Source organism: Rudaea sp. 3F27F6 (genome assembly GCF_005503555.1).
Taxonomy (GTDB): Bacteria; Pseudomonadota; Gammaproteobacteria; order Xanthomonadales; family Rhodanobacteraceae; genus Rudaea.
Window position 1 is genome coordinate 1 of the sequence record NZ_SCNG01000009.1, and the last position, 57,671, is coordinate 57,671.

A 57,671-nucleotide genomic window follows, 5' to 3' on the forward strand; every position below is an offset into this window, starting at 1 on the left:
GGGCTTGGGAGGGGTTGGGGGATTGTCGGGTGGTCAGATGCCGCGCGCTTGTACGCGAAGCGCCTTCCTTTTGCAGAAACTCACTCCGCACGCAGGCCCGCGGCGGCGAACTGGATCAGGTGATCGGCGGTGAGGTCGCGATGTTCTTCGGCGCTGACGCCGCGGCGCTTGATCGTGCCGAAATCGGCCATCGCGAAAGTCAGTGCGCCGGTGATGATGTCCATGCGCCAGTACAGTTCCTGCTTGTCAAGATTCGGCAGCAAGGTACTGAGCGCATTGGCGAAATCGCGCAGCACATGACCGTAGTTGTCATGCAGGAAGGCGCGCAGGCGCTCGTTCTGCTCGGCGTAAGTGCGCGCGAGGATACGCACGAAGGCGGTGCCGCCTTTTTCGTTGCTCGACACGGCCAGCGCCGGGCGAATCCAGGCGTCGAGCACGTCTTCGAGACGAGTCGATGGTTTGGCGAGCGCGGCCTGCAGTGCCTGGATGCGGTCGGCATTGAGTTTGTCGAGACGCAGGCGCAGCACTTCGTTGATCAGGTTTTCCTTCGAGCCGAAGTGGTAGTTGACCGCAGCGAGATTGACCTGCGCGGACGACGTGACCTGACGCAGCGAGGCGCCGGCGAAGCCGTGACTGGCGAACAGTTCCTCGGCGGCGTCGAGGATGCGTTGCTTGGTCGAGAAGAGTTCCGAACTCATGGTGCTTCGCCTCCCGCAAGTTTTTGTCGGTGCGCTAGTGCGGCTCGGAGGCCGTCAAGCGTCAAACGTTTGTTTGAATTCTAGGCATTCGCCGTTCGGGGGTCAATCGGTGCGCAAATCGGCAGTTGGAGCGAACTGAGAACGGCTTTGCAGTCGCGAAAATACCGGCAACTTGTCACCAAGGTACTTAAATTGTTCCTCGCAATCCTATAGAATCTACACGCCTTTTTCGGCAGCTAGCCTAGGGCTTGCCGCAGTGTCCGGTTCGGCGGTGGGGAAGACCGCGAACCGCTTCACTTGACCTTTTAACCCACAACATCGGAGTCAGCAGCAATGGCGCTGGAGCGCACCCTTTCCATTATTAAGCCCGACGCGGTCGCCAAGAACGTGATTGGCGAGATTTATTCGCGTTTCGAAAAGGCCGGCCTCAAGATCGTCGCCGCCAAGTACAAGCAGTTGTCGCGCGCCGAGGCCGAAGGCTTCTACGCGGTGCACAAGGAGCGTCCGTTCTTCGCCGCTCTGGTCGAGTTCATGATTTCGGGCCCGGTGATGATCCAGGCGCTCGAAGGCGAAGGCGCGATCCTCAAGAACCGCGACCTGATGGGTGCGACCGATCCGAAGAAGGCTGCGCCGGGCACGATCCGCGCCGACTTCGCGCAGTCGATCGATGCGAATGCGGTGCACGGTTCCGATGCGCCGGAAACGGCCGCGGCGGAAATCGCGTATTTCTTCTCGGGCACCGAGATCGCGTCGCGCTGAGCGATTGCAACGAGCCGTACCGTGACGACCACTAAAGCCAATCTGTTCGACTACGACCGTCAAGGGTTGCGCGACCTGTTCGCGCAACTCGGCGAGAAGCCGTATCGGGCCGAGCAGGTAATGAAGTGGATCTATCATCGCCACGTCACCGATTTCGCGCAGATGACCGACGTCGGCAAGGCGCTGCGCGACAAACTCGAAGCGGCATGCGAAATCGTGCCGCCGAAAGTGCTGTTCGAGAAGCAGGCTGCCGACGCGACGTACAAGTGGCTGCTCGGCATGGACGGCGGCAATGCGATCGAAGCGGTGTTCATCCCCGAAGCGACGCGCGGCACGCTGTGCGTGTCCTCGCAAGTCGGCTGCGGGCTGAACTGCCAGTTCTGCTCGACTGCGACCCAGGGCTTCAACCGCAATCTCGCCACAAGCGAGATCATCGGCCAGGCCTGGACTGCTGCCAAGCATCTCGGCAACGTGCCGCATCATCAGCGCAAGCTCACCAACATCGTCATGATGGGCATGGGCGAGCCGCTGCTCAATTTCGACAACGTCGTGCGCGCGATGAGTGTCATGCGCGACGACCTCGGTCTCGGCCTCGCCAACAAGCGCGTCACCCTGTCGACCGCCGGCCTCGTGCCGATGATCGACAAGCTCGGCGAGGTTGCCGACGTCTCGCTCGCGGTGTCCCTGCATGCCCCGAACGACGAACTGCGCACGGAGATCGTGCCGCTCAACAAGAAATATCCGATCGCCGAATTGCTCGCCGCGTGCCAGCGCTATGCCGCCCGCCGCCCGCGCACGACGATCACGTTCGAGTACACCATGCTCAAGGACGTCAACGACAAGCCCGAGCATGCGCGCCAGCTGGTCAAGCTGATGCGCCAGCTGCCGGGCAAGGTCAACCTGATTCCGTTCAACACCTTCGCCGGCACGCGTTTCGAGCGTTCCGAAGAGGCGACGATCCGCAACTTCCAGAAAATCCTGCTCGACTCCGACGTGCTGACGATGGTGCGCCGCACGCGCGGCGACGACATCGACGCGGCCTGCGGCCAGTTGAAAGGGCAGGTGCTCGACCGCACGCGGCGCAGCGCCGAATTCCAGCGCAGCATCGAGGCCGGAGCGAAGCATGCGGCCTGAACGTTCGCGCGCGCGGCTTCCGCTGTCCGCGCTCGCGGTCGTCGTGATATGCGTCATCTCCGCCTGCAGCCGCAACAGCGAAGGCATACGCCCGATCTCGGTCGAAGGTCAGGGCTCGACCCTGAAGTCGCAGGACACGCCGGCGGACAAAGCGCGCCCGTTCGTGCAGCTTGGTCAGAAGTACATGGAACTCGGCAAGCTCGAGCTAGCCCAGGAAAATCTGCTCAAGGCGCTCAAGTACGATCCGAAGAGCATCGATGCGCATACCCTGCTCGCGACGCTGTACGACCGCGTCGGCGAGAGCGGACAGGCCCTGCAGCACTACCGCGAAGCCGCCTTGCTCGCGCCGAAGGCCGGCGCCGAGAACAACAACTACGGCATGTACCTGTGCAAGGTCGGCCAGTACGCCGAATCGCGCAAGTATTTCGACGTTGCCTTCGCCGACGGCTTCTACGGCGGCAAGGCCGCGACCTACACCAACGCCGGCACCTGCGAACTGCTCGGCAAGGGCTCGCTCGATCGCGCCGAAGCGGATTTCCGCAATGCGCTCGCGCTCGAACCGAGCAACGGCCAGGCCCTGTTCCAGCTCGCCAACGTGCTTTACCTCAAGAACGACTTCTTCAAGGCGCGCGCCTTTGTCCAGCGCTACGACGCCTTAGGCCAGCCCAGCCCCGACGCCCTGCTGCTGGCCCGCAATATCGAAATCAAGTTGGGACACGCCGACGCCGCGCGCGATTATGCGCAGCGTTTGCGGGACCAGTTCCCAGATTCGGAACAGGCTCGCGCCCTACAATCCACGCCGTCTTCGTGAATGTCATGAGCCACAGCGATAATTCATCAGCAAACGCACCCAAAGCAGAAAAGCATCGCGAGCAGAATGCCGCGGGGGCGATGTCCGAATCTCAGGGGATCGAACAGATGGCTTTTTTCGAAACTGCGCCCGCGCTCGCCGCGGACTCCGCGGACGTGTCGGCCCCGCTTGCCGATGACGTGACCGAAACCGCTGCGTCGGCGACGCAGGAACCCGCCGAATCGTCCGCGCAGACCGCGCTGTTCCCCGAGTCGCTCGCCCAGCGCCTCGTCGCCGCGCGCGATGCGCGCGGCTGGAGCCGCGATCAAGTCGCCGCCAAGCTGCACCTGCCGCTGCACATCGTGCAATGGATCGAGACTGAGCAGTACGACCGGGTCGGTCAGGGCGTTTACCTGCGCGGCTATCTGAACAACTATGCGCGCCTCGTCGGCGTCCCGGTCGACGCGGTCGATCAGGTGTTGCGCGCCAAGGCGCCGCCGCCGCCCGAGCTGGTCGCGACCGGACGCATCTCGCATTCGCGCTATCTGGTCGAGCGCTACTCCGGCTCGGCGCTCTATCTCGTACTGACCGGAGTCATCTTCGTACCGCTCGTGATGTTCGCGATGAACATGGGCGGCAACGTCAGCTCGCGCCTGACCCCGCTCGATGCACCCGCTCCAGCGCTCGCCTCGGCGGACACCGACGCGAACGGTTCGCTGTCCACGGCATCGACTGCGGCGTCCTCGGTCAATTCCGCGGACGCGCAGCCCGCGACGCCCGCAGCGACGCCGACGCCGCATTCCGATTCGCCGCTGATGGCCTCGTTCACGATGGTGCCGACCCTGCCTGCGGCGGCCGATCAGGCCAAGCAGACTGCGACGGCGGCATCGATCGGCCAGCTTCGCCTGAGATTGGCCGAAGCAAGCTGGGTCGAGATCGTCGATGCCGACGGCAAGCGTCTGGAATTCTCGACTCTGCCTGCCGGCACGGTGAAGGAGTACCCGGCGGAGAAGTCGCTGACCATCCTGCTCGGCAACACCGGCGGGGCCAAAGTCGAAGTCGACGGCCAGACCCAGGACATCACGCCGTACAACCGCGGCAACGTCGCGCGCTTCAAGCTCGGCGCCGGCAGCAAGTCGATCGGCTCGGCGGCTTCCGAGTCGCACAACGGCTGATTTCCTGATTTTCACCGCCCCCTGAACGGCGCCGCTCGCGCAGGCGCATAGAGGGGCGGTTCCTGATACCCTACGCGTCCTCGCGCGCGCCGGCCCGATGTGGCCGGCGCGGCGCACACGGCAACTTTTGCAAAGGTAATCCGCAGCATGGCTTTCGACGTCTTGGACGAACACGAACAGGGTGAACTCGTCCGCAAGTGGGTACGTGAGAATTGGCTGTCGATCGCGATCGGCATCGGTCTCGGCCTGGTTCTTCTGGTCGGCTGGCAGCAGTGGCGTAACCATCGCGCCAACCACAGCATGGAAGCCGCCGTGCAGTACGAAGCACTCAATGCCGACATGACCAAGAAGGACTACGACGCGGTCAAGGCGATCGCGGCCAAGCTCAAGTCCGACTATGCCGATACGCCGTACGCCGTGTTCGCCGCCATGCGCGAAGCGGACGTTGCCACTCAGCGCGGCGACAGTGAAGGCGCGTATGCCTCGCTCGACTGGGCCTGGCAGCACGCCGGCGTCGATGCTTTGAAGGGCGCCGTCGGAGTCAATCTCGTACGCGTGCAGCTTGCGCGCGGCAAGGCGCAGGAAGCGCTCGATCTGATCGACAAGCTGCCGAAGGGCGGCTTCGACGCGGCGGCAACCGAATTGCGCGGCGACGCGCTCGCCGCACTCGGACGCAAGGACGAAGCGCGCACGGCCTATGCCGCCGCGCTCCTCAAGCTCGACCCGGGCGCACAGAACCGCAGCTTCGTCGAAATGAAAATGTCCGATCTCGGCGCCGCCAGCAAGGCGGAGACGCCGGCCAAGGCCGAAGCGGAGAAGAAGAACTCATGAGCGCGATCCTCAATGCATCGCGCCTGCGCGGCGCAAGTCTCGTCCTGCTCGCCGTCGCGATGAGCGGCTGCGGCACGATCAAAGGCTGGTTCAGCGACACCAAGAAAGAAAACATCGAGCCGCCGACTCCGCTTGCGGAAAACTTTACGCCGGCCATTTCGGTGCAGAAGGTGTGGAGCGAGCGTATCGGCAAGGGTGCGGAAAAAACCGGCGCGCGCATGCGCCCGGCCTATGCCGACGGCAAGCTCTATGCGGCAAGCACGACCGGCACGATAACGGCTTATGACGCCGCGACCGGCAAGACCCTGTGGAGTAAGCAGCTCGGCAGCCGCCGCGGCTTCCTGATCCATCGCGGACCGAACTCGGTGCGCTGGGCCGGCGGCCCGAGCGTCGAGGGCGACATCGTCGTCGTCGGCACGCTCGAAGGCACGGTGCAGGCGTTCGCGGCCGGCGACGGCACCGAACGCTGGACCGCGCAGTTGTCGTCCGAAGTCATCGCTGCGCCTGCGATCGGTGGCGGCATGGTCTACGTGCGCACCAACGACGGCCACATCGTCGGCCTCGACCGCGCCGACGGCACGCGCAAGTGGATCTACGACCGCTCGACGGTGCCGCTGCTGACCCTGCGCGGCAACAGCGCGCCCGTGTTCGCCGATGGCGTGGTCTACTCGGGTGAGGACAACGGCAAAGTGATCGCGCTGCGCTCGAGCGATGGCGCATTGCTCTGGGAACAGGTGCTTTCGCCCGGCGAAGGCCGCACCGAAATCGATCGTCTGCAGGACGTCGACGGCCAGATCTCCGTCGTCGACAACATCGTTTACGCCTCCGGCTACAAAGGCCAGACCGGGGCGCTGATCGCGCAGACCGGCCGGCCGATCTGGACCCATGAAGTCGCCAGCTACAGCGGCGTGGCGCTGTCGGCGAGCCAGATCTATCTGTCCGACTCGGACGCCAATGTCTACGCGCTCGACCTGCGCAACGGCAGCTCGCAGTGGAAGCAGGATGCGCTCAAGTATCGCTGGCTCGGCGAGCCGGCGGTGCAGGGTGACGCCGTTGTCGTCGGCGACCTCGAAGGCTGGGTGCACTGGCTGTCGATCAGCGACGGCAAGCTCCTGGCGCGCGAGCGCATCTCCAAGGCGCCGATCCAGTCCGCGCCGGTGGTGGTGGGCGACATGGTCTATGTCGAGACGATCTACGGCGACATCGCCGCGTATCGCGTCGGCAAGTAAGTCTAAGGAAGAGTTTTTGCCACGGATTACACGAATAGCACGGATAGAGCGAAATCAAGAATAATCTTGCTTTACCCGCGTTCATCCGTGTAATCCGTGGTTGAACGGTTTTTGGGATAAAGATGCTCCCCGTAGTCGCGCTAGTAGGCCGTCCCAACGTCGGCAAATCCACACTGTTCAACGTGCTCACGCGCACGCGGGACGCGCTCGTCCACGATCTGCCCGGGCTGACTCGCGACCGTCACTACGGCTTCTGCCGCCTCGGTGCGCGTGAGTTCGTCATCGTCGACACCGGCGGCCTGTCCGGCGAAAAGGACGGCATCGACGCGCTGACCGCGCGCCAGGCCGAACTCGCGATCGATGAGGCCGACGTCGTCGCCCTCGTCGTCGATGCGCGCGACGGCGTGCTGCCGCAGGACCGCAACATCCTCAAGCTGCTGCGCAAGCAGGACAAACCGCTGATCCTGATCGTCAACAAGGTTGACGGCGTTGACGAAGGCAATACGCGCAGCGAGTTCGCGCCGCTCGGTTTCGCCGAGCCGGTGTTGACCTCGTCGGCGCACAGCCGTGGCGTGCCTGAACTGCTCGGCGTGATCGAAGCGCATCTGCCTCAGGTCGATCCCGACGCACTCGATGCGGGCGATCCGGTCGACGAAGGCATTCGCGTCGCCATCGTCGGCCGCCCGAACGTCGGCAAGTCCACCCTGGTCAATCGCCTGCTTGGCGAAGACCGCGTCGTCGTCTCGGACATCGCCGGCACCACGCGCGACTCGATCCGCGTGCCGCTCGAACGCGACGGCAAGCGCTATACCTTGATCGATACGGCCGGCGTGCGTCGCCGCGCGCGCGTCGAAGAAGCGGTAGAAAAATTCTCCGTCATCAAAACCCTGCAATCGATCGCCGCCGCGCACGTCGCGGTGCTGATGCTTGACGCCAAGGAGGGCGTGTCCGAGCAGGACGCGACCCTGATCGGCCATGTGATCGACGAAGGCCGCGCGCTGGTCGTGGCGGCGAACAAGTGGGACGGCCTTTCGACCTACGAGCGCGAGCAATGCCGCTCCTCGCTCGAGCGCCGGCTCGATTTCGTGCCGTTCGTCAAACCCGTCTTCATCTCCGGCCTGCACGGCTCGGGGCTCGCCGAGCTGATGCGCGCGATCGTGCGTGCGCACCGTTCGGCGACGCGCGAATTCGGTTCGTCCGAGCTGACCAAGGCTTTGGAGCAGGCCTACGAGGGTTATCAGCCGCCGCTCGTGCGCGGCCATGCGCCCAAGCTGCGCTTCGCCCATCCCGGCGGCACCAATCCGCCGACGATCGTCATTCACGGCAGCCGCACTAAGCACATCGCCGAAAGCTATCAGCGCTATCTGGAAAATTTTTTCCGCAAGCGCTTCAAGCTCGAAGGCACGCCGATCCGCATTGCGTTCAAAGAGAGCGTCAATCCGTATGCGGGGCGCAAGAACAAGTTGACCGAAGGACAGGTACGCAAGCGGCGGCGCATGATCCGCAATGCGAAGCAGAGCTGACATCACCGCAGCGATCCTGGCCGGAGGGGAAGGGCGCCGCGTCGGCGGCAACGACAAAGGCCTGCTCGAACTTGCCGGAAGGCCGCTGGTCGCGCATGTCGCCGCCGCGCTGCACGGCCAAGCCGGTTCGATCTTCGTTTGCGCGAACCGCCATGCGCATGAATACGCGCACTTCGGCACCGTGATCGCTGACACGCAGCCAGGCTTTCAGGGGCCGCTGGCCGGTATTGCCGCCGCACTCGAACGCTGCCAAACGGATTGGATGCTGACTGTACCCGTCGACGCGCCGAATCCGCCTCGCGATCTTACCGAACGCCTGCTTGCCGCAGCGGATGCGGCGCAGGCCGACGCCGCGGTCGCGCATGACGGCATGCGACGCCAGCCTTTGTTCGCGCTTTACCGCACTCGTCTCATCAAAGATGCGGCAGAGGTGCTCGCTGTGGACCCGTCGGTGCACGGCTGGCAGGATCTGATCGGCGCAGTCGAAGTGGATTTTTCCGACCGCGCGTCGTCGTTCGCGAATCTCAATACACTGGACGAGCTGCGCGAGTGGGAGAAACACCATGCAGGCTGAATCACCCGCGTTTCAGACCGGCTTGAGCCTCGCCGAAGCGCAGGCGCGTATTGTGCAAATTGCGGCAAATTATACTTTGCCGAGCGAGCCGGTGGCGCTCGAATCCGCGCTCGGACGGATCCTCGCCGAAGACGTCAATGCGCCGTTCGACGTGCCCGGCTTTGCAAACTCGGCGATGGATGGCTATGCGCTGCGCGCTGCCGATCTCGAACCGGATGCAGAGACGAAGCTGCGCCTCGTCGGCACCATCCTTGCCGGCGGCTCCGACGTACCACACGTCAATCGCGGCACCTGCGTGCGCATCACGACCGGTGCGCCGCTGCCGCAGGGCGCGGACACGGTAGTGATGAAGGAAAACACGCGCGCCGAAGGCGATGTGATTGCGATCGCACCGGGGACGCAGCCTGGTGCCAATCTGCGCCCGGCCGGCGAGGATTACCGCGCAGGCGACCGCGCTTTGGCTTCCGGTGCCGTGCTCGGGCCCGCGCAGATCGGCGTGCTTGCCTCGTTCGGTCTCACCCATGTCGCCGTGGCGCGCAAACCGCGCGTCGTGCTGCTGACCACGGGCGACGAGCTGGTGCCGCCTGGCCGGCCGCTGGCCTACGGCCGCGTCCACGATTCCAATCGCTACAGTCTCGGCGCGCTGCTCGAGCAGCACGGCGCCGATCTGATCCGTCACGAGCGCCTTCGCGACGATCCACCCGCGCTGCGCGATGCGCTCGTGCGCGCCGGCGGCGAAGCCGATCTCGTCGTCACCAGCGGCGGCGTCTCCGCCGGCGAAGCGGACTATCTGCCAACGCTACTCGCCGAAGTCGGCGACGTGCATTTGTGGAAAGTGCGGATCAAGCCCGGCATGCCATTCTTGTTCGGCCGTGCAGGCAGGGCACTCGTGTTCTCGCTGCCGGGTAATCCGGTATCGGGCATTGCGACGTTTCTCGCCTTCGTTCGGCCTGCGCTCGATGCGCTGACGCGCCGCGCCGGCCGCGGCCCTGGCGTCTACGCGCGGTTGACGCAACCCGTGCACAAGACGCATAGCAGAACCGAATTTCTGCGCGCTGCGTTGGTCTGCGATGCGTCCGGAACGCTGCATGCCACGCCGCTGGCGAAGCAGGGCTCGGGGCAATTGCGTGGCGTCGCCGAAGCCGACGCGCTTATCGTCCTGCCCGAGGCGGCGCAGGAGTATGCCGCCGGGACGATCGTGGAGGCGTTGCCGTTGCCCGGCTGGACTTGAAGCGACCGACCTCAGGCGCATATCGCAACAATGACCGAGCACATCGACGAAATCGCGCCGCATGAGGCGCTTGCGCGGCAAGCGGACGGCGCCCTGCTGATCGACGTGCGCGAGGACGACGAGCGCGCAGGTGGCATGCCGGCCGGCGCGGTTGGCATTCCGCTCGCGCAGGTCGCGGCGCGCATCGCCGCGGTCGAACCGCATCGCGATCGCGAAATCCTCGCCATCTGCGCGAGCGGCAAGCGCTCGCTGCGCGCCGTGCAGACTTTGCGCGAGCTCGGCTATGGTCGGCTCGCGTCGGTCACCGGCGGTTTTTTGCGCTGGAACATGGACGGCCTGCCGCTCGCCGACGGCGGTCTCGGCGCTGACGCGCTGGAGCGTTACTCGCGCCATCTGCTGTTGCCTGAAGTCGGTGCCGCAGGGCAGGTCAGGTTGGCGAAGTCACGCATCGCCCTGATCGGCGCGGGCGGGCTCGGCTCGCCTGCGGCGTTCTATCTTGCGGCGGCGGGCGTCGGCCGCCTGACCCTGATCGACGACGATCATGTCGACAAGTCCAATCTGCAGCGCCAGATCCTGCACACCGATGCGCGCATCGGCATGGCCAAGACCGAGTCCGCGCGCATCGCGCTGGCCGCATTGAATCCCGCAGTCGAGCTGCGCACGCACGAAACGCGTCTGACTGCGGAAAACGTCGAAGACCTGATCCGCGGCCACGACGTCGTGATCGACGGCGCAGACAATTTCCCGACGCGTTATCTGCTCAGCGCAGCTTGCCGGCAACTGAAGATCCCGCTCGTCTACGCGGCAGTACATCGCTTTACCGGTCAAGTCAGCGTCTTCGACGCGCGCGCCGCCGGCTCGCCGTGTTATCGCTGCCTGTTCCCCGAGCCGCCCGCGGCGGTGGACGCGCCGAACTGCGCCGAAGCCGGCGTGCTAGGCGTGCTGCCGGGCATGATGGGTATGCTGCAGGCGACTGAGGCGATCAAGCTGGTCCTCGGTCTCGGTGCACCGCTAGTCGGACGTTTGCTCTGCTACGACGCGCTCGCTGCGACGTTCCGCGAATTGCGTCTGCCGCGCGATCCACACTGTCCCGGCTGCGGCGAGCAGGCGGTTTTCGGCGGCTACGCAGACATCGCGCAGATTTGCGCATCGGCATAGAGCCGGCCGCGCGGTGTTCCGCTCAGGCGGCGGTTCTGCGCGCGGCCGGTGCGGTGATCGAATAGACGGCCGCGTCGAGCGGCTTGCCGTGCGCGGTCAGGCGTCCGCTTGCCAGCCCTTCGTAGCGTGCGCCGGTTTTTTCGGCGACGCGCCGGCTCGGCCGATTGGCTGCGCCGCAGACGATCTCGATGCGCGTCAGCTTGAGCAACTCGAAGGCGTAGCCGACGGCGAGGCGCGCCGCCTGTGTGCCGACGCCGCGCCCCTGGTACGACTGGCGAATCCAGTAACCGAGATTGGCCGATTGGGTCTCGATATCGATCCGGTTCAAGCCGACGCCGCCGAGATAGTCGCCGCTGGTCGCATCGACGATGGCGAAAGCGAACTGCTCGGCCTTGCCCCAGGTATCCGTCGCATGCGCGATCCACGCCTCGGCCTCGGCATTGCCGTAGGCCTTGTTGCACCAGTCGAGCCAGGTGCCGACCGTCGCGATCGATTCCTGCACCGATTCGACGATGCCCGCCGCGTCGCCGGCCTGATATTTGCGGATCGAGATGCCGTTGGTCTCGCGCTCGGTCGGCAGCATGCCCACGTCGATGTCTTGCATATCAGTGCGCCTCGTTCTGTGCACGCTCGAAGGCGGCGATCTGTTCGGCGCTGGCCGGCTTCTGGTGCTTGGCTTTCCATTGCTCGAACGACTCGCCGTAGATGCGCTCGCGCGCCGCTTCCTTACTCATCTCGATGTCCTGCGCGGCTGCGGCTTCACGGTACCAGTCGGCGAGACAGTTGCGGCAGAAGCCGGCGAGGATCATCAGATCGATGTTCTGCACATCCGGGCGTTTCTCGTTGAGATGCTGCAACAGGCGGCGAAACGTCGCGGCCTCGAGTTCGACGGTATTCATGTTCTTGCGTTGACTGGACACGGCCGGGCAATCATACAAGGATCGACGCGCGGCGCACGGGCGTTGTGCGACGGAGATCACCACTATGGTGAAGACGAATCTGCGACCGCGTGGACAGTAAAGCTCGAAATCGCGGTATCGCGCCATTAAACTAGGCGACCCTCCGAAACCGAGTCTGCGGCGTGCCGGAAATTTCTGCGCTCGACATCGAGTTGTCCCCCCAGCGTTTCGACGCGACCACGCCGTTCCAGCTCTCCGTTCCGTTCGACGTCACTGCGCCGGTCGTGTTCGACGTCGACGTGTCCGTCGATTTCTTCGACAGGAACGGTGAACGTGCGGGCCGCTCGCAGATGCGCGCTGAAGGCTGGCATATCTGGTGGCTGCCGCGCGGCAAGTACACCGCGCATGCGCTCGCGCCGGCGCTCGATCTCGCACCAGGCCGCTACCGTGCGCAAGTAGCGCTGTGGGCCAAGGTCGACGATGTCGATACGCGCATCGCGGGTGCCGAGCTGCACTTCGAAATCGCCGCCGGTGCGGGCGGGGGACCGACGCTTTCGTGGCAGTTGCGCAGCCGTGACGGCGCGGTCGATATCGCCCAGTTGCCGTGGCGACGCGGCGACGACTGGATCTACAAGCATTTCGACCATGCCGCGCTGACCACGACCGACTACCTGCTTGGCAATTCGCCGTTGCTCAAGGGCCGCGTGCTCGACGTCGGCTGCGGCGACGGCATCACTGATCTCGGCATCGCCCTGCGCAAGCGCCCCGCGGAAATGGTCGGCATCGATCCGTTCGGCAGCTTCGCGCGTCTGCCCGAAGTTTTGCAGCAGGCGCAGTTGCCGGCCGACTGCGTGCCGTCGAATCTGCGTTTCCTGCCGGCGAGCGCGAACGAGATCCCGTTCGCTGACAATTATTTCGACGTGGTCGTGTCCTGGGGCTCGCTCGAACACATTGCCGGCGGCTATGCCAAGGCGTTCTCCGAAATCCGCCGCGTGCTGCGGCCGGGCGGATTGCTGATGGTGCATCCGGGCTTGTTCTATTCCGACATCGGCAATCACCTCAACGAATTCCGCTTCGCGAAGGAAGAGCCTTACGTACACCTCAAGCGTTCGCGCGAGTGGCTGCGCGAGCAGGTGCTGAAGGGCGAAGTGGAGCGCATGGACCGCGCCGGCAGTGACGCCACGCCAGAGGAATACTGGCGCTTCTTCACCGAGCTCAATCCGATCACGGTCGATGCGTTCGAGAAAGAACTGCGCGGCCTCGATTTCGAGCCCTGGCGCGTCGCCCTGCGCACGCACGAGCGCGTCGACTACACGCCCGAACTGCAGCCGTATTCCTTCGTCGATCTCGCCGTCGGCGAACTCTACATTTCCGCCTACAACCGCAAGGCCGCCTGAACCCGATGAGCGCAAAGATACTCGACGGCAAACGCATCGCCGACCGCCTGCTCGACGATCTGCGCAACGAGGTCGGCGAACGCCGCGCGCACGGCCTGAGCGTGCCGGGCATCGCCGTGGTCCTGGTCGGCGGCGATCCCGCTTCGAGCGTGTACGTGCGCAACAAGCGCCGCGCCTGCGCGCATGCGGGCTTTCACTCGCGCGACTTTGATCTGCCGGACACGACCACCCAAGCTGACCTCGTCGCCCTGATCGACCGGCTCAACGCCGATCCGCAGATTCACGGCATCCTCGTGCAGTTGCCGCTGCCGGCGCAGATCGACGCGAACGCGATCGTCAACCGCATCGATCCGCGCAAGGACGTGGACGGCTTTCATCCCGAAAACATCGGCAGGCTGACCTTGCGCCAGCGCGGCCTGCGTCCGTGCACCTCGAAGGGCGTGATGACCCTGCTCGCCAACACGGACCGCCCGGTGCGCGGGCAGAACGCGGTCGTCGTCGGTGTGTCGAACCACGTCGGCCGGCCGCTGGCGCTCGAACTGTTGCTGGCCGGATGCACGACCACGACCTGTCACAAATTCACCCGTGACCTGCCGGCGGTGATCGCCTCTGCCGATATTGTCGCCGTCGCCGTCGGCCGACCTGGTTTGGTCAAGGGCGAATGGATCCGCCCGGGCGCGGTGGTGATCGATGTCGGCATCAATCGCCTCGCCGACGGCAGCCTCGTCGGCGATGTCGAATTCGCCGCGGCGGCGCAGCGCGCCTCGTGGATCACGCCGGTGCCCGGCGGCGTCGGGCCGATGACCGTGGCGACCCTGATGCAGAACACCCTCGAGGCCGCGCGGGCCTGGGACTCCACAGGCAACTGAATCGCGGATAACGCGGCCGCCCCGTGCAAGTTTGGGGTAACGCGGGTGCGTTAAAATTCCCTCCGACCCCCGGTTTGCCCTTTTGGAAATGCCCAATCCGTTTTTCCGCCTTCGCTTTGCCTTGTTGTTGTGTACCTGCCTGCTTTCCGCCTGCGGCGGCATCGTGCGCAAGGCATCGCAGCAGTTCAGCGACTCGCTCACCACAGCCGTGCTCGATCAGGACGATCCCGAGATCGTGCGCGATGGCCTGCCGTCCTATCTGCTGCTGATCGACAGCCGCATCGCCGCGAATCCGCTCGATGCGGATACGCTGCTCTCCGGCGCGAAACTCTACGGTGCGTACGCCGGCGCGTTCGTCGAGGACCCCGAACGCGCGCAGCGTCTCGCCGGCCGTGCTTACGGCTACGCCCATCGCGCGCTCTGCCTGCGCGAAAAGCCGCTGTGCGACTCGCTCGACGCGCCGTTCGAGAAATTCGACGCGGCGCTGAAGCAGGCTGACGCGAAGGACATCGCGACGCTGTACGGATTCGCTGCCGCATGGGCCGGCAAGATCCAGGTCAACGCGGGCGATTGGAACGCGATCGCCGACCTGCCGAAGCTGCAGGCTCTGCTGCTGCGCTGCTACGGCATCGATCCCAATTACGACAGCGGCGGCGCGGCGCTCTACCTCGGCGTGGTCAACTCGATCCGTCCGGCCTCGCTCGGCGGCAAGCCAGAAGAGGGCAAGAAGTGGTTCGACAAAGCGCTTGAATTGTCCGCCGGCAAGAACCAGATGGTGCGTGTGCTTTACGCGCAGTTCTATGCGCGGCTCGTGTTCGACCAGACACTGCATGACAAACTGCTCAACGAAGTCCTCGCGGCCGATCCGGTCGCGCCGCGGCTGACGCTGATCAACACGTTGGCGAAGAAGAAGGCGAAAGCCTTGTTGGCATCGGGCAAGGACTTCTTCTGAAGCCCGCCCCGTGATTTTCGGAGAAGTACGCAAATGAAGAAAGCAGCATTCTTGGCATCGATCCTCTCTCTCGCCTGCATCGGCGCGAATGCCGCGACGATCAAGATCGCCACGGTCGCACCGGATGGCACGGTATGGATGAAGGAAATGCGCGCCGCCGCCGAAGCGGTGAAGGCGAAGACGTCCGACCGCGTCGAGATCAAGTTCTATCCGGGCGGGGTGATGGGCGACGACGCCACCGTGCTACGCAAGATCAAGATCGGCCAGCTGCAGGGCGCCGCGTTCACCGGCGGCGAATCGGCGCAGATCACCGGCGACGGCAATGTCTACAGTCTGCCGTTCCAGTTCCGCACGCAGGATGAAGTCGACAAGGTGCGCGCGAAGGTCGATCCGTTGCTCAAGGCGAGCTTCGAAAAGGCCGGCTTCGTCGTTCCCGGCATCACCGGCGGCGGCTTCGCTTATCTGATGAGCGTGAAGGACATCAAGAACAAGGACGATCTCAAGTCGGCGAAAGTCTGGGTGCCGCAGGGCGACCACGTTTCCGAAGTCGCGTTCAAGGAAGCCGGCGTGACGCCGATTTCGCTGCCGCTTGCCGACGTCTACACGAGTCTGCAGACCGGGCTGATCGATACCGCGGCGAATACGACGTCGGGCGCGATCGCGTTCCAGTGGCACACCAAGGTCAAGCACATGCTCGACGTGCCGCTCGAATATGTCGTCGGCCTGCTTGTGATCGACAAGAAGGTCTACGATGCGTTGAGCGCGGACGACAAGAAGGTGGTCGACGGCGAGATCGGTGCCGCATTCGCCCATCTCGACGCGAGCACGCGCGTGGACAACACGCAGGCGCGCGATGCGCTGCAGAAGCAGGGTGTCGGCATCACCTCGACCAGCGCCGACGAGCGCAAGGCCTGGGAAGCGATCGGCGTCGCCGCACGCAAGGATCTGTCCGGCACCGGCGGCATCTCGCCCGAGCTGGCCGCCGCGGTCAACAAGGCACTCGACGAAGCACGCAAGTGACGATGTCGGCCCGCGCGCGCAGAGCGCGAGCGGTACGCCGAATCTCGTTCCGGCATGGAGTGCCGGGATCCAGACTGCATCGACGCTGGAGTATCGCAAACCTTGTCATCCCTGAAGTCTGGACCCCGGCATTCCGCGCCGGGGTGACGAGCAAATGATGAAAGCAATCACCTGGCTGCACCGCATCGAGAATGGTGTCCTGACCGTTCTCGTACTGATTCTCGTCGCGCTCGCCGGCGCGCAGATCGTGATGCGCAATGTATTCGGCGGCGGGCTGCCCTGGGCCGATCCGTTCCTGCGCACGCTGGTGGTGTGGACGGCGATCCTCGGCGCGCTCGCCGCGGTGCGCGACGACAAGCACATCGCCGTCGACGTGCTGCAGCGGTTTCTGCCCGAAGGCGTGCGCCGCCTTGCACGCGTCGTCACGATGCTGTTCGCCGCGGCGGTCTGTGCGGCGATGGGCTGGTACGGTGCGACGATGGTCGGCATCGACTGGGGCGGCGCGGTATCGGATTTCGGCGTACCCAACTGGGCGCTCGAAAGCATCCTGCCGTTCGGCTTCGGCCTGATGGCCTTGCGCTTCGTCCTGCGTGCATTCGCGCCGCCGGCGTCGCATGAGCCGGCCCTGCTGCACGATCCGGGCACGGTCGTGCCGGAGTCGACGAAACCATGATCTGGCTGATCGCCGGCGCTCTGGTCCTGCTCGCGGCGCTCGGTGCGCCGCTGTTCGTGTTGCTCGCGGCGATCGCGCTGTTCGGTTTCAGCGCGTCGGGCCAGCCCGGCACCGCGGTCGCGATCGAGTTCTACCGCCTCGCCGAGATGCCGGCGCTGATCGCGATCCCGCTGTTCACCTTGGCTGGCTATCTACTCGCCGAAAGTCAGGCGCCGCGGCGCCTCGTGCGCCTGACCAATGCGATGTTCGGCTGGCTGCCGGGCGGCCTCGCCATCGTTTCGATCTGTGCCTGCGCATTCTTCACCGCGTTCACCGGAGCGACCGGCGTCACCCTGGTCGCGCTCGGTGCTGTGCTCTATCCGGCGCTGCGCCAGTCGCACTATGGCGAACGTTTTTCTCTCGGCCTGCTCACGTCGTCCGGCAGCCTCGGCCTGTTGCTGGTGCCGTCGATGCCGCTGATTCTCTACGGCGTCGTTGCACAGCAGTTCCATACCACGCCGCCGGTCGCGATCGACGCCTTGTTCAAGGCGGGATTGTTGCCGAGCCTGCTGATGATCGTCGTGCTATCGCTGTACAGCGTCTGGCACGCGCGCGGGCTGCCGCGTCCGCCGAAGCCGCCGCCGGGCGAACTCTGGGCCGCGGTCAAGGATGCCGGCTGGGAGTTGCCGTTGCCGGTCCTGGTGCTCGCGGGCGTGTTCTCGGGCAAGCTTGCGCCGTCGGAAGCCGCTGCGGCGACGGCGCTGTACGTGCTGATCGTCACTGTGTTGATCCGCCGCGAGATCAAATTCGCCGAGCTGCCGCGCGTGATCCGCGAAGCGATGCTCCTGGTCGGCGCGATTCTCATCGTGCTCGGTTTTTCTCTCGCGCTGACCAATTGGCTGATCGATGCCGACGTGCCCGAGCAACTGTTCGGCTGGCTGCAGGCCGGCATCACGAGCAAGCTTGGCTTCCTGCTTGTGCTCAACGCGTTCCTGCTCGTGTTCGGCATGCTGCTCGAAGGTTTTCCGGCGATCATCATCCTCGTGCCGCTCGTGCTGCCGATCGCGATGCACTATGGCGTCGATCCGGTGCACCTCGGCATCATCTTCCTCGCCAATCTGCAGATCGGCATCTTCCTGCCCCCGGCCGGCATGAACATCTTTATCGCTGCGGCGCGCTTCAACCGGCCCGCGACGACGATCATCCGCGCCTGCCTGCCGTTCTACGTGCTGCTGATGCTCTGCGTCCTGATCGTGACCTACGTGCCGGAACTCTCGCTCGCGCTGGCGCGCTAGCGAGATTTTGATGGTTCAGCCGCTAATGCGCGGCTGAAGGTGCCGGCGGCGCTTTCGATTCGGCCGGCTTCGGCGCGAAGGAATCGATCAGCAGATCGATATAGTTTTCCTTGGCGGTGCCGCGATCGATGCGCTCGAGGGTGATGCCGTCCATGATCTGTTTCCAGTCGTCGGGCTTCGGTCCGACCCAGCGCGACTGATCGCCGGCGAGCACGATGCTCGCCTGCTGATTGCCGAAGTAGACGTCGACCTCGCTGCGCCGGTCGCTGCGCGCGTGGGCGACGAAATGGGCCGGCTGCGGCGGCATGCTCAGGAACGTGCCCTGACCCGCGCTGCGGCAGGCGCGATCGCCGATCAACTCGTCGATCGACGGGGTAACGTCGACCTGCTGGAACTTGCCGGCGACGGCGCCTCGGGCGATCGGCAACTGTGTTGCGACGACGAACGGCGTGCGCGCGAGCGCGCTGTCGCCGAAGTGGCGGAACTCGGCGGCGGATAGCGGCGTCATGCTGCGGTGGTCGCCGGAGATCATCAGCACGCCGTTGCGAAAGAAGTCGCGCTTGGCGAGTTCGTCGTAGAGCATGCCGATCTGCTTGTCGGCGTAAGTGAACGCGCCCGCCTCGTCGAAGCTCTCGTTCTCCGGATTGACGAACGGCGGATGAGTCGACACGGTCAGCATAAAAGCGAGCCACGGCGTGGAATCGTTTTGCCGGGCATCGAGCCATTGCAGGAAGCGCTGATACAGCGCCTTGTCTTCGGCAGCCTTGAAGTGGCGGCGTTTCCAACCGTTGTAGAACGGCTGCTCGGCGCCCTCCCAGGAATCGAAGCCGAGTTCCTTGAGCCACTTCGACTTGTTCAGAAATCCAAGGTCGCCCGTGGTGAAGAAATGCGCGGTGTAGCCGTGCGCATGCACGATTTCGGGCAGCGCGCCCTTGGGGCTCTCGAAACCGGAGAACGCCTCCGCGCTCTCGTAACGGCCGAGAATCGGGATCGGTGGCTTGCCCGTGATCAGCGCGATGAGGCCGCCGTCGGTGGTGAAGCCGTTCGCGATGAAATCGGGAAAGTACGCATTCTCGCGCGCAATCGCGTCGAGATGCGGGGTGTAGTCGTTGACTTGACCGAACAGCTTGCTGTGATAAGTCGACAGCGATTCGACCGCGATGACGATGATGTTCGGACGCAGCGCGCGGCCTGCCTCGCAGACCGGGGCGAGCGGTTTGTATTCCTTGCGCAGCGCTTCGGTGTAAGCCGCGCTGTAACGGCGGTCGACACTGTCCTCGAGATTCGCCACAATGAAGTTCTGCAGCAGCGGAAAATTGATGTACTTCATCGTCATCGGCTGCCACAGCCCGACGAGAAAGAACGCCGCCGCCGCAACGAAACAGGCGAGGGCGAGCTGCGGCCGGCGCGGGCGCGGCAGGATAGCGACGATGAGAATAAGCAGTCCCGCGACCATGCCGATCGCCATCCACTTGCCCGTGTTCGAGGCGATCAGCACGTTGCCGAATCTGCCGATCGCATCGAGCTCCTTGCCGAATTTGACGATGTCGAGCAGATAGAGGTGTTGGACCAGGGTCTTGAGTAGGATCGCGTCCACCGCGTAGGCAAGCAGGAGCAGGGCGCTCAGCAGCACCCATGGCAGTTGCAACAGATAACGCGCGCTCAACAGGGACAACCCGGTTAACGCCAGCAGCAGGGCGAGAATGCTCGCGTCCTGCTGGATCGCCGTCGCGCCCATGCACCAAGGGCAATCGGCGAGGCCGGTGGTGATGCCGACGAGGACGAAGCCGCGCAGAGCGAACAGCACGAGCAGGAGGGCAATCATTAGCGCCGCGCCGATCAGGCCGTGGCGTCGTGAATCTTTCGCGGTAGTGAAGCGCAGCGGGGAAGTCTTGGGCATCGATTCGCTAATGAAAGAAGCGCACGGCGTGGAAAACTAAAAACAGCATGCGCGATCGTGGGCAATTCCGTATAATAGCGGGTTTACCGGCCTGGGCTCCCCCTCATACCCATGCGCATTCTCACCGAAGCTCTTACCTTCGACGACGTTTCGCTCGTTCCCGCCTACTCGAACGTGCTGCCGCGCGACGTCTCCCTGGCGACCCGCCTGACCAAGAACATCCAGCTCAATATCCCGATCCTCTCGGCCGCGATGGACACCGTGACCGAAGCGCGGCTGGCGATCACGATGGCCCAATGCGGCGGCATCGGCATCATCCACAAGAACATGTCGATCGATCAGCAGGCCGCCGAAGTGCGCTTAGTGAAGAAGTTCGAAGCCGGCGTGATCCGCGATCCGATCACGGTCACCTCGACGACCTCGATTCGCGACGTGATGCGCATCGTGCGCGCGAACAATATTTCCGGCGTGCCCGTGGTCGACGGCGACAAGCTCGTCGGCATCGTCACCAGCCGCGACCTGCGCTTCGAGAAGGAATTCGACGACCCGGTCAAGAACATCATGACCAAGCAGGACAAGCTCGTCACCGTCCAGGAAGGTGCAAGCGAAGACGAAGTGCTGCGCCTGCTACACAAGCACCGCATTGAGAAGGTGCTGGTGATCAACGGCAACTTCCAGTTGCGCGGCCTGATCACGGTCAAGGATATCCAGAAGGCTCACGACAACCCGAACGCGGCCAAGGACCAGCACGAGCGCCTGCGCGTCGGTGCGGCGGTCGGCACGGGCGGCGATACCGAGGAGCGCATCGGCGCCCTCGTCGATGCCGGCGTCGACGTCGTCATCGTCGACACCGCGCACGGTCATTCGCAGGGCGTGCTTGACCGCGTCAGTTGGGTCAAGAAGAACTTCCCGCAGATGCAGGTCATCGGCGGCAACATCGTCACCGGCGACGCGGCCAAGGCGCTGGTCGATGCCGGCGCGGACGCGGTCAAGGTCGGCGTCGGCCCCGGCTCGATCTGCACCACGCGCGTCGTTGCTGGCGTCGGCGTGCCGCAGATCTCGGCCGTGGCGATGGTCGCCGAGGCGATCAAGGACAGCGGCGCCTGCCTGATAGCCGACGGCGGCATCCGTTATTCGGGCGACATCGCCAAGGCACTGACCGCCGGCGCGAACTGCGTGATGATCGGCGGAATGTTCGCCGGTACCGAGGAAGCACCTGGAGAAGTCGAGCTTTATCAAGGACGTAGCTACAAGAGTTACCGTGGAATGGGATCTCTCGGCGCGATGCAGAAAGGCTCCAAGGATCGCTACTTCCAGGACGAAGCCGATCCGGACAAACTCGTTCCCGAAGGCATCGAAGGCCGCGTTCCGTATCGTGGCCCGCTGCGCAGCATCATCCATCAGCTTTCCGGTGGCCTGCGCTCGGCGATGGGTTACGTCGGCTGCGCCACGGTCGACGAGATGCGCACCAAGCCGCAGTTCGTGCGCATCACCAGCGCGGGCGTGCGCGAGTCGCACGTGCACGACGTGACGATTACGAAAGAAGCGCCGAATTACCGCATGGATTAGGACGGCATTTGCATTGAGTTCGATGTCCTCACCCGCTCGCGAGTACTTCCGTACGGCGTTCCGGTGGCAGCGCGGTCGGCAGCGCTCGGGATACGACAAGATGCTCCTGCTGCAGTCGCTGTGGCCGTTGCCGTTCGATGTCTACGTACTGCGGTTCCCCGAAGGTGCGGAGATTCCGCCGCATACCGACCCGGTGGCGATCGGACGTCACTACCGCTGCAACATCGTGGTGAAACGCGCCAAGGAAGGCGGTGAATTTGTCTGCAAGGCACCGATTTTCGCCACGAGCCGCATCAAGATTTTCCGCCCCGATGCCTGCGAGCATAGTGTCACGCGCGTCGTGCGCGGATCGCGATATGTGCTGAGCATCGGCTGGGTTCGCCGGAAACCCGCCAACACCTGAGCCCGCCAGCGCATGACGACCAATATCCACACCGACAAAATCCTTATCCTCGACTTCGGCGCGCAGTACACGCAGCTGATTGCACGGCGCATCCGCGAAATCGGCGTCTACTGCGAGATCTGGGCTTGGGACCACGACCCGGCCGAGATCGCCAAGTTCGGCGCCAAGGGCATCATTCTTTCCGGCGGCCCCGAATCGACGACCCTGGCCGGTGCACCGACGGCGCCGCAGCAAGTATTCGATTCCGGCCTGCCCATCCTCGGCATCTGTTACGGCATGCAGACTTTGGCCGCGCAGCTCGGTGGCGCGACCGAAGCGGCCGACGCGCGCGAGTTCGGCCATGCGCAGGTCGATGTGATTGCCAAAGACGCGCTGCTCGACGGTCTCAGCGATCATGCGGGCAAGCCCAAGCTCGATGTATGGATGAGCCACGGTGACCATGTCGCCAAGGCGCCGCCCGGATTCATGATCACGGCGCTGACCGATCGCATCCCGGTCGCGGCGATGGCGAACGAGGCCAAGCGCTGGTACGGCGTCCAGTTCCATCCCGAAGTGACGCATACCAAGCAGGGTATGGCTCTGCTGCGCCGCTTCGTCGTCGATATCTGTGGCTGCGCAATGCTGTGGACCGCGGCGAACATCATCGACGATCAGATCGCGCGCGTGCGCGCACAAGTCGGCAGCGATGAAGTCATCCTTGGCCTCTCCGGCGGCGTCGATTCCTCCGTCGTCGCCGCGCTGCTGCATCGCGCGATCGGCAAGCAACTGACCTGCGTTTTCGTCGACACCGGCCTGCTGCGCTGGCAGGAAGGCGACCAGGTGATGGCGACCTTCGCCGAGCATCTCGGCGTCAAAGTGATCCGCGTCAATGCGGCCGACCGTTACTTCGCCAAACTGAAAGGCGTCAGCGACCCCGAGGCCAAGCGCAAGATCATCGGCAATCTCTTCGTCGAGATCTTCGACGAAGAATCGCAAAAGTTGAGCAATGCGAAGTGGCTGGCGCAGGGGACCATCTACCCCGACGTGATCGAATCGGCCGGCAGCAAGACCGGCAAGGCGCACGTCATCAAGAGCCATCACAACGTCGGCGGTCTGCCTGAAGACATGAAGCTCGGCCTGATCGAGCCGCTGCGCGAACTGTTCAAAGACGAAGTGCGTCGGCTTGGTGTCGAACTCGGCCTGCCGCGCGAAATGGTCTACCGCCATCCGTTCCCCGGTCCGGGCCTCGGTGTGCGCGTGCTCGGCGAAGTGAAGCCCGAGTACGTCGAACTGCTTCAGCGCGCCGATGCGATCTTCATCGAAGAACTGCGCAAGGCCGATCTCTACGACCAAGTTAGCCAGGCCTTCGCCGTCTTCCTCCCGGTCAAGTCGGTCGGCGTCGTCGGCGACGCGCGTGCCTACGAATGGGTCGTCAGCCTGCGCGCCGTAGAAACCATCGACTTTATGACCGCGCATTGGGCACACCTGCCGTACGATTTTCTCGGCAGAGCTTCCAACCGAATTATCAATGAATTACGCGGTATTTCTCGCGTAGTTTACGATATCAGCGGCAAGCCACCAGCGACGATTGAGTGGGAGTGATTCGACGTCTGGCACCGGCTGAGCTGCATCGCCCAAACCGGTCCAATCTGAGAGTGAGTTTTCCGGCAAGCTAAGCCCCCAAGGGGCAGGAGATTGCCGTGAAGAAGAAGCGTTTTGCCGTGGAACAGATCGTGGGGCGGTGGCCGACCTCACACGCCAGGTGGGGATTTCGGAACAGACCTTTTATCGCTGGAAGCGGCTGTATGGTGGTCTACAGCCCGACCAAGTCCGAAAGCTGAAGCAGTTGCAGGAAGAGAACGCGCGGCTGAAGAAACTGGTGGCGGAGTTGAGTTTAGACAAGGCCATTCTCCAGGATGTCGCTTCAAAAAAATGGCACGGCCCGCGTTGAAGCGAGTGGCCGTGGCCTACACGATATCGCACCACGGCATCAACCAACGGCGGGTCTGTCGACTTTTGCGTCAGCATCGCAGCGCGCAAGCTTACGTGTCCTGCAGAGATCCACGAACGGCATTACGACGACGAATGCACGAGATCGCCAAGACGCGTGTTCGCTACGGCTAGCGTCGCCTGCAAGTACTGTTGCGCCGCGAGGGTTGGCAGGCAGGCAAGCATTTGATCTATCGGCTGTACTCTGAGGAGTCGTTGCAACTGCGCAGCAAAACACCTTGCCGTCGGAAGATGGTCGTGGCCAGACGCGAACGTTATATCGCCAAGCGACAGAACCAAGCGTGGTCAATGGGCTTCGTCTCGGACCAACTTGTCAACGGACAACGGATACGTGCTTTGACCGTGGTTGATGTGTTCACGCGAGAGGCGCTCGCCATCACCGTGGGCCGGAGCTTGCGTGCGGATCACGTCGTCGAGGTGTGCAATCGCTTGGTGGCAAAGTCGTAGCGACTCAGCAACCGTGCGCCTGTCTGAAGTGTTGGCCGGCCTGACCGATGCAGAGTTGGTGAACTGGCCTGGCAAACTATCAACGGCAGAGCGCCGGCGGCGTCGGCATATATAGATGCGATGCAGGTGACTGCGCCAGCAAAGTGAACAAGAATGAAGAGATTCTCCACATGACTCTCAAACAGGAACTACAGGCGTTCGAGCAGCAGCTCGACGCGGCCCTAGCCGCGTTGCCGAGTCAGAACTGGGCAAGCTCAAGTGCACTACGAATTGCGTCCGAGCTCTATGAGGTTATGTCATTTCGAAGTGGTGGCACGGGCGGAGCCGAATATCTTGATCGCGGCTATGCCATTCTCGCGCCACGATTCGTCTCAGGCGAGACAGGTTACCAAGCGGAAATTACCCCTGAGGCAAATATCAAGCAGCTTTCCGAAGACCTCCTCTTCGCGTCGCACTACTACATGATCCGCGAGTATCTGTACTACTCGTACAACGTACCAGATTCAATGTCGTGGACCTTCGATGAGAGGCGTGTAGAGATTAAGTTTGCAGACAGGTCGATTCCTCGCCAGTTCTTTACCGTGCACAATGATCATTTGTTGGGCTCGATGCACCATTTTCGTGATTTCGAGCATTCCGCCGAGATCATGCGGTTGTTGGAAAATGAGCCTGAAGGCGTGGTAACGGCTAACTTCGAGGCGGCTGATCCACTCATGCAGGCCGAAGCCGACCTAAAGCTCGCTGCCTACTTTTCATTGATCGCAGCTGAGAGTCAAATTGATCTGGGAGGCTATAGCTATGAGCAGTTCTTAAGCGTTTACCGCATGCTCCTTATCAAGGCGCTCTATCACCGCTATTTGGCTCGCGCGCAACACGCGGTTGGCGCGATTTATATGCCTGAAGAACAGCTACTTGATGGGATCACAGTCGATCTCGGAATCCCTCCGGACGTAGGGAGGCGCATTCTGAAGGACTTGGTATGCGACCGTGATGCTGCCAGTGACCGGGTTGATGCAGCTTATTTTTCGCTGATGCGTGAAGGGGAGTTGGATGGCCGAATTGTGATGCGACCTCACCATTTCGCCACCGCCGAGGGATTAGTCAGCATGTTGCGTGTAATCGCTCAAAGGCGACCCCGGGCATTTCTCGACCAAGTGAGTAATGAGATAGGTCGTGCCTTTGTCCGGCGTGTCAAGGCCGCGTGGGAGGCTGAGGGGTTCACGTGCCTGAGTGAGGTGTCGCTTCGCGACTTCGACCCCACACTTCCTGACATCGACCTGTTGGTCATTTCCTGTGAGCCGACCCTTGGCTATGTCATCTACGTCTGCGAGCTCAAATGTCCGGTGCCACCTCGCTGGGCGAAAGATCAGCTCAAGGCTCTCAACAAGGACAACGTCTCCAAGGCGTTCCGTCAAGTCGAAGTGCTACAGCGCTTCCTACGCACCGAAGCGGGGATGAGTCTCATTGCGCGCGTGCTACCGAAAGAGGGTCATCCGCACTTCGAGGGCTTTGTAGTGTTGGTCGACTACTTGATCATCACCTCCGACAATGCCGGCATGTTCTTTGGGGCAGAGACTACCAAAGTGATCAACTTCCGAACGCTTGAACGACTGCTTCGCCGATCGGATGGCGACATGGCCTTGATTCAGCATGTGTTGGCCACCTATCCCAAACATGCCGATGAGACGCTCACCAAAACGATGGTTGAGTTCCAGCTCGGCCCGCTCACGGTAGCCTATGAGGCGGTCACTGCAAGTCCGTTGCTGGAGTTTCCGCAAGGGCACTGGCGTAGCTCCCCTGATCGGCAAGCAATGATTGACGAGTTCGTCGCTGAGGGCGCCCACCCGTTCGACGTTTTAGAGTCTCGCCCGCCGGATGCAATCGTTGTGAACCATGCCTCGCGAGGTCTGGTCGGCCAAGAGGTTCAGGAAGATTGAGCGAGGGGGGCCGGCTCAATCGGAGTCGTCGTCCTTATCGAAAGTTTGTATATGGCATTTATTATGGTATTGCCGTCTGATGTGATTTCTAACATGTTGTTGGTAAAAGAATTTTTCTTTCGTTTATAATAAGTTGGAGTGAAGTCGGTGCCTTTGCGGACTCACGGCACCTAGTTCATTTTCAGCCATGTGCGGCTACCCACGCTGCGCGAAACGGTAGTGCGTGACAAGCCATTCTCGCCCGCCTGAGTAGCCGAACAATTCTGCGCATGCCATCCAGAACATGCGCCAGCGCTGAAACCACAGCGCGGCTGCGTCGCCGTAGACGCTTTGCAGAACGGACATGAGTTCGGCTCTGTGCGCGTCCTGGTTCTGCAGCCAGTGTTCGGCAGTACGCGCGTAATGGCGGCCGTTGATCAGCCAACGTCGTTCAAGAGAGAGATCGCGCTGGAACCAGAGCAACGTGTCCGCTGCCGGCATCAGGCCGCCGGTGAAGAAATGACGGCCCAACCAATTGTCCGCGCCATCGGTCGCGAACGGGTACATCAACAGACGATGGCAGAAGATGTGCACGAACAGTTTGCCGCTCGGAACCAGCCAGCTCGCAATGCGCGCGAGCAATATTTCGTAGTTGCGCATGTGTTCGAACATTTCGATCGAAATACAGCGATCGAACTGCGCGCGCGGCAATTGCAGTTGATTCACGTCGCAGGTGATCACGCGGATATTGTCGAGTCCGCGTTCCCGGCAGCGCGCCAGGATGAATTCGCGTTGCGAGTTGGAATTCGATACGGCGGTAATGTGCGAATTCGGGAAATGTTCGCCGAGCCACAAGGTCAGCGAGCCCCAACCGCAGCCGAGTTCGAGTATCTCCTGGCCGTCGACCAACTCGGCGCGCTCGGCGTAAAGCGCGAGCATCGCCAGCTCGGCCTCGGCGAGCGTTTCGTCGCCCCCGGCGTAGTAGCAGGCGGAGTATTTCAGGCGCGGCCCGAGACAGCGGCGAAAGAATTCCGCGGGCAATTCATAGTGCTGACGGTTTGCCGCATCGGTCTCGATCGCGACCGGACTGTCGCACAAGTTGTCGATTTCACGTTGGAACGCATCGGCAACGGCTTCCTCGCCGGCAGCCGTTTCCTTGGCCAGACGCGTGGCGCAGAGCCGGCGAATTCCCGCGCGTACGACCACGTCGGGCAGTAGGCCGCGCTCGGCGAGGCCAAGAAACCCGGGCGCTGGCCGATCAACGGGAAGCTCGGAGAGCGGAAGAGTCGTGTCGCGATTCATCGTCGATTCCGTGGAAACCAAGGGATCAATATCGGCGTCGTGCGTTGATACGCGCGATAGGCGTCTCCGCGCGTGCGCAGTGCCTGTGCTTCGGTGAACGGAATGCCGCTCAGCCAGCGCAGAAAAACGTACATCACGATCGGCCCGAGCCAGCTCAGCGCTGCGCCACCAGCGAGGGCGACGTAGGTGAACCAGTGCAGCCATTCGAAGAAATAGTTCGGATGCCGCGAGTAGCGCCAGAGCCCGACCTGACAGACTCGGCCTTTGTTGCTCGCGTTGCTGCGGAAACGGGCAAGCTGGCGATCCGCCATCGTCTCGCCGACGACGGCGAGTAGCCAGACCGCTGCCGCGGTCACGAGCCATGGCGCGGACGGTTCGCGTGCGGCATTGGCCGCGGACAAGAACGGCACCGCGAACAGCGCGATGAGCAGCGCCTGGAATTGGAAGAACGCGAACCATTTGCGCTGATCGTCGCCCCATAGGGCACGCAAGCTGGCGTAACGACCGTCTTCCGCTTCCCGGCTCACGCGCCGCCACAGATGCAGAGCCAGGCGCAGTCCCCACAGACCGCCGAACAGCGCAAGCAGCAGGCGCGGCCATAGCGCGCCACGGCCGAGCACGGCAAGAAGCATCGCCGCGCTGCCTACGCCGCCGGCCCAGATCACATCGACGATGCCGGCATTGCGCGCGTGACGCTGATGCAGCCACGCGCCAGTCTGCGCCATCGCAGCGAACAGCCAAACCAACAGCAATTGGCCGCCGATGCTCATCGGTGTACTTCCGTTTCCGCGCTGTGTGCTTGCATCGGCGCACCGGCAAACAGCGTCATCGCACCTGCCCATGCAACGGAGAGTGCAAGCAGCCCCGTCCATCGAGGTTCGCCGAAGGCAACCGCGCCAAACCCGCGCGCCGCCGCCGAGTAGGCGAGAGGCGCCCCGATCGCGCCAAGCAGAGCTGCCGGCAGCGGGCGATTGCGCAAGAAGGCGAGCGAGTGATTGACGGTCAACGCGAATGCGGCCCAGATTGCCAATATCCACGCCGGCGCGCCGAGGGCCGGATACGGCGAGGCATAGCGCAGCAACCCGGTCGCCGCGAGGCTGCCATCGATAACGATGCCGAGGCCGATCGCGAGCAACAGCGTGCGCGCGTCCGCTGAGCGATCGCGTGAGACGAGCATCTGTCCCGCGACGAAGAACAAGGCTGCGCCGACCCCCATCCAGGGCCGCGCCGTTGCCGCACCATACACGGCGGCGAACCAAACCAGTTGATAGCCGGCGATGTTTAGCCAGCGTCCCATGCTCATGCCTCGAAGCACTTGAGTGCGGGCAGATACTCGGCGTCGCGGCAGCCCGGTTTGACCAACAGCAACTGCGCGACGCCGATCGAACGCTCGCAGAAGCCGCCTTCGCAGTAGGCCAGATAGAACTCCCACAGACGGATGAAGCGTTCGTCGTAGCCCAAAGCACGCACTTCGGCGAGACGCGCGAGAAAGCGCTCGCGCCAAGCGCACAAGGTGAGCGCGTAAGAACTGCCGAAATCCTCGAGCTGAGCGAGAGCCAGGTCGCTGCTGCGCGCTTTGGCCGCGACGAGCGCGGCAATTGAAGGAATGAACGAGCCCGGAAAAATATGCCGCTTGATGAAGTCGACCGAGCGCAGCGCCTGCGTGTAGCGATGATCTTCGATCGTGATCGATTGCACGAGCGCCTTCCCATCCGGTTCCAACAATGCGCCGATCTTTTGGAAGTAGCTGTCGAGCTGGCGCGCGCCGATCGCTTCGACCATCTCGATGGACACGATCTTGTCGTAGCGGCCGCGCAGGTCGCGGTAATCGTCGAGCAGGACCGTGATTCGATCCTCCAACCCGGCGGCGACAATGCGTTCGCGAGTCAGATCGTATTGTTCGCGCGATATCGTCGTAGTGGTGATGTGACAGCCGTAGCGGGCTGCCGCATGCAGTGCGAATCCGCCCCAGCCCGAGCCGATCTCGAGCACGCGGTCGTTCGGACCCAAGCCGAGCTTGTCGCAGATGCGATCGAGTTTGCGCAGCGATGCTTGCTCCAGGGATTCCTTTGCATCGGCGAACAGGGCGGAGGAGTACATCAGGTCGGGCGAGAGAAACAGGCCGAATAATTCGTTGCCAAGGTCGTAGTGCGCGGCGATGTTGCGGCGTGCGCCGTGCCGCGTATTCGCGCGCAGCAGGTCGAGCGCACGCATGATCCATCCGCCGACCCGCGCCGGCCCGCGTTCCATTCCGTCGAGCAGGTCGCGATGGCGCAGCAGCAGACGTACGAGGCCGACGAGATCGCTGCAGCGCCACCAGCCGTCGTAATACGCCTCGGCCGCGCCGACGCTGCCGTTCGCGGCGAGCGCTCGATAGAAGCGTGCGTCGACGATGACGATCTCGATGTCGGCAAGTCCAAGACTGGATTCGCCGAGTTCGACCGTTCCCTGCGCATCGACCACGCGCAGTCGGCCGTGCCGTAGCGCGCTGAGGCGACCGAGCAGACTTTTGCGCAGCATGCGTTCGATCGGACCCAACTCCTTCGGCATCGTTGCGAGGCGTTCGCTGATTTCGCTCATGTCGGTTCTTCCGGCAAAGATGGATGCGCATAGATGGGATTACGCTTCAGCCACAGGCGCAGCGCCTGCCAGTGAATGGCCCCGAGTACCTGCAAGGTCATCGCCGGGTAGCGAATCAGTACGCGCGCCAGCGCGAGACCGTCGAGCGTACGTCGCCGCAGTGCCAGCGTCGCATCGAAGTCGCGCCGGTTGCGATCGAACACATCCATGTGCACGCGCAGATCCTCGTCGGGCACGGTGAACGTCCAGGTATATTGTCTATCCAGCGGCAGGAACGGAGAGACGTGGAACGCCTTGTCGAAATCCCAGCGTAGAGAGCGCCCGTGCCTTTGTGCGACCGACGCGGGCAGCACGTAGGCATGACGTTCGCGCCACGGTGTATTGGTGATTTCGGCGACGATGCATTCGAGCGTCGTGCCGTCTTCCGCGTAGCAGTAGTAAAAACTCACCGGATTGAACACGTGCCCGCAATAGCGTAAATGCGTGAGCACGCGGATCGGTCCGCGCGGCGGTACGCTATTCGCTTCGGCGATGCGCTGGCGCACGGCATCGGCGAGCGACATCTCGGCGGGGCCAAGGTAGTCCGCGCGGCGGAACTCGGCGACATTGCGGCGTCGGCTCGACCAAAGCCAGCGCCCGGCGAAGACGCGGTCGATTTCATCGAGGTCGAGGTAAAGCTGGGCCATGCGATAGGCGAATGCATGCGCCGCTGGCGCATGGCGGCGATGGCGCACGACGCCCTCGTAGACGGCGCTCACGGTCGAGTGCGATGCGGGCGCGGCACTCATGTAGGCACCCATTGCATACGCGGTACATCGACAGGTGCCCGCACCGCCATGCCGGCGCGCCAGCGAACGCCGAGCGCGGCGGCAACCTCGACGGCACTGCGCATCCCGTCTTCGTGAAAGCCCCATCCCCAATAGGCGCCGGCAAACCAAGTGTGCCGGCGGCCCTGGATTTCATCGCGTCGGTTCTGTGCGGCGACTGCGGCATGCGTATACAGCGGATGCCGGTACGACATGCGCCGCAGGATTTTCTCGGGAGCGATCGCATCGGTGTCGTTGAGCGTGACCACGAAGGTCTGTGGCGACTGGATGCCTTGCAGCAGATTCATGCAATAGCTCACCGTGCAAGCACGGCCGGGTTCGCGCGGCACGCTGGCGTTCCACGCCGACCAGGCCTTTTTCGAACGCGGCAGCAGCTTCGTGTCGGTGTGCAGCACGGTGTCGTTGGCCTGGTACTTGATGGCGCCGAGAATGTCGCGTTCGCGCGGGTCGGCATCGACGAGCAGGCCAAGCGCTTCATCACTGTGGCAGGCGAGCACGATCTGATCGAAACGTTCCGATCCGTGGTGCGTGCGCACTTCGGCGCCTTTCTCGTTACGCACCACACGAAGCACGCGCGAGCACAGCCGCACGTCGAGGCGCCAGAGTGCCTGCAGCGCTTCGACGTAGCGGCGCGAACCGCCCTCGACGACACGCCACTGCGGTCGCGCGTCGAAGGTCAGCATGCGATGGTTGGCCATGAACTGAACGAGGTACCGCATCGGAAATTTGCGAATGGCGCGCGGCGGAGACGACCACAGCGCCGAGGCCATCGGCACGAGATGATCGTCGCGGAACGCATCGCCGAGCCCGTGGATGGCTACGTAGTCTTCGAGCGTCGGACCTTCGCCTCTTTCGCCAGGCAGCGCCGCGGCGAGCCGATAGAAGCGGCTTATGTCGCGCAGCATGCCGAGGAAGCGTGGCGAGAGCAGGTTGCGTCGCTGGCAAAAAACCGCGTCGAGTCCGCACGTGCCGTATTCGAGCCCGCTCGTCTCGTTGCGCACGGAAAAGCTCATCGTGGTCGGTCGGGCGGCGACGCCGAGTTCATCGAACATGCGCGTCAGCAGCGGATAATTTTCGCGGTTGTGCACGATGAAACCGCTGTCGATGCGGTACTCGCCGTGCTCGTTCGCAATGTCGTGCGTGTGCGTGTGTCCGCCAAGGTAGTCGTTGGCTTCGAACAGCACGACCTCGTGCTCGCTTTGCAGCAGCCAGGCGCAGGCGAGCCCGGCGATGCCGGAACCGATGATGCCGATGCGCATGTCAGCCGCGCCTCTTCGCAAACACCCAGGCCGGCACCGGTTTCAGGTCGCTGACCAGACCGCATACGGCGAGTGCGCGCAGTGCTATCCAGGTCAGGTCGAATTCCCACCAGCGGAAACCCTGGCGTGCGCTGCCCGGATAGAAATGATGGTTGTTGTGCCAGCCCTCGCCGAACGTAAGCAGGGCGAGCAGGGCATTGTTGCGGCTGTCGTCGCGCGTCGCGAAACGGCGTTTGCCGAAGCGATGGGCGAGCGAATTGATCGTCACGGTGACGTGGAACAACAGCGTGGTCGAGACGAAGAAACCCCATACGAGCATTTGCGCGCCGTCGGTGTGCAGGCCAGGAGCTACGCGAGCGAGCAGGGTGCCGGCCAAGTACAGCGTCAGCGCCAGCGCGCCCGGGACGACGACGTCATAGCGATCGAGCCAGCGCAGTTCCGGGTAGCCGGCGAAATCCGGAATGCGTTGCCAATCCGTGCGGAACGCGCGCGGAGTGAGGAACCAGCCCATATGGCTCCAGAAAAATCCGCGTATTCCGGGCGAGTGCGGGTCCAGCGCCGTGTCGGCGTGGCGATGGTGATTGCGGTGATGGGCCGCCCACCAGAGCGGTCCGCGCTGCGCGCCGGATGCGCCGATCACGGCGAAGGCGAACTGAACGGCGCGCGATGCGCGAAAGGTACGGTGCGCGAAATAGCGGTGATAGAACGCCGTGATCGCGAACATGCGCAAGACATAGAGCGCGAGGGCGGTCCATGCCGCGATCGGCGAGACGCCGGTGAAGAAAATGCCGAGGCAGCCGATGTGCATGCCGATGAACGGCACGGCGCGCAGCCAGTCGATGCGTTCGGCGGTCTCCTCGTCCTGCGCCGGCGCATTCGAGTCGAACCATCGGCGCAACGTGCGCAGCGGCGGTGCGGAAAATGCTATCGCTCCCGCTTCCGGCGCTTGCGGCGCGGCGCGTTCGCAGGGATCGATCATAGCGGCTCCGGTTTCGTGTGCGTCGCTTCTCTATACGAAGCGAACGCACGGCCGGATGCACAGACCCGCGCAGAAATCCCTAGATGGCCGAGATGCTGCCCTTAGCCACGATCGGCCCGCTCGGCGCGGCGTGCGGCATGCCGCTTTGCGGTTCGAGAGTGACCGCGAGCGTCGCGCCGGCAACGAGTTCTTTCTGCAGAGTGGGCGGCACCGCGATGGTATGCGCCTTGTCGTTGGACACAAGGCCGAGCGACAGAGGCGCCTTGCCGGCCGGGATGATCCAGAGTTCATCGACGCGGCCGTCGGCACCGAGCGAGTGCGGCACCGGCACCATCAGCAGTTTGCCGCGCGCAGGATCGATCGAAGCGATCCAGCCGGTCGAACCGTCGTCGCGGAGCAATACGGTGACCGGGCGCGCAGCCTGCTCCTCACTGGGGCTCGGTGTCGGCAGCGGTACCGGCGCGCGGCCTATGAAGAAGACCGCCAGCGCCGCCGCGGCGGCGAGTCCGGCCACGCCGCGCCAGAAGCCGACATTGCTCCAGACATTCGGACGCGCGGCCTCAGCGGCCGGCCAGCCGAGGCGGCTGCAGATGCGCGGCCAGACATGTGCTGGCGGTTCGGCGGTAGCCGCATCGGTCGTCCACGCGGCGAAATGATTTTCCCACTCGTCGACAAGACGGGCGAACGTGGGCTCGCCGGCGATTCGCGCCTGCGCGTGGCGGCGTTCGAATGCATCGAGAACGCCGAGCACATATTCGCCCGCGCGGATATCGTCGCTCGGCGGCGGGGCGGAATCGTCGTCGAATTGAGCCGGATTCGTACTCATGATTCAAGGCACGCGCGCAGTTGCATCAGTCCGCGGCGAATCCAGCTCTTCACCGACCCGAGCGGCGCCTGCGCTCTTCGTGCCAGTTCCTCGTAGGTGGCGGCGTCGAAGAACGCGGTGCGGATCAACTTGCGCCGGCGTTCGTCGAGTTGGCGCATGCAGTCGTCGAGGCGTACGCGGTCGGTCGCCGCCTGTGCCGAATCGGATGTCGACATGCCTTCGTCCGCGACGGACTCCGCCAGATCGATGGAAACCGTCGTGCTCCGGCTCGGATTCGAGCGCAGCCGATCGATGGCGCGATGGCGCGCGATCGTACCGAGCCACGCGCTGGGACTCGCGCGCGCCGGATCGAACTGTATGGCCTTGTTCCAAATGGCGAGGAAAGCATCCTGCAAGGCTTCTTCGGCTTCGCCGCGGTCGGGAAGCACGCGCAGGCAGATGGCGAACAACATGCTGGACGTCGTTCGGTACAACGCTTCGAAGGCAGCTCGCTCGCCTGCGGCAACGCGGGCGAGCAGCGAGGCGACGTCGGCACGGGAATCGATCTCTGTGCGCACTTGAAGTATCTCTCCCATCATCGAGGGGGTGGAGCCGTTCTCGCCGCGCCTCCGGTGCGCATTGCGCCACCGTCTGTGCGGTAGCTTATGCCACAAGCGGCGAGAGCAATACAATTCACCCGCAATGCGGGGGATCGGATCGCTGGCGTATGTGACGGCAGTCACGGACGGCAGTGCCCGTTCAAGCTGAGCCGCGCGGCGGCGAGCGCCTCCTGTGGATCAACCGATGTATCGCGCCGCTGCGGCGGAAATACGATGCGCACATCGAGATTGCGCCCGTCGCTGCCGCGGATCGTGCCGATGCCAACAAACTCGTACAGGCGCCGATCGGTGCGGCTATAGCCCAAGGTCATCGACGGCGCGATCAGGCGGTACCACGCATTCAACTGCACGCGCAGATGACGGACGTCGCTATCTCCGGCGTCGATTTCGGCGATCGTTACCGGTACTGCCGCGTGTCTGCCGGGCACCACGATCGCCGCGTGCAGAGGCGATCGCGGCGTGATCGCATCCCAGTGCGAGCGCAGATAATCGTCGAAGCCGGCATCGACGACGTCGTCGACGCCGAGTTCGAGTTCGGCCTGCTTCGGCACCGCGTCGTCTCGTGTCTGGACGTAGACGACGCGGCGCGCGCCGCTGCCGTTCACGCCTTCGCGGTAGTCGAGACGGGCATCGTAGAAATCGAAATCGGGTGCCGCGTCGCGCGACGACACGGTCAACAGTTTGCGCGCGAACGGTGTGCCATCTGCGCAGCCATACAGCACGAGATGCCTGTCGAAGTCGCCGTCGCGATAGCGCCAATGCGTTTCCCGGTACAACACCGAACCGTCGGCGCGGGAATACGCGATGCCTTCATAGCGTTCGATCGGGTCAGCCGCAGCGGCGCCCCAAGCCATGGCGGCGGTCGCGCAAGCCAACATCAAACAAGCGATCCGTAATGGCATAGACGAGGCGGCCGGGTTCCGATGCAAGACAGTCTGCTATACGGACGTTGGCGCGATTCGGATGCAGCGTGCTTCGGTGTCCGCGACTTTGGGGGCATGGGAAATGTCGCCCGATTGGGCGCGATGGAGCTAGTTGCGGGCAATACCGGCCGCTGCCTGCAGGCAGCGCGCATCGGCTACGGCCATCGGCTTCCAAAGTCGAGCGCCATGGAAGCCATTTGCCGATGGCGATACCCACGCTGCAGAAACATTTGCTTGCGCGTGCATCCAAGACCCGCTGCACGCCGTATGTCCCATCGCCGGCAATCATGCCGCGCATGAAACGGGAGACGGACATGCAACTACCTCAGAGACTGGCGCTCGGCGCTTCGTTGTGGCTGGTGCTGGCGGGCCTCGCCAGCGCGTCCAGCCACCGTGAAGCACCTTTCACGGCCGCACACCCCAAAATCGACGGAGCCGATTTCTACATGTTCCGAAGCTATGAGACGGGACGCGATGCCTTCGTCACGTTCATCGCGGACTACATACCGCTGCAGGATGCCTATGGCGGACCGAACTATTTCTCGATGGACCCGAATGCCCTCTACGAGATCGAAGTGGACAACCAGGGCGACGCGCACGAACACATCACTTACCAATTCCGCTTCACCAATACTTACAAGAACGTTGCTCTCAGTATCGGCGGCAAGAACATCCCGGTGCCGCTGGTAAATATCGGACCCTTCGGGCCCGGCGTAACCGACGGCGACGCCAACAAGAATCTCATCGAGACCTACACCGTCACCGTCGTCAACGGCGATCGCCGCAAAGGCACGGCCGCGCTCGCGACCAATCTGACCAGCGGCGGCACGAGCTTCCGCAAGCCGCTCGACAACATCGGCAATAAATCGGTGCCGAACTATGCGGCCTATGCCAACAACCACATTTTCTCCATAGGCCTTCCAGGCTGCAAAACCGCAGGACGCGTGTTCGTCGGCCAGCGCAAGGATCCGTTTGCGGTAAACCTCGGAGAAATTTTCGATCTCGTGAACCTGAATCCGGTCGGGTCGCCGAGTTCGGCGCCGAATGCGATCGGAAACAAGAACGTCACCTCAATCGCACTCGAAGTACCCATCTCTTGCCTGACGAATGGCACCGATCCGGTGATCGGCGCGTGGACCACGGCAAGCCTGCGCCAGGGCACGGTTCTGAATCCGGCACCGGCAGGAGCGGTTGCCAGCGGAGGGCAGGGCAAGCCCGTCGAGTTGGTCGGCGGCGCCTGGACCCAGGTTTCGCGTCTCGGCATGCCGCTGGTCAACGAAGTGGTCATCGGTCTGCCGGACAAGGATCGCTTCAACGGCAGCCAGCCGAAGGACGACGCCCAATTTCTCAACTATGTGACCAATCCCTCGCTGCCGGTTCTGCTGCAAGTATTGTTCAACGTGCAGGCACCGAGCACGCCGCGCAACGATCTGGTTGCGGTTTTCCTGACTGGCGTTCCGGGCCTCAATCAGGCGATGACGGTCACGCCCTCGGAGATGCTGCGCCTCAACACATCGACCGCTCCGGTCGCCGCTTCCTCGCAAAACACACTCGGCGTACTTGGCAGCGACACCGCAGGCTTTCCGAACGGCCGCCGTCCCGGTGACGACGTCGTCGACATTTCCCTGCGCGTGGCGATGGGCGTGCTGCTGCCGGCCGCGCAGGCCCCTGCGGGGCAATTGCCCTACACAGACGGGACGCCAATTTCTTCGGCCGACTTCGCCAGCACCTTCCCCTACGTCAATGCGCCGCTGCCGGGTTCGCCGAACGGTGTCAACGGTGTGGCCACAACGGGAGGCTCGCCATGAAACCGCGCAAATCTCTCCTAGCGGTTCTTGCAATGGCGTGCCTCGCATTGGCCTCCATAGAATCGCCTGCGCAATCAACTACTGCGGCCGCGCAATCGTCGGACCAGTCGTGTCCGCCAAAGAGCGACATATGGGGTTATTGCCTTCCCTATGAGTTCAGTACGTTCGTCTACAACTTGTTCCTACTTCAAACCAACGATACGGCCGAGCCTGCCGATGTGAACGACGTTTACATCGCCTCGAACTATAACGACGATCCCGACGGGTTCTATCGTGTCTTTTTGCTGCCGTAGCTACGGCGTCATCGCGGCGGCGCTTGCCGCCGCGATGGTTTGCTGGAGCGGCCAGGCCGATGCCGCACCGCGCGTACCGGCGAACGACAGCGTGGTAGTGGAACGCTTGCCTCCGGCGTTTCTCGCGCTGCGCCGATCGCCGCAGTGGAACGGTGGCGGCGAAACGAACGTGGCCGAGGCGCTCGCGGCTGCACGCCGCTACATCGAAGTCGGCCAAACCTATTCCGACCCGCGTGCCTACGGCTACGCACAATCCGCCCTCGGCAAATGGTGGGATGCGGACCCGGCACCGACCGAAGTGCTGGTCATGCGCGCGCGTATTTTGCAGTTCCGCCATCAATTCGCACCGGCGCTGCAGCAACTGGAAGCGGCGCTGCGTGTCGATCAGTTCGATCCTGACGCGTGGCTGCTGTTCGCAAGCATCGCGCAAGTGCAGGGCGACGTGCGCGCGGCGCGCAGCGCTTGTCTGAAATTGATTCCGATCGCCGATCCCCTGCTCGGGGCAACCTGCGCAGCATCGACCGCGGCGCTGAGCGGCCACGACGACACCGCCGCACCATTGATCGAAAGTGCTTTGCGCGGCGCGAGCGCGGCGTCGGGCGCCGAGAAAGTATGGGCATGGACGACCCTTGCCGAGATGAATGCGCGCCTGGAAAAAAACGAAGCTGCCACCGCGGCATTCCGCGAGGCGCTGAAACTTTCTCCCGACGATGTCTACGCGCGCGCCGCGTTTGCCGATCTGCTGCTCGATACGGGGCAGGGCACCGCGGCAAGACAGATCCTCGGTGACGCGGCGCAGGCCGATGCCTTGTTGTTGCGCGCCGCGATCGCCGCGGAACGCACGCGTTCTGCGGACGCCGATGGTCTTCGCGCCGATCTCGCACAACGCTTCGCCGAAGCGCGCGCACGCGGAGATGAAACTCATCTGCGCGAGCAGGCGCGTTTCACCCTCGAAGTCGAACACGATCCTTCCCGCGCGCTGGAGCTTGCCGCGCGCAATTTCCGCGTTCAGCGCGAGCCGGCCGATGCGCGCATTCTTCTTGAAGCGGCCGCGGCAGTCGGCGACCGCGCAGCCGCACAGCCGGCGCTGGAATGGCTGGCACGCACGGGCATAAATGCGCCACGACTGCAGCAGCTCGCTCTGGGTTTGAGCGGCGGTGCCGCGCCATGAGGTTCTGCAGTCTGCTGATGTTGGGCCTGCTCGCTGCGCTCGCCGCTCCGTCCGCATGGGCGCACAAACCGAGCGACAGTTACTTGATAGTGCAGGCGGACTCGTCGAGCAAGGTTCTCGCCGCGCAGTGGGATATCGCTCTGCGCGATCTGGAGGTGGCATTGCAGCTCGACGCGAATCGGGACGGCGTCATTACCTGGGGCGAGGTGCGCACGCGCGAGGCCGACCTGTTCGCCTACGCATTCACGCACCTGCGCATCCAGGCCGACGGAAGCACTTGCCGCCTTGCGCCCGACGATCTGCTGATCGACGACCACAGCGACGGTGCCTATGCCGTTCTGAAGTTCAAGGCCGATTGCGCCGCAGTGCCGCGATCGATCGATGTCGGCTATTCGCTGCTGTTCGATATCGATCCGTCGCATCGCGGATTGCTGCGCCTGGATGTCGACGGCAATTCGCGCAGCGCCGTGCTTTCGCCCGATCACGCGGTGCAGACCTTCGCCCTCGCGGAAACTTCCCGACTCGCCACATTTCTGCAGTTCGTCGAGGAAGGCATTCATCATATCTGGATCGGCTACGACCACATGCTGTTCCTGATTTCACTGCTGCTGCCTTCGGTACTGCTGCGGCGCAATGGCGAGTGGGTTCCGGTCGGAACCTTGCGCAGCGCACTGCTGAGCGTGCTTGCGATCGTGACCGCATTCACCGTGTCGCATTCGATCACGCTGACGCTGTCTGCGCTCGGCGTGATCGGGTTGCCGTCGCGCCTGGTCGAATCGGGCATCGCGCTGTCGGTATTGCTTGCGGCGCTCAACAATATCTGGCCGCAGGTGACGCGCCGCGCATGGCTGCTCGCCTTCGGCTTCGGCCTCGTTCATGGATTCGGCTTCGCCAGTGTGCTTGCCGATCTCGGCCTGCCTCAAGGTGCGCTCGCGTGGTCGCTCGCCGGATTCAACATCGGCGTGGAAATCGGCCAGCTCAGCGTCGTGCTCGTGGTGGTGCCGGCGATATTCCTGTTGCGCGAACGCCGCTTCTATCGCCCGCTCGTACTCGTCAGCGGATCCTGCGTCATCGCGGCGGTTGCCGGCATCTGGCTTATGAGCCGTGCGCTCGGCTTCGGTCTCGGATAAGTATGGCTTTTGCGGTTCAACGAAAGCGACGCGGTGGTCCTGCCGCGCTTGGGAAAATCACCGTAGGGGCATGCGGATGGGCAGTCGATTCGGTTTCTTCCTTGTCGCATCGATGTGCACGGGCATCCTTGGTCTGCCACGCAGCATAACGGCCGCGACCACGGAGAATGCAGCGGACACGCCGCCGGCCGAGCTCGCACAGGTCAATGTCGTCGGGCACTACGACAACGGTGTCGGAACTTCGGATGCCGCATCGCAAGGAGTCGTTCTCGGCCGGCTGCTGCAGGATATTCCCTTGCTCCGCCCGGGCGAAGCGCTCGAAACGATTCCGGGCCTCGTGGTGACGCAGCACTCGGGAGACGGCAAGGCCAATCAGTACTTCCTGCGTGGCTACAACCTCGACCACGGCACCGACCTGGCCATCAGCGTGGACGGCGTGCCGGTCAATATGCCGACCAACGGCCACGGCCAGGGCTACGCCGATCTGAATTTTCTCATTCCTGAGCTGGTCGATCGCATCGACTACCGCAAAGGCCCGTACTTCGCCGAGAGCGGAGATTTTTCTTCTGCCGGTTCGGCGGACATCCACTATCGGAGCCGTCTCGAAGAAAACCTCTTCGATATCACCGTCGGCGAGTACGGCTATCGACGCATACTGGCCGCCGGATCGACACCGTTTGCGTTCTCTTCGTCGGCGCCGTCGTCGCCGGTTTTGCTCGGCGCCGTCGAGGTCATGCAGAGTGACGGTCCTTGGGCGCTGCCCGAAGGCATGCACAAGTTCAACGGCCTGCTGCGGCTCAGCGCGGGAGATGCCGCATACGGAGGCTCGGTCACCGCCCAGGCGTACGACGCGCATTGGCGCTCCACCGATCAAGTGCCGCTGGAACTGATCGAGAGCGGTGCGCTGTGTCGATTCTGCGCACTCGATCCCACCGACGGCGGCCGTTCGGCGCGGCAGATTCTTTCCGGCGAATGGCATCGCCAGGATCAAGACGGCTACCTGCGCATTTCGTCCTATGCGGAACATTACCGGCTGCAGCTCTGGTCGAATTTCACCTACTACGAATCCGATCCCGTGCGCGGAGATCAATTCAATCAGCGCGACGCGCGCAATCTGTTCGGCGGGAAAATGGCCTGGGGCAAGGTGGGTACCTTGTTCGGAAAAGAGTCCACGACCGAGGTCGGAGCCCAATTGCGGCACGACCAGATTCACGTCTCGCTGTTCGACACGCAGGCGCGAGTGCCGTTCGCCACGGTGAGCGACAACCTGGTCGGAGAAACCGAAGGCGCGATCTACGTCCAGAACGCGACGACATGGAATCCGTGGCTGCGCACACTGGTCGGTCTGCGCGCCGATGCGATCGATCTTGACCTTACGTCGCAAACGTATTCGCCCAACAGCGGCAGCGTCTCGGACAGCCGGGTCTCGCCGAAACTGAGCTTCGTTCTCGGGCCGTGGGCAAAGACGGAATTCTTCATCAACGTCGGCAATGGTTTTCACAGCAACGATGCGCGCGGCGTGGTCGAACGGTTCGATGCGGCGACGGGCGATCCGAAGCCGCAAGCGCCGGCCCTGGTCGGCAGCTATGGCAAGGAGATCGGACTGCGCACCGAGATCGTGCCCGGCCTGCAAAGCTCATTGGCGCTGTGGACACTCAACAGCAGTTCCGAGCTGTTGTACTCGGCCGACTCGGGCGGCACCGAGATCAACGGCGCCAGCAAGCGTTACGGTGTCGAATGGAACAACCATTGGATCGTCAACGATTGGCTTTTGCTCGATGCCGACCTTGCCTGGACGCACGCGCGCTACGCCGACAAAAACGCCAACGGCGAGCTGGGCAATCACATCCCGAATGCGGTCGATCGCGTCGCCTCGGTCGGCGCGAGCGTTCACCGAGGTGCTTGGTCGGGCGACATCAAATGGCGCTACATCGGAGGCTGTCCGCTGACGCAGGACGCAAGTCTGCGCGCGCCTTCGGCCATCGTGACCAACCTGCGCGTGCAGCGCGAACTGAACGAACGGGCATCATTGTCGCTCGACGTGCTGAATCTGTTCGACCGACGCTATTTCGACATCGCCTACGGCCAGGACTACCGCGTCTCCGCAAGCACCCCCTTGGTTGCCTCCGGCGTTACCGTGCACCCCGGCGAACCGAGGCAGTGGCGCGTCACGCTGCATATCAAACTATGATTGCTGCCGACCCTCCACGGATGACCGCACCATGATTGTCGTTCACCATCTCAACAATTCCCGCTCGCAGCGCGTGCTCTGGCTGCTCGAAGAACTGGGTTTGGACTACGAAATCAAACGCTATCAGCGTGATCCGCGGACGATGCTCGCGCCAGCCGAACTGCGTGCCGTTCATCCGTTGGGCAAGTCGCCGGTGGTTACCGATGGCCCCAACACCTTGGCCGAATCCGGTGCGATCGTCGAATACCTGGTCGAGCGCTATGGCAATGGACGACTGAAACCGCCCGAGCACAGCCCCGAGCGTCTGCGCTACACCTATTGGCTGCACTATGCGGAAGGCTCGGCGATGACGCCGTTGCTGCTGAGTTTGATCTTTCGGCGCTTGCCGAAATCGCCGATGCCATTCTTCGTGCGCCCTGTGGTGCGTGGCATCGCGGACAAGGTAAAAACCTCGTTCGTCGATCCGCAGCTCACTCTGCATTTCGACTATATGGAAAGCGAGCTGACGCCACGGACCTGGTTTGCCGGCGACGAATTCACCGCCGCCGATATCCAGATGAGCTTTCCGCTCGAAGCGGGCGAAGCGCGAGGATTCGTCGATGAGCGACGGCCTCATTTAGCCGCTTTCCTCGAACGAATCCATTCCCGGCCCGCGTATCGGCGTGCTCTGGAGCGGGGCGGCGACTATACATTGCTGTCCTAGCGTGCTCTTCGGCGAATGGTTTGCCCTTCGTGGTCCGCTCCTGGTCGGAGCGGACTCTGCGGTGATCCCTGGCTGATCCGGGATGTCGGGTCACTCTAATAGAGAGCTTTGCAACGAAGCGGTCTTGCCCGATGGAAGGCGAATGGAAGCTTACGCTGCTTCCAAGACACCGCTTGTTTGCATCCACAGCGAAGGCCTAGAAGAACCGAAACGGCACATGTGAGTATTCGGCGTTGTTGACGAAGGTCTGGTAGTTTTGCCGCGCTCCTTGGGTGCCCGGTTGCTGGGCATAGCCGAAACCACCGTACTCGTTGAGCAGGCTGGCGCGGTTTTGGCCTTGTGGCACCTGCTCGATTTTCGCCGACCATATTCGGCCGCTTCGATATTGCGGCACGTTGGTCTGCGCGGAGTGATATCGCACCGTCCATTGCGTGCCGTTGGTACTGACGAAATCGTATTTCGCACCGACGCGAATATGCTGCGAGGGATTCCAGGTATTGGCGGTGCCCTCGGGCACGAGATCGACGAGTTGCCGGTAGGAGATCGATCCGCGCCGCACAACCGCCAGGCGCGCGGCGTTCTCCAGTTGCGCGTCGCTGAGCGCGGATGTGCCGGGCATTCCGGGTCCTCTCGGACCGGAAGGGAATTTTGCCCGCGCGACCCAGCCGCCGCCGATCCCACCGGCTACTGCGCCGACCACCGCGCCGAACGCAGCCGCTTTGCCGACCCCCTCCCAGAGGTTGGACTTGCCTTCGATTGCATTCGAAGCCAATTGACCCGCGGCGCCGCCTGCGGCACCGCCGGCAGCGCCGCCGACCACGCCGCTGACGACGCCGACGGTGACGCTGCTCGCGCTGTAGCCAAGGGCGACGGCGCCCGCGCTCGCCAGCGCGCCGGCACCGAATCCCACGGCACCACCGACTGCGCCGGCCAAGGCGCCGATGCCGACCGCCTTGCCGAAATCGCCCCAATCCCATTTTTCGCCGGTGATCAGCGTCTGCGCGCCGTAGCCGACCGCGCCGGCCGCCGCGCCGACGACGATGCCGGCGAGCACGGATAAGGCGAGCAGGGCGAGGAAGGCCAGCCGCCCCGAAGGGTCGATCATGCTGACCGGATTGTTGTTGCCGTAAACGTAGGGGCTGGCGAACTGGTTTTCGGGGTCGGTGCCGTAGAAGCGGCCGATGGCCGGATCGTACAAACGCGCATTGAAGTTGTAGACCCCGAGCGCACGGTCGAATTGCTGGCCGACGAAAAGGAACTCGAGGCGTTCGCTTGCCGCACCCGTTTCCGATTCCAAGCCGCCGAACGGCAGGAAACTCCAACTGCCGGCGAGCGAACCGTCGTCGGCGATCATCGCGCGGCTGGAGCCCAGCCGGTCGCTCAGCACGAGCCAGAAGCGGTCGTCCTGATGCAGTCCGATCAGACCCTGCGGGCCGTAAACGAGGCGCGTGATCGATACGATGCGGCCGTTGGCGTCGCGTGAAATCTGAATCAGCGGCTTGTCGCTGGTGCCGTAAATCGAGGTCTGCGTGATTCCGGATCGGCGATCATGCCGATGCGCGCGGCGGCCCTCGCTGTCGTAATCGAAATCGACTTGTCCCGCCGAAGTGCGCACCGACTTGGTCAGCGCGGAAACGCGGCCGTAGCTCAAATTCTCCAGGCCGCGCGGCAACGCCGCGACGATCGCGCCGTCGGCATTGAAGGCGAATTCGCCGACGGGATTGTTTTGCGTGTTGATGAGCTGGTCGGTGCCGGCGTTGTAGACACAATTCAGCGGGTCCGTCGCCGCGATACGCGCAGGGACGGCCTTGAAGTTGCCATTGGCATCGTAAGTCACAAAATCTGCGTCGGCCGTTGCGCGGTCGCCGTAGGCTTGCGTCAGCCGCTGTGCCGAATCGAAACGGTAGTTGCGCGTGCGCTGTGTGCCGTCGGTGACGGCGTCCGCATCGGCAACGACCTGGCCGTTGTAGTAGCCGGCCGAACCGTCGGGAGCGCGCGTGTAGTAGGTTTGCTGGCGGAACAAGGGACAGTCGATGCCGGTGATCCAGCCGGGCGAGTTGTAGCTGAGGCGGCGTTCGGTCGCGGCAGTCTGGCCGGGGCGCAGGCGCTGCGTCGCGACGCTGCCGTCGGCGTTGTAGGTATAGACAGCGTAAGCATCGGCCTGGGATGCGTCGCCGACCGTCCGCATGCGGCCTAGGGCATCGTAAGCGTAGGTGACTTCGGCCGCGACGGCCTGTGTATCGTCGGCGAGGTAGCGTTGGCGGCGGATGTTCTGCAGATTGTCGTATTCGTAGGCAATCGGGTAACCGATACCTTCGGGCAGGCTTTCCTGGGTTTGCTGGATGACGTTGCCGGCGATGTTGTAGGCGTAGTGCAGCCGGATTGCGTTTTCCGCAGCGGCATCGGCAGTGCGGCTCGCCGTGGTGGACGTGATCAAGCGCGACATCGAGCGCGCGTCGCTGCCGTCGCCGTCGTAGGTGTTGACCGTCTCCCAGGTTGCCGGCGTCGGCGGCCAGGCCGGATCGGTATTGGCGATACGCTGCAGTTCGGCACGATTCCACGCCATGTCCAGATAGCCGCTTTCAAGCGGCCGGCCGAGAGCGTCGTAGCGTGTGTAGACGAACCAGCCTTCCGCCGCGCCGCGCGCGCTGCGCTGGAAGCGCAGTTGGTTGAGCGAGTCGTAGATGCGCTCGGCGGCGCCGCTGTCGGGCGTCGTCGCTTCGACGAGGCGATCGAGCATGTCGGTGCGCTGGATCACGCGCCAGGCATCCGGCTTGGAGCCGGCCGGCGGATTGTAGTAGTTCGGCAGATAGGTCGTGGAGATCTGTCCGTCGCTGACATAGGTGTTTGCCGTCAGCGTAGTCAGATAAGTTTGCGCGGCGTCGTCGATAAGCACGCCGTTGGCAACGATCGCACCGAGTTTGTCGGTGGCTTCACAACGTTGGTTGCCGTCGGCGTCCGTGTAAGTCGTGACCTGATATTCGCCGGCGGGCAGCCAGGCGACGAATCCGGTACCGGTCGTCGCGCCGTAAGCGGTCTTGCCGGTGTGACGCTGCGCCGGCGTGGTTTTGTCGAGATCGACGATGGCGAACTCTTTGCCGGGCAGGCCTTTTTCGATCACGCGCCCGAGCGGTGAGGCTTCGTAACGATCGCGTTGGTAGGGATAACCCTGGTCATCGCTGTTGCCGCCGCCACCGAGCGCATAGTAGTCGGCCACTTCGCCGCGCAGGACGCCGCTGACCCAATTCATGTGCTCGACGAATCGGCTGCGATATGCGAGCAGCGGAATGTCGACACGCGGCGCGAGCTGCGCCGGCTTGCTGCGCACGGCGGCGCGGCCGCGATCGTCGTACACCGTGGCCGATACGAGGCTTTGCTCGTCAATAAGCGCCTGCTCCTGACACGGGTTGCCGGCGCCGTCGGAATACACCAATCGCGCTTGCACGCCGTCGGTGACGGCGATGCGGCTGAAGGCAACTTCATCGCCGGCGAAGATTTCCGCTTCGCCTTCGATTTCGCCGGCGCAGATCTTCGACAGCACGAGTTCTCCATCGGCGAAGAACAGCACCACGCGTCCGGCGACGACGAGCAGCCAGTCGCGTTGGAATGCGCGCGTTGCGTCGTCGGCAATCGATATCTCGTGATAACGGCCACGTTCGGGAGCCGCGCGGCGAGCCGCGACATCGGCGGATTTCTTTTTGCCTTTCGCCGCGCCGGTTTCCTGCAGCGACCAAAGCCGCGTTTGCGGATCCCACTGCACGACCAGCGCAGTGCCGACGCGCAACCCGAGAGGAGCGCTCGGTGTTGTGCGCGGATTCGCATGCACGCACATGCCGAACTGCTTGCGGATCGACGGCGAACTCAGGCGTATCGAGCCGGATGCTTTGACATCGTGCCAGAGTGCGCCGTCGCGCAACTGCCATTGCTGCGGCTCCTTGGTGCTCCAGTGAGACAGATCACCGTCGCGCAGGAAGTCGGAATAAAAACCGCTGCCGGTGCCGCGCAGTTCAATCGCACAATTCGGCGCGATACGATCGAACGCATCGGCCGATTGCCGCGACAAATATTGCGAAGCCAGGTTGAGCACGTTCTCGTCGGGACCGACCGCGCCGATCGGGCGCAGAAAGCCGTCATAGAGGGTGCGACTGGTTTCCGCATTGGGTCCGAGCGCGGCGGTCGCGACGTCGGCACGCGTGTCGTAGACCTGAGCGGAAAAGGTGCTCAGGAACGGCGACCAGCGCAGATCGTCGACATAGGCCGGCGCCGCCTGCGCATTGCGTAGAGCCACGACGACGCTGATGTCGCCACTCGCCGACGGCAATTCGACGGCTTGCGAGAGATACGCCCAGTTGCCTGCCGTCTCGGCGAAAGGCACGTCGATTTGCCCGATTTTTTGTCCGCCGCGAATCAGTTCGATCGACAAACCCGAGTCGGCCGATACGCGGAATCCATTTTCGGTGCGATACCAGGCGGTGAACAAGAATCGGCGGATGCGCGGCGAGGGATTGAAGCGCCGCTCGAACCGTTCGCCCGCCGTGGTGGCTTGCGAAAGCTGCAGGCTGCGGCGTCCGCAATGACCGAGTGCCGTGGTGACGAAGCCCGACCAGGGCTTGCCGGATGGGGCGAGCACCCAGCCGGCCGTCTCTTCGTAGTCTTCGAATCCCAGATAGGCGGCTTCGCCCGATTCGATCGACGCATTGGCAAAGTTGGCAACGAGATAGCGCTCGTCGCGATCGTAAAGATTGGCGCTCGGCTGACCCGTCGCATTGCTGCTTTCCACGACGAGGCCGTGACCGCTGCGCTTGACGACGGCTTGCTGGAATTGCCAATCGGCGCCCGGCTGCTGTGTGGTATTCCAGGTCGAGAATGCAGCCGAGCCGGGACCGCCCAGCCACGCGTATTGGTCGAAACTGTCGAAGACCTGCAGAGGCACGGCCGACGTCGCCGATGCGTTGTGGCTCGGCCAGGTTTTAAATCGCGTGACGGCGACGGCGGTGACCTGTTCGTTTGCCTGGCCGACCTTGCTCGTGCTGGACTGCTGAGCGACCGCGGTATAGGCATGCCGCGCTCGCAGCGAGGGATAAACTTCGCAGGCGTAGAGAGTGAGATCGGATCGTAACTCAGACTCTCCGAGCGCGTTGTAGATCGTCACCTGCTTGCGCTTTCGCTGCCCGGTCGAGGCGTCGAATTCGCTTTCGGTCCGGGTTTGTACCCCGTCCTGTTCAACAACCGTCGCGAGTTGTTGAACGTAGGCGCCGCGGATCGGCACGGGCTGTCCCTGCGCCGTTTGGATTTGCGTGTAGACGCGCCAATCGTACTCCTGACGGCCGACCACTTTCCCGTCGGCGTCATAGACGTTCTGACGCTGCAGGTAGCCGTCGAGCACGCTGAAATTGTCCTGGAGGTTGTCCGGCGCCGCCGTCGAAATCTGCAGCCGCGATCGGTACTGGGCCTGCACGCTCGGGTGATCCGTCGGCAGTCCGTTGATATAGATCGACTCCGTCGTGCCGCCGTTCACGGTCGCGGAATCGCCTTCGATGCGGGTGGCGCGAAAGAATTTGACGACTTGGCCGCTGGGATCGCAGATCGCCGTGGATTCGTCGTAGTCGTAGGAAGTGACAACCGTGTCGAATCCACTGTCGATGGTGACTTGCATGACCGGATACGCACGCACGTTGCCCGCCACCGAGCCGCGGATATGCCGACGCAGCGTGATCGAGCGCGCCTGATCGAAGGTCTTGCCCAATGGAAACGTCAGCACGCTGTCGGGGCCGGCAGGCGCGGTGCCGCTTTGTGCGCCTTCGCGGTAGCCCATGAGGTTGTAGCTGCGGAAGATCTGTTCGTCGAAATCCTCGACCGTACCCGAGCGGCCGTTTTCGAGATTGACCACGCGGGTTCGCGTCGGTTGCAGCTTGCCGTCCACATCGCGATATTGCAGATAGGCGATGAACCCGGGCGACTGATTCTGCATCGTCGTCGTGTCGATGTGTTGATCCGTAGCCGGGTCGTCGATGGGATCTGCCGGCACGCTGGGCCAATTGGCGGAAGTGCCGCGCCAGAACGTATCGCGATCGAGAGTGAGGTAGTCGCTTGCGGCCGTTGGAAAATAGCGTGTTTTTTGGAAGGGCAGGGTCGTATCGATGCCGGCGACGCGGCGCGGCTCGCTCTGCCAATTCAGCGAATCGCTGTCCGGATCGTAGACGGCCAGCGTGGACAGAATCTGGCTGGCGCCGTTCTGCGTCATCAGCGCGACGTCGTCGCCCACCGAAAGCCAGCTGACATTGTCGATACTGCTCGCGAAGGCGAAGCCCAGGTCGCGGTGCTGCCAGTTTTTGCCGTTGTAGCGGAACAGATTCGAGCCGCTCGCCACGAGCGCAGCGCCGCCGATTGCGGCTGTATACGACACGTTGCGCGGAGCCTGCAGGTCGTCACGCGCATAGGTCTGCGTGAAACGATAGTCGGCATCCCAATGGAATACGCGCAAACCATATTGGTTGTAGCCGGAGTTGGTGCTGCGCAGATAGGTGGCGACCGCATAGGTTTCGCCGGGCGCCCAGAACAAGGTGTCGCCGCCGTCGGATTGTGCGATGTCGAGCGCCGGCGTTGCGGGCGCGCTGTCGTGCCATTGGCCGAGCGCGTCGAGATGGGAGAGTTTCAGGCAATTGCGCCGTTTGCCCGGCTCGCCGCCGAGGTCGTAACACAGCAGCAGGCTGTAGTTGGCGCGTGCCGTCAGATAATATTTGCGCTGCGTCGAGACTTGCGCGCTGCAGGAGTTCGCGGCCAGGGCGAACGACTCTTGCCGCCAGCTTCGCGGCGCCCAGTCCCAGGTGATCCGGTACAGCGTGTCCTGGCTTGGAACGACGGCGATGACAAACTGTTCGCCTGCGGCGAGTGCCACGCGTAGCGCCGGGAAACTCAAATTGGTTTCGTGCTGCTGCCACTGACCGAGCGCGTTGGCGCGTTTGTGGAACAGCAGCAGCTCGGTGCGGTCGGCGTTGTCGGCTTCCCAGGTCACCGCAAAGAAATCGCTGCGCGTGAGCGCAGACAAGCTCGCCAGCTTCAAGTTCGCCTTGAGCGTCATCGAACTCGTCGACCAGCGATACCAGAACCCGAGCCAAGTATACACGGACAGCTGCAACTGGCGCGAATCGGTGTTGTACCAGGCGACCACGGCATAGTCCGAACCGAACCACGCGCGCGGTACCCAGGCCTCGGGCGTGCCGGTGCCGGGGCGCGGAATCTGCAAACTCTTTGCGCAGATCGGCAGATCGCGAGAGGCATAGACGTAAGTCGCCGTGCCGCCCTGCGGATAGGTGATCGAGCGCAACGCGCCGGGATGCGGATCGGCCGGATCGGAGTAATAAGTGAACGCCAGGCCCGGTAGCGATTCTCCCGATGTGTTGGTTTGATCGACGCCGACAAGGACGCGCTTGATAGTGTCGCCGTAGAGCGGATCGTTCGGGTCGGTCGCGGTGAAGTTCTTCAGCTCGTAGCGAAAATGAATCGCAAACATTTTGGCGCCAGTGTTGTCGCGCACGTGCAGTTTGCTTAGGAATTTGGTTTCGTATCGATCCTGGTAGGCGTTCGGCGCCGAACTCGGAACGGCCTTGTGCGGGTCGGCGTATTCGCGCGCTGCGCGCGCCGTCTGCGGCAGAGCCGGATCGTAAGCGGTGTATTCCTTGTCGGCGTATTCGAATTGCAGAGTCCTGCCGAAGACATCGACGATCGTATGCGGATAACAGGCTTTCGTGTAGGCGAGGCCGCCGTTGCCCACCGCCTGCTCGACGACTTCGTAGGTGTAGGCGATGCGGTCGCTCCAAGCGCTGACGGTCGCGACCAGATTCCAGGCCAAGGCGTAGCGCTGCTGGCCCTCGAGCAGAGTGCTCGCGCCGCGCCAGTTCGATGCCCAGCGCACGCCCCATTGAATGCTGTTCACTGCGGGCGTGCCCGCGGTCGCGGCGAGTCCGCCTCCATAACTCAGTTGAGTACCGTCCTCTTTGACGATAAGCCAATGCTCGAAGGCGGGGTAGTAGCGTATGGCCCAGAACTTGTAGCTGGACAGTTCGTAGCCGAGGCCACCGTCGCTCACCGGCAGAGCGCTCGCATTTCGTGCGACACGATATATGCGTTCCGCAGTCGGCTCGAACAACATCCACCCCGATGTGCCGTCCGCAACGTAAGGGTCGATGCGCGTCGCACCCGAAAGCGCGAGGCCTTCTTCGGCAAAGCGCTCGGTCAACGCATCGGAAATTTTCCCTGCGTCAAGCGTGGCGGCGAAAGCGGACGAGAGCTCGAACAGCTCCCAGACCTCCGCAGTACGCAATAGCGGAGTCCGATTGTTGTTGGCGACCAGGAGGCAATCCGGATCAGTCGTGCCGTCCGAGCTGCCCGGGGCGCGCTCGATGCGGTCGAAGGGCAGGGCACAACCCAAGCCGGCGATGCCGGTCGGCGCTTCGCGATTCCAGCGCTCGATGTCGTTCTGCACATTGCTGTGCAGGAGTGCCGAAATCGCCACATCCAGTCCACCGCGGCCTTTCAGCGTGAGCAAAGGCAGCGATAGGTTGACGTCGCCGCGAAACATATTGACGCTGTTCGCAATGGCACCCATGCCATCCTGATCGAATTGAAACGAGCGAATTGCGGGGCCTTGATCGTTGCTGGTACTCGCGGCAGTGGCCATGGCTAGCGTTCCTGTCTGTCGAAGGAATGGGGCAGGGATTCAATGTTTGCGGAGAAAAGCGGGCCGCCGATCCGCGCGGCCCGTAGGTCGTGCGATCAGGCCGATTCGACGTCGCCGATCACAGTGACGTCGATCTCCGCCGAACCTTTGTTGTTCGAGCCGTCTTTCAGATTGAAGACGACGTTGTAGGTCACGACCGAGCCGTTCACGGCGATGTTGGTGACCGACACCTGCAGGTCGCGCAGATGATGATCGCTGTTGCCGAAGCTCACGGCGTAGCCTTGCAGCGGCACAGCCGCTGCGCGGACCGTGTTGCCGAAGTCCGCGCGTCCGGACTGTGTTCCGGGATCGGAGAAGGAAAAGTGTTGCGGCATGACTTTGATGCTCATTGGGATCTCCTCAGTGGTTGGCATGATGCTCAGCGGATGACAGTCAGGCCCTGTGCGCATTGAGCTGAAGGGCGGCCGGCTGGAGATACCGCAGGCGGAGCGACTATCGTGTTTGCCGGGCCGCGCGGCGATGACTGAGCGTCTCAATTGGAGACCATTCCGCCTCGAGCAGGCGTGTCACTGGATGCTCAAGCGTTTGAAGCGTGACGACGCGCGCAGTAATCGGCGAACGCGCGACAGAGCGCGCGCGTTGAGAGCGTTGTGGATTTGTTGATGCGGGTCAGATCATCGCGGCAATTGCGCGCGCTTGTGCCGCCGCGGTATCACGCGCTGTTTCTGCGAAGCGGCGCTTTATCGTGATCGACGCTGCCGTTCAGTGGCGGCAGCGTCTGCAACGAAGATCAGGTCCGGCGCTGACGCGTGAGCATCACGGCAGCGATCAGACCGATCAGCGTCAGCATCGCCCAACGATCGAGCAGCGGCGCCGGGACCGGCCGCACCGGCGGCGCGGCAACCACGACGACCGCTTGCGCCTGTGCCGTGGCGAAGGCGCGATCGCCCGCATACGCCGCGCGCAACGTGTGCGTGCCTGCGCTCAGCGTCGACAGCGAGAGAGTCGCGTTGCCGTTCGCATCGATCGCCACGGCGCTCAACGTGGTTGCGCCGTCATAGAAAGTCACCATGCCCGTCAGCGCCGCGGCAACGGCGGCAGTGCTGCCGGCTTCGACGATCGTTCCGTTCTTGCTCGGCACTGCACCACCTGTGTCCGTCGGTGCGGCGCAGCCGGATACGGCTGCCGTCAGAGTCAGACTCTGGCCGGCCGTAATGTTGTCGGGCGTCGCTGTCAGGCTCATCGTTGTGCACTTCAAGCCGACACTGATCGTCACCGACGCGGAATCTTTCGTCGTGTTGTTCGCATCGCCCGCGTACGTTGCCGTGAGCACGTGATTGCCCGCCGTCGCGAAGCTCGTAGTGCAGCTTGCCGTGGCCGTGTTACCGACGGTCGTCAGATTGACTTGGCTGCACAACACCGTGCCGCCGTCGTTGATCGTGACCGTGCCCGTCGGCGCCTGTCCGCTGACCGTCACGTTGAGCGTGACCGCCGCATCGACCGCCGCCGTCGTCGTGCTCGCAGTCAGCGTGATCGCGCTCGCCGCGCTGCCGATGACGATGCTTTGCGTAACTTCGTTCGCCGCGTTGTAGTGCTGGTCGCCCGCCTGGTCGGCCGCGATCGTGCACGTGCCCGCCGTCAGCATCGTCACCGTCGTGCCGGCGACCGAGCAGACCGGCGCGGTCTTCGAGGCGTAGACAATCGGCTGGCCCGAGTTCGGCGTCGTGCTCGTCGCCAGCGGCGCGATCGCGAACGTGCCGTTGACCGTGAATGTCCGGCTCGGCGTCGTCTGCACCGGGAAGGTCAAGGTCTGATCGGCCTTGTTGACGACCTGGCTCACGACCGCGCTCGACGACTGGTTGTTCGCATCGCCCGCATAGCGCGCCGTGATCACGTGCGTGCCGACGCTGAGCGTGGACGTTGTGCAGATCGCGGTGGCGTTGCTCGTGCCGGCAACGAGGTTGACCGCGGCGCAGAGCAGGGTCTCGCCGTCGCTGAACACCACGCTGCCGGTCGGGATCACGCCGCCCGCCGGCGGCGTCACTGTCGCGGTGAACGTGACGCTCTGGCCATAGGTACTCGGATTGACCGAACTGACCAGGTTCATGCCGGGCGAGGCCGCACCGACAATGAGACCGAGCGGCTTCGCGCTGCTGCCGGTGAAGTTGACGCTCGCCGCGGTGTCGGGGGAATACACCGCGGTGAGCGTCTTGCTGCCGGCCGAACTCGGCGTCAGCGGGCAACTCGTTGCCGGCAGGGTGATCGTGCAGTGATCGCCCGTGCCGCTATCGCCGTCGCTGACCGCGATGCTGCCGCTCAGCGTGCCCGCGCCGGGCTCGCCGACGGCAACCGTGGCGGTCACGACGACCGGATTGCCGAGCGTGATCGACGGGGGCGCAGACAGACTCGTGATCGTCGCGGCCTTGCCGACGGTCACGCCAGTCGTGGCGCTCGATCCGGCCGTGTTCGCGTCGGTGGGTGTATACGTCGCGGTGATCGTATGTGCGCTGACCGAGAGACTCGTGCTCGTGCACTGCGCCGAACCGCTCGCGACGGGCACCGTACCGCAGCCCGCGAGCACGTTGGTGCCGTCGCGGAACGCGAGCGTGCCGCTGAGCACGATGCCTTCGGTGGCTGACACGTTCGCCGTGAACGTGACGCTCTGACCGTACACGGTCGTGGCCGAACTCGCCGTCAGCGTCGTCGTCGTTGCGGCAGCGCCGACCTGCAGGCTCGCGGTGCCCGAACTCGCGGCAAAGTTGGTCGAGCCCGCATAGCTCGCCGTGATCGTCTTGCTGCCGGCCGGTGCCTGCGGCGCCAGCGTGCAGTTGCCCGCGCCGGTCGCGTCGAGGACGACGCTGCAGATCTGGCCTTGTACGTTCACCGCGACTTCGCCCGACGGAATGCCCGCACCGGGCGCATTTGCGCTGACGTTGACGCCGATCGTCACCGGGTTGCCGAGCACGATCGATGCCGGTGCGGTCACGGTCGTCGTGGTTTGTGCGACGTGGACTGTCTGCGGAATCGTTTGCTGCGTGCCATCGAGCAAGGTCGCGGTCGACGGCGTGTTGTTCGCATCGCCTTCGTACTGGAATCGCAGCGCATGATCGCCGACGCTCAGATCGGCCTGCGGCACCGTGCAGGTGGCGTTGACCGAGTTGGCTGTGCCGGTTGCGCTCAACGTAGAGTCTGCACAGATCTCGGTTTCGCCGTCGATAAAGAACTGCACCTTGCCGGTCGGCGTGACGCCACCCGCGGCGGGCGTCACCGTGCCGGTCAGCGTGACGCCCTGGCCGAACACACTCGGATTGACCGAGCTGATCAGGGTTGTGCCCGGTTGCGAGGCGTTGACGCCAAGCGAGGCGCTCGCATTGCTGCCGGTGAAGTTCGTGCTCGATGCCGCATCGGGCGTATAGGTCGCCGTTACCGTCTTCGTACCGGCGCTGCTTGGCGTCAGTGTGCAACTCGTTGCCGGCAAGGTGATCGTGCAGTGATCGCCGCTGCCCGAGCCGCCGTTGCTCACGGTCACCGTGCCGGTCGGCGTGCCCGAGCCGGGCGCATTCGCCGTTACCGTCACGTTGACCGTCGTCGAGGCACCAAGCGAAACCGTCCACGGCTGAGTGTTGGTGATCGTCGTCGTGGTCGCCGCAGCACTCACGCTAACGTCCGTACTCGCCGCCGAGACGCTCGTATTACCGTCGATCGGTGTGAAGGTTGCGACGACATGATGCGATCCCACCGACAATGCCTGCGTTGTGCAGGTAGCGACACCGCCGCTCACCGTCACCGCGGTTGCGCAGCCCGACGGCAGCGGATTGGCGCCTTCGATAAACTCGACCTTGCCGACCGCGGTGCCGCTGTTGCCGCTTGGCAGCGACACCGTCGCCGTGAAGGTCACGCTCTGGCCGTAGACGGCCGAGGTGGGGCTCGACGTCAGCGTGGTGGATGTCGCCGCGGCGGAAATGGTCAGCGCCGTGGCGTTGCCCGCATCCTGCGCAAAGCTGTAGTTGCCGTGATTCGCGCTCAGGCCGCCGCCGTCGATCGCATAGCTGCCCGGCGCGCTCGACGCGGTCGCCGTTGTCGTGAAGCTCAATGTGCCGGTCGTCGCCGTGGCCTGCGATTCGCCGCTGATAAAGCCGCTCAGCGTGCCGCTCAGGCCGCTCGGCGTGGTGCCGTAGGCGATCGTGGCCGCTGTGGCTTTGTAGGTTAGGGTCAACGCGGTGATATTGGCGCTCAGGCCGGTCGGCTGGGTCAGCGTGTAGTTGACGGCCGCGCTCCCGCCGATCGAATCGTTCGCCGTTACTGCAATTGCGGTGCCGACGTTGGCCTGGGCGAACGAGCCAGCCTGGGTCAGGCTCACGTTGCTTGCGTCGACAGGGATTACGCCGACGAGCGTGCCGCCGCTCAAGGTCGCGGTCGCCGTGCCGTCATAGGGTTTGTTCTGCGCGTTCGTGCCGGTCACCGTCAGCGGTGCGCGCGTCACGTTGATCTGCACGCTCGCCGCCGCGCTCGTGTAGTTGGTCGTGTCGATCGGGTTGAAGGTCACCGCCAAGGTCTGTGCGTTGCCCGCAAGCAGCACGCTGCCGGCGAGCGGCGTATAGATAAACGTGCCCGGCACCGGATTGCCGTTGTAGGTCGCGGTCGCATTCAATTGCGCTGCGCCGAGCGGTGTGCCGTAGACAATCGCACCCGGCGCGCTCCACGTTATCGTCGGCGTGATCACGCTGACGATCTGCGTCAACGCTGCCGACGACGGCTGCGCGGCGGCACCGTAGTTCGCATCGCCGCCGTACTGCGCGGTGATCGAGTGCGTGCCGGCGTTCAAGGCGCTCGTGGTGAAGGTCGCGATGCCGGCACCGTTGAGTGCATGCGTACCGAGCAGGGTAGTGCCGTCATAGAAGCTCACATTGCCGGTCGGCGTCTGTGTGGCCGGCGCGACGGCCGCGACGGTCGCGGTGAAGCTCAACGGCGTGCCGTAGGCGCTCGGACTGGAACCGCTGCTGAGCACGAGCGCGGTCTGCGTAAGCTTCGCTACGAAGGTCGCCGTGCAGGTTCTCGCCGCGGTCATCGCGACGGTGACGACGGGGTTTGTGCCGCTGCAATCGCCGCTCCAAGCGGAGAAGTACTGTTGTGCGTTCGGCGTTGCGGTGAGCGTCACCGTCGGCGGCGTTTCTGCGTTGTACGCCGCTGTGCAAGTGCCGGAGCAGTTGGTGATGCCACCTGTCATCGGCACCGGACTCGCGCCGGCCGAAACGTTGCCACTGCCGGCGACGATTGCCGTCAGCACAGACAGGCGCAGTTCGACGGCGCCGATATCGCAGCCGACGCCTTGCGGACGCGCCACGCCGCGAATGTCGTCCGCGAGCACGCAGGTGCCGGCATCGATCGCCGCACTGCCGCTGCCAGGCAGCAGCGACGGCACCGCACCGCCATTGTTGCCGAGTGTGCCGAGCTTGGGATCACCCGCGACCGCGTTCGAACAGGCGACGTTACCGCCCGGGCAGCCGCCTTGCACGATGCTGTGGTCGAGAGCTACCGCACCGCGCGACGTAACGACGATCTCGGGATCGCCGGCATTGACCGTATCGCCCCACAAAATAGAGTTGTTGAGCGTCGCTTTGGCGATGCCACTGCTACCGAACGCCTCGCTGGAGATCGCGCCTCCGCGGCTCGCACCACTGCTGTTACCGGTGAAGGTGGCGTTGTCGAATGTCGGCGTGATACTGCCCTGGCCGGCATTGAGATCGATGGCGCCGCCGTAGTTGGGCGCGACGTTGCCGGTGAAGATGACATTGGAAAACGCCGGACTCACCGTGCCGCCGGCGACAGGAGCCGCGAGGCTGAGCGCTCCGCCGGAACCGCCGCCGCCCGCAGCCCGATTGCCGCGGAACAAGGTCTTCGACACGACCGCATTGGCCGGTCCGCCAATGCTGGTCAGACTCAGCGCACCGCCACCGCCGGCGCGATTGCCGCTGAAGATCAAGTTGCTG

At 63.7% G+C, this 57,671-nt stretch carries 43 protein-coding genes and 1 pseudogene (1 of these 44 running past the window's edge); 27 read left to right on the plus strand and 17 right to left on the minus strand.

Features of this window, described 5'->3' with window-relative positions; genetic code table 11:
* Positions 1-80: 80 nt before the first annotated feature.
* Complete coding sequence (locus FFS30_RS22995; protein ID WP_137915551.1) at positions 81-698, minus strand: TetR/AcrR family transcriptional regulator; 618 nt, start codon at positions 696-698, stop codon at positions 81-83.
* Between the two features lie 333 nt (positions 699-1,031).
* Between FFS30_RS22995 and ndk the strand changes: the two genes are divergently transcribed.
* The 10 genes from ndk (at position 1,032) to moeB (ending at position 11,102) form a co-directional block, all read left to right on the plus strand.
* Complete coding sequence (gene ndk, locus FFS30_RS23000) at positions 1,032-1,457, plus strand: nucleoside-diphosphate kinase (protein WP_137915552.1); 426 nt, start codon at positions 1,032-1,034, stop codon at positions 1,455-1,457.
* 21 nt (positions 1,458-1,478) lie between these two features.
* A complete protein-coding gene (rlmN, locus tag FFS30_RS23005; RefSeq protein ID WP_137915553.1) occupies positions 1,479-2,591 on the plus strand; it encodes a 23S rRNA (adenine(2503)-C(2))-methyltransferase RlmN in 1,113 nt (370 codons plus the stop codon).
* Positions 2,581-3,402, plus strand: coding sequence for a type IV pilus biogenesis/stability protein PilW (gene pilW / locus FFS30_RS23010; RefSeq protein ID WP_137915554.1), 822 nt, complete (start codon positions 2,581-2,583; stop codon positions 3,400-3,402). Before rlmN ends, pilW begins: the two co-directional genes overlap by 11 nt.
* Positions 3,403-3,509: 107 nt before the next feature.
* Entirely contained in the window at positions 3,510-4,556 is a 1,047-nt protein-coding gene (locus tag FFS30_RS23015; protein WP_171014821.1) for a helix-turn-helix domain-containing protein, read from the plus strand.
* A gap of 147 nt (positions 4,557-4,703) precedes the next feature.
* Positions 4,704-5,387 (plus strand): tetratricopeptide repeat protein, encoded by a 684-nt coding sequence (locus FFS30_RS23020; RefSeq protein WP_137915556.1) that lies wholly within the window; start codon positions 4,704-4,706, stop codon positions 5,385-5,387.
* Complete coding sequence (bamB, locus tag FFS30_RS23025; protein WP_137915557.1) at positions 5,384-6,616, plus strand: outer membrane protein assembly factor BamB; 1,233 nt, start codon at positions 5,384-5,386, stop codon at positions 6,614-6,616. The genes FFS30_RS23020 and bamB overlap by 4 nt, the downstream gene beginning before the upstream one ends.
* Positions 6,617-6,738: 122 nt before the next feature.
* Complete coding sequence (gene der, locus FFS30_RS23030; RefSeq protein ID WP_137915558.1) at positions 6,739-8,139, plus strand: ribosome biogenesis GTPase Der; 1,401 nt, start codon at positions 6,739-6,741, stop codon at positions 8,137-8,139.
* Positions 8,123-8,713: a molybdenum cofactor guanylyltransferase MobA gene (gene mobA / locus FFS30_RS23035; RefSeq protein ID WP_137915559.1), complete on the plus strand. Its 591-nt coding sequence runs from the start codon at positions 8,123-8,125 to the stop codon at positions 8,711-8,713. The genes der and mobA overlap by 17 nt, the downstream gene beginning before the upstream one ends.
* Positions 8,703-9,944 carry a gephyrin-like molybdotransferase Glp gene (gene glp, locus FFS30_RS23040; protein WP_137915560.1) on the plus strand — a complete coding sequence of 414 codons (1,242 nt, stop codon included), beginning with the start codon at positions 8,703-8,705 and terminating at the stop codon, positions 9,942-9,944. The genes mobA and glp overlap by 11 nt, the downstream gene beginning before the upstream one ends.
* A 30-nt stretch (positions 9,945-9,974) precedes the next feature.
* Complete coding sequence (gene moeB, locus FFS30_RS23045; protein ID WP_137915561.1) at positions 9,975-11,102, plus strand: molybdopterin-synthase adenylyltransferase MoeB; 1,128 nt, start codon at positions 9,975-9,977, stop codon at positions 11,100-11,102.
* 22 nt (positions 11,103-11,124) lie between these two features.
* On the opposite strand, the gene FFS30_RS23050 is transcribed toward moeB, so the two are convergent.
* Together FFS30_RS23050 and FFS30_RS23055 are read right to left on the minus strand one after the other, a co-directional pair.
* A complete protein-coding gene (locus FFS30_RS23050; RefSeq protein ID WP_137915562.1) occupies positions 11,125-11,706 on the minus strand; it encodes a GNAT family N-acetyltransferase in 582 nt (193 codons plus the stop codon).
* Between the two features lies 1 nt (position 11,707).
* Complete coding sequence (locus FFS30_RS23055) at positions 11,708-12,001, minus strand: DUF1244 domain-containing protein (RefSeq protein WP_137915563.1); 294 nt, start codon at positions 11,999-12,001, stop codon at positions 11,708-11,710.
* Between the two features lie 182 nt (positions 12,002-12,183).
* Between FFS30_RS23055 and FFS30_RS23060 the strand changes: the two genes are divergently transcribed.
* From FFS30_RS23060 to FFS30_RS23085, 6 genes are all read left to right on the plus strand, one after another.
* Positions 12,184-13,398: a class I SAM-dependent methyltransferase gene (locus FFS30_RS23060; RefSeq protein ID WP_137915564.1), complete on the plus strand. Its 1,215-nt coding sequence runs from the start codon at positions 12,184-12,186 to the stop codon at positions 13,396-13,398.
* Between the two features lie 5 nt (positions 13,399-13,403).
* Entirely contained in the window at positions 13,404-14,267 is an 864-nt protein-coding gene (folD, locus tag FFS30_RS23065) for a bifunctional methylenetetrahydrofolate dehydrogenase/methenyltetrahydrofolate cyclohydrolase FolD (RefSeq protein ID WP_137915565.1), read from the plus strand.
* An 88-nt stretch (positions 14,268-14,355) separates the two neighbouring features.
* Positions 14,356-15,219: a TRAP transporter TatT component family protein gene (locus tag FFS30_RS23070; RefSeq protein ID WP_137915566.1), complete on the plus strand. Its 864-nt coding sequence runs from the start codon at positions 14,356-14,358 to the stop codon at positions 15,217-15,219.
* A gap of 33 nt (positions 15,220-15,252) precedes the next feature.
* Positions 15,253-16,239 carry a TRAP transporter substrate-binding protein DctP gene (gene dctP / locus FFS30_RS23075; protein ID WP_137915567.1) on the plus strand — a complete coding sequence of 329 codons (987 nt, stop codon included), beginning with the start codon at positions 15,253-15,255 and terminating at the stop codon, positions 16,237-16,239.
* A gap of 157 nt (positions 16,240-16,396) precedes the next feature.
* Positions 16,397-16,912, plus strand: a complete 516-nt coding sequence (locus FFS30_RS23080; protein ID WP_171014822.1) for a TRAP transporter small permease — start codon at positions 16,397-16,399, stop codon at positions 16,910-16,912.
* Entirely contained in the window at positions 16,909-18,186 is a 1,278-nt protein-coding gene (locus FFS30_RS23085) for a TRAP transporter large permease (RefSeq protein WP_137915569.1), read from the plus strand. Before FFS30_RS23080 ends, FFS30_RS23085 begins: the two co-directional genes overlap by 4 nt.
* A 22-nt stretch (positions 18,187-18,208) precedes the next feature.
* On the opposite strand, the gene FFS30_RS23090 is transcribed toward FFS30_RS23085, so the two are convergent.
* On the minus strand, positions 18,209-20,086 hold the full coding sequence (locus FFS30_RS23090; protein WP_137915570.1) for an LTA synthase family protein: 1,878 nt from the start codon (positions 20,084-20,086) through the stop codon (positions 18,209-18,211).
* Between the two features lie 111 nt (positions 20,087-20,197).
* Here FFS30_RS23090 and guaB point away from each other — a divergent pair, with 111 nt between their 5' ends.
* The 5 genes and pseudogenes from guaB to FFS30_RS23120 all read left to right on the plus strand — a co-directional run bounded on the left by guaB (position 20,198) and on the right by FFS30_RS23120 (position 26,431).
* Positions 20,198-21,655, plus strand: a complete 1,458-nt coding sequence (gene guaB / locus FFS30_RS23095; RefSeq protein WP_137915571.1) for an IMP dehydrogenase — start codon at positions 20,198-20,200, stop codon at positions 21,653-21,655.
* 22 nt (positions 21,656-21,677) lie between these two features.
* Complete coding sequence (locus FFS30_RS23100) at positions 21,678-22,058, plus strand: 2OG-Fe(II) oxygenase (protein ID WP_137915572.1); 381 nt, start codon at positions 21,678-21,680, stop codon at positions 22,056-22,058.
* A 12-nt stretch (positions 22,059-22,070) separates the two neighbouring features.
* Positions 22,071-23,639 carry a glutamine-hydrolyzing GMP synthase gene (gene guaA / locus FFS30_RS23105; RefSeq protein WP_137915573.1) on the plus strand — a complete coding sequence of 523 codons (1,569 nt, stop codon included), beginning with the start codon at positions 22,071-22,073 and terminating at the stop codon, positions 23,637-23,639.
* Positions 23,640-23,737: 98 nt separating this feature from the next.
* A pseudogene (locus FFS30_RS24385) lies at positions 23,738-24,488 on the plus strand (transposase); the annotation flags it as partial.
* A gap of 176 nt (positions 24,489-24,664) precedes the next feature.
* Complete coding sequence (locus FFS30_RS23120) at positions 24,665-26,431, plus strand: hypothetical protein (protein WP_171014823.1); 1,767 nt, start codon at positions 24,665-24,667, stop codon at positions 26,429-26,431.
* Positions 26,432-26,626: 195 nt separating this feature from the next.
* Here FFS30_RS23120 and FFS30_RS23125 read toward each other — a convergent pair whose 3' ends face one another.
* The 10 genes from FFS30_RS23125 to FFS30_RS23170 form a co-directional block, all read right to left on the minus strand.
* Positions 26,627-27,712: a cyclopropane-fatty-acyl-phospholipid synthase family protein gene (locus FFS30_RS23125; RefSeq protein WP_137915577.1), complete on the minus strand. Its 1,086-nt coding sequence runs from the start codon at positions 27,710-27,712 to the stop codon at positions 26,627-26,629.
* Positions 27,709-28,437 (minus strand): DUF1295 domain-containing protein, encoded by a 729-nt coding sequence (locus tag FFS30_RS23130; protein WP_249352600.1) that lies wholly within the window; start codon positions 28,435-28,437, stop codon positions 27,709-27,711. Before FFS30_RS23130 ends, FFS30_RS23125 begins: the two co-directional genes overlap by 4 nt.
* A gap of 41 nt (positions 28,438-28,478) precedes the next feature.
* Complete coding sequence (locus tag FFS30_RS23135; RefSeq protein WP_137915579.1) at positions 28,479-29,009, minus strand: DUF2878 domain-containing protein; 531 nt, start codon at positions 29,007-29,009, stop codon at positions 28,479-28,481.
* A gap of 2 nt (positions 29,010-29,011) precedes the next feature.
* A complete protein-coding gene (locus tag FFS30_RS23140) occupies positions 29,012-30,292 on the minus strand; it encodes a cyclopropane-fatty-acyl-phospholipid synthase family protein (protein WP_137915580.1) in 1,281 nt (426 codons plus the stop codon).
* A complete protein-coding gene (locus tag FFS30_RS23145; RefSeq protein WP_137915581.1) occupies positions 30,289-31,080 on the minus strand; it encodes a DUF1365 domain-containing protein in 792 nt (263 codons plus the stop codon). Before FFS30_RS23145 ends, FFS30_RS23140 begins: the two co-directional genes overlap by 4 nt.
* Positions 31,077-32,378 carry an FAD-dependent oxidoreductase gene (locus FFS30_RS23150; RefSeq protein WP_137915582.1) on the minus strand — a complete coding sequence of 434 codons (1,302 nt, stop codon included), beginning with the start codon at positions 32,376-32,378 and terminating at the stop codon, positions 31,077-31,079. Before FFS30_RS23150 ends, FFS30_RS23145 begins: the two co-directional genes overlap by 4 nt.
* A 1-nt stretch (position 32,379) precedes the next feature.
* Positions 32,380-33,357, minus strand: a complete 978-nt coding sequence (locus tag FFS30_RS23155; protein ID WP_137915583.1) for an acyl-CoA desaturase — start codon at positions 33,355-33,357, stop codon at positions 32,380-32,382.
* A gap of 79 nt (positions 33,358-33,436) precedes the next feature.
* Positions 33,437-34,183, minus strand: coding sequence for an anti-sigma factor (locus tag FFS30_RS23160; protein WP_137915584.1), 747 nt, complete (start codon positions 34,181-34,183; stop codon positions 33,437-33,439).
* Complete coding sequence (locus tag FFS30_RS23165) at positions 34,180-34,740, minus strand: sigma-70 family RNA polymerase sigma factor (RefSeq protein ID WP_249352599.1); 561 nt, start codon at positions 34,738-34,740, stop codon at positions 34,180-34,182. Before FFS30_RS23165 ends, FFS30_RS23160 begins: the two co-directional genes overlap by 4 nt.
* Positions 34,741-34,901: 161 nt before the next feature.
* The gene (locus FFS30_RS23170) at positions 34,902-35,636 is read right to left on the minus strand and encodes a hypothetical protein (protein WP_137915586.1); all 735 of its coding nucleotides are present in this window, start codon (positions 35,634-35,636) and stop codon (positions 34,902-34,904) included.
* A gap of 383 nt (positions 35,637-36,019) precedes the next feature.
* On the opposite strand from FFS30_RS23170, the gene FFS30_RS23175 reads away from it, so the two are divergent.
* From FFS30_RS23175 to FFS30_RS23200, 6 genes are all read left to right on the plus strand, one after another.
* Positions 36,020-37,513 (plus strand): DUF4331 domain-containing protein, encoded by a 1,494-nt coding sequence (locus tag FFS30_RS23175; protein WP_137915587.1) that lies wholly within the window; start codon positions 36,020-36,022, stop codon positions 37,511-37,513.
* Entirely contained in the window at positions 37,510-37,806 is a 297-nt protein-coding gene (locus FFS30_RS23180; protein ID WP_137915588.1) for a hypothetical protein, read from the plus strand. The genes FFS30_RS23175 and FFS30_RS23180 overlap by 4 nt, the downstream gene beginning before the upstream one ends.
* Complete coding sequence (locus tag FFS30_RS23185; protein ID WP_137915589.1) at positions 37,787-38,977, plus strand: tetratricopeptide repeat protein; 1,191 nt, start codon at positions 37,787-37,789, stop codon at positions 38,975-38,977. The genes FFS30_RS23180 and FFS30_RS23185 overlap by 20 nt, the downstream gene beginning before the upstream one ends.
* On the plus strand, positions 38,974-40,107 hold the full coding sequence (locus FFS30_RS23190) for a HupE/UreJ family protein (RefSeq protein WP_137915590.1): 1,134 nt from the start codon (positions 38,974-38,976) through the stop codon (positions 40,105-40,107). The genes FFS30_RS23185 and FFS30_RS23190 overlap by 4 nt, the downstream gene beginning before the upstream one ends.
* Before the next feature lie 76 nt (positions 40,108-40,183).
* On the plus strand, positions 40,184-42,298 hold the full coding sequence (locus tag FFS30_RS23195; protein ID WP_171014824.1) for a TonB-dependent receptor: 2,115 nt from the start codon (positions 40,184-40,186) through the stop codon (positions 42,296-42,298).
* 31 nt (positions 42,299-42,329) lie between these two features.
* Entirely contained in the window at positions 42,330-43,001 is a 672-nt protein-coding gene (locus FFS30_RS23200) for a glutathione S-transferase (protein ID WP_137915592.1), read from the plus strand.
* A gap of 196 nt (positions 43,002-43,197) precedes the next feature.
* On the opposite strand, the gene FFS30_RS23205 is transcribed toward FFS30_RS23200, so the two are convergent.
* The 3 genes from FFS30_RS23205 to FFS30_RS23215 form a co-directional block, all read right to left on the minus strand.
* The gene (locus FFS30_RS23205) at positions 43,198-51,609 is read right to left on the minus strand and encodes an RHS repeat-associated core domain-containing protein (RefSeq protein ID WP_171014825.1); all 8,412 of its coding nucleotides are present in this window, start codon (positions 51,607-51,609) and stop codon (positions 43,198-43,200) included.
* Positions 51,610-51,776: 167 nt separating this feature from the next.
* Positions 51,777-52,070, minus strand: a complete 294-nt coding sequence (locus tag FFS30_RS23210; protein ID WP_137915594.1) for a hypothetical protein — start codon at positions 52,068-52,070, stop codon at positions 51,777-51,779.
* A gap of 401 nt (positions 52,071-52,471) precedes the next feature.
* Positions 52,472-57,671: the 3' portion of an Ig-like domain repeat protein gene (locus FFS30_RS23215; protein ID WP_171014826.1), read on the minus strand. The gene runs 2,750 nt beyond the window's last position; 5,200 of the gene's 7,950 nt are visible here — the last part of the coding sequence; its start codon lies beyond the right edge, outside the window; its stop codon occupies positions 52,472-52,474.

Excerpts from the sequence above, each read along its gene's own strand:
- dctP (WP_137915567.1), top strand. The coding sequence starts at position 15,253 with ATGAAGAAAGCAGCATTCTTGGCATCGATCCTCTCTCTCGCCTGCATC.
- mobA (WP_137915559.1), top strand. The coding sequence starts at position 8,123 with ATGCGAAGCAGAGCTGACATCACCGCAGCGATCCTGGCCGGAGGGGAA.
- FFS30_RS23090 (WP_137915570.1), bottom strand. The coding sequence starts at position 20,086 with ATGCCCAAGACTTCCCCGCTGCGCTTCACTACCGCGAAAGATTCACGA.
- FFS30_RS23140 (WP_137915580.1), bottom strand. The coding sequence starts at position 30,292 with ATGAGCGAAATCAGCGAACGCCTCGCAACGATGCCGAAGGAGTTGGGT.
- FFS30_RS23160 (WP_137915584.1), bottom strand. The coding sequence starts at position 34,183 with ATGAGTACGAATCCGGCTCAATTCGACGACGATTCCGCCCCGCCGCCG.
- ndk (WP_137915552.1), top strand. The coding sequence starts at position 1,032 with ATGGCGCTGGAGCGCACCCTTTCCATTATTAAGCCCGACGCGGTCGCC.
- FFS30_RS23135 (WP_137915579.1), bottom strand. The coding sequence starts at position 29,009 with ATGGGACGCTGGCTAAACATCGCCGGCTATCAACTGGTTTGGTTCGCC.
- FFS30_RS23210 (WP_137915594.1), bottom strand. The coding sequence starts at position 52,070 with ATGAGCATCAAAGTCATGCCGCAACACTTTTCCTTCTCCGATCCCGGA.
- FFS30_RS22995 (WP_137915551.1), bottom strand. The coding sequence starts at position 698 with ATGAGTTCGGAACTCTTCTCGACCAAGCAACGCATCCTCGACGCCGCC.
- FFS30_RS23015 (WP_171014821.1), top strand. The coding sequence starts at position 3,510 with ATGGCTTTTTTCGAAACTGCGCCCGCGCTCGCCGCGGACTCCGCGGAC.
- folD (WP_137915565.1), top strand. The coding sequence starts at position 13,404 with ATGAGCGCAAAGATACTCGACGGCAAACGCATCGCCGACCGCCTGCTC.
- pilW (WP_137915554.1), top strand. The coding sequence starts at position 2,581 with ATGCGGCCTGAACGTTCGCGCGCGCGGCTTCCGCTGTCCGCGCTCGCG.
- guaB (WP_137915571.1), top strand. The coding sequence starts at position 20,198 with ATGCGCATTCTCACCGAAGCTCTTACCTTCGACGACGTTTCGCTCGTT.
- FFS30_RS23070 (WP_137915566.1), top strand. The coding sequence starts at position 14,356 with ATGCCCAATCCGTTTTTCCGCCTTCGCTTTGCCTTGTTGTTGTGTACC.
- FFS30_RS23080 (WP_171014822.1), top strand. The coding sequence starts at position 16,397 with ATGAAAGCAATCACCTGGCTGCACCGCATCGAGAATGGTGTCCTGACC.
- FFS30_RS23205 (WP_171014825.1), bottom strand. The coding sequence starts at position 51,609 with ATGGGTGCCATTGCGAACAGCGTCAATATGTTTCGCGGCGACGTCAAC.
- FFS30_RS23020 (WP_137915556.1), top strand. The coding sequence starts at position 4,704 with ATGGCTTTCGACGTCTTGGACGAACACGAACAGGGTGAACTCGTCCGC.
- FFS30_RS23155 (WP_137915583.1), bottom strand. The coding sequence starts at position 33,357 with ATGATCGATCCCTGCGAACGCGCCGCGCCGCAAGCGCCGGAAGCGGGA.
- guaA (WP_137915573.1), top strand. The coding sequence starts at position 22,071 with ATGACGACCAATATCCACACCGACAAAATCCTTATCCTCGACTTCGGC.
- FFS30_RS23050 (WP_137915562.1), bottom strand. The coding sequence starts at position 11,706 with ATGCAAGACATCGACGTGGGCATGCTGCCGACCGAGCGCGAGACCAAC.
- bamB (WP_137915557.1), top strand. The coding sequence starts at position 5,384 with ATGAGCGCGATCCTCAATGCATCGCGCCTGCGCGGCGCAAGTCTCGTC.
- FFS30_RS23200 (WP_137915592.1), top strand. The coding sequence starts at position 42,330 with ATGATTGTCGTTCACCATCTCAACAATTCCCGCTCGCAGCGCGTGCTC.
- FFS30_RS23130 (WP_249352600.1), bottom strand. The coding sequence starts at position 28,437 with ATGGCGCAGACTGGCGCGTGGCTGCATCAGCGTCACGCGCGCAATGCC.
- FFS30_RS23150 (WP_137915582.1), bottom strand. The coding sequence starts at position 32,378 with ATGCGCATCGGCATCATCGGTTCCGGCATCGCCGGGCTCGCCTGCGCC.
- glp (WP_137915560.1), top strand. The coding sequence starts at position 8,703 with ATGCAGGCTGAATCACCCGCGTTTCAGACCGGCTTGAGCCTCGCCGAA.
- FFS30_RS23055 (WP_137915563.1), bottom strand. The coding sequence starts at position 12,001 with ATGAATACCGTCGAACTCGAGGCCGCGACGTTTCGCCGCCTGTTGCAG.
- FFS30_RS23170 (WP_137915586.1), bottom strand. The coding sequence starts at position 35,636 with ATGGCTTGGGGCGCCGCTGCGGCTGACCCGATCGAACGCTATGAAGGC.
- der (WP_137915558.1), top strand. The coding sequence starts at position 6,739 with ATGCTCCCCGTAGTCGCGCTAGTAGGCCGTCCCAACGTCGGCAAATCC.
- FFS30_RS23085 (WP_137915569.1), top strand. The coding sequence starts at position 16,909 with ATGATCTGGCTGATCGCCGGCGCTCTGGTCCTGCTCGCGGCGCTCGGT.
- FFS30_RS23175 (WP_137915587.1), top strand. The coding sequence starts at position 36,020 with ATGCAACTACCTCAGAGACTGGCGCTCGGCGCTTCGTTGTGGCTGGTG.
- FFS30_RS23180 (WP_137915588.1), top strand. The coding sequence starts at position 37,510 with ATGAAACCGCGCAAATCTCTCCTAGCGGTTCTTGCAATGGCGTGCCTC.
- FFS30_RS23145 (WP_137915581.1), bottom strand. The coding sequence starts at position 31,080 with ATGAGTGCCGCGCCCGCATCGCACTCGACCGTGAGCGCCGTCTACGAG.
- FFS30_RS23100 (WP_137915572.1), top strand. The coding sequence starts at position 21,678 with ATGTCCTCACCCGCTCGCGAGTACTTCCGTACGGCGTTCCGGTGGCAG.
- FFS30_RS23195 (WP_171014824.1), top strand. The coding sequence starts at position 40,184 with ATGGGCAGTCGATTCGGTTTCTTCCTTGTCGCATCGATGTGCACGGGC.
- moeB (WP_137915561.1), top strand. The coding sequence starts at position 9,975 with ATGACCGAGCACATCGACGAAATCGCGCCGCATGAGGCGCTTGCGCGG.
- FFS30_RS23120 (WP_171014823.1), top strand. The coding sequence starts at position 24,665 with ATGACTCTCAAACAGGAACTACAGGCGTTCGAGCAGCAGCTCGACGCG.
- FFS30_RS23125 (WP_137915577.1), bottom strand. The coding sequence starts at position 27,712 with ATGAATCGCGACACGACTCTTCCGCTCTCCGAGCTTCCCGTTGATCGG.
- FFS30_RS23190 (WP_137915590.1), top strand. The coding sequence starts at position 38,974 with ATGAGGTTCTGCAGTCTGCTGATGTTGGGCCTGCTCGCTGCGCTCGCC.